Origin of the sequence: Buchnera aphidicola (Cinara kochiana kochiana), from assembly GCF_900698905.1 — a bacterium.
Classification (GTDB): Bacteria; Pseudomonadota; Gammaproteobacteria; order Enterobacterales; family Enterobacteriaceae; genus Buchnera_F; species Buchnera_F aphidicola_W.
Genome location: NZ_LR217707.1, coordinates 115,344 through 173,014, shown reverse-complemented (window position 1 = coordinate 173,014; position 57,671 = coordinate 115,344). Strand labels below are relative to the sequence as shown.

General features: G+C 24.2%; 46 protein-coding genes and 1 other RNA gene (2 of these 47 cut by a window edge). 20 read left to right on the top strand and 27 right to left on the bottom strand.

Going from position 1 to position 57,671, the window contains the following annotated elements; genetic code table 11:
* Window positions 1-261 carry the 5' portion of a 30S ribosomal protein S2 gene (gene rpsB, locus BUCIKOCA2762_RS00745; protein ID WP_154028471.1) on the bottom strand. 465 nt of this gene lie to the left of the window's left edge, so the window shows 261 of its 726 coding nt (coding positions 1-261); it begins with the start codon at window positions 259-261; the stop codon falls past the left edge of the window.
* Window positions 262-613: 352 nt separating this feature from the next.
* On the opposite strand from rpsB, the gene map reads away from it, so the two are divergent.
* From map to erpA, 10 genes are all read left to right on the top strand, one after another.
* Window positions 614-1,405, top strand: a complete 792-nt coding sequence (gene map / locus BUCIKOCA2762_RS00740) for a type I methionyl aminopeptidase (RefSeq protein ID WP_154028469.1) — start codon at window positions 614-616, stop codon at window positions 1,403-1,405.
* A 159-nt stretch (window positions 1,406-1,564) separates the two neighbouring features.
* Window positions 1,565-2,398, top strand: a complete 834-nt coding sequence (dapD, locus tag BUCIKOCA2762_RS00735) for a 2,3,4,5-tetrahydropyridine-2,6-dicarboxylate N-succinyltransferase (RefSeq protein WP_154028467.1) — start codon at window positions 1,565-1,567, stop codon at window positions 2,396-2,398.
* A 183-nt stretch (window positions 2,399-2,581) separates the two neighbouring features.
* The gene (gene ilvB, locus BUCIKOCA2762_RS00730) at window positions 2,582-4,306 is read left to right on the top strand and encodes a biosynthetic-type acetolactate synthase large subunit (RefSeq protein ID WP_154028465.1); all 1,725 of its coding nucleotides are present in this window, start codon (window positions 2,582-2,584) and stop codon (window positions 4,304-4,306) included.
* 9 nt (window positions 4,307-4,315) lie between these two features.
* Window positions 4,316-4,795 carry an acetolactate synthase small subunit gene (ilvN, locus tag BUCIKOCA2762_RS00725; protein WP_154028463.1) on the top strand — a complete coding sequence of 160 codons (480 nt, stop codon included), beginning with the start codon at window positions 4,316-4,318 and terminating at the stop codon, window positions 4,793-4,795.
* 150 nt (window positions 4,796-4,945) lie between these two features.
* Window positions 4,946-5,866, top strand: a complete 921-nt coding sequence (gene rsmH, locus BUCIKOCA2762_RS00720; RefSeq protein WP_154028461.1) for a 16S rRNA (cytosine(1402)-N(4))-methyltransferase RsmH — start codon at window positions 4,946-4,948, stop codon at window positions 5,864-5,866.
* An 86-nt stretch (window positions 5,867-5,952) separates the two neighbouring features.
* Window positions 5,953-6,126: a hypothetical protein gene (locus BUCIKOCA2762_RS00715; protein WP_172598351.1), complete on the top strand. Its 174-nt coding sequence runs from the start codon at window positions 5,953-5,955 to the stop codon at window positions 6,124-6,126.
* Window positions 6,069-7,436, top strand: a complete 1,368-nt coding sequence (locus tag BUCIKOCA2762_RS00710) for a Mur ligase family protein (protein WP_154028460.1) — start codon at window positions 6,069-6,071, stop codon at window positions 7,434-7,436. Before BUCIKOCA2762_RS00715 ends, BUCIKOCA2762_RS00710 begins: the two co-directional genes overlap by 58 nt.
* Window positions 7,437-7,916: 480 nt before the next feature.
* Complete coding sequence (ftsA, locus tag BUCIKOCA2762_RS00705) at window positions 7,917-9,167, top strand: cell division protein FtsA (RefSeq protein WP_154028458.1); 1,251 nt, start codon at window positions 7,917-7,919, stop codon at window positions 9,165-9,167.
* 57 nt (window positions 9,168-9,224) lie between these two features.
* Window positions 9,225-10,367, top strand: coding sequence for a cell division protein FtsZ (gene ftsZ / locus BUCIKOCA2762_RS00700; protein WP_154028456.1), 1,143 nt, complete (start codon window positions 9,225-9,227; stop codon window positions 10,365-10,367).
* Window positions 10,368-10,465: 98 nt separating this feature from the next.
* On the top strand, window positions 10,466-10,804 hold the full coding sequence (erpA, locus tag BUCIKOCA2762_RS00695; RefSeq protein ID WP_154028454.1) for an iron-sulfur cluster insertion protein ErpA: 339 nt from the start codon (window positions 10,466-10,468) through the stop codon (window positions 10,802-10,804).
* Between the two features lie 205 nt (window positions 10,805-11,009).
* Here erpA and lpdA read toward each other — a convergent pair whose 3' ends face one another.
* From lpdA to truA, 5 genes are all read right to left on the bottom strand, one after another.
* The gene (lpdA, locus tag BUCIKOCA2762_RS00690) at window positions 11,010-12,431 is read right to left on the bottom strand and encodes a dihydrolipoyl dehydrogenase (protein ID WP_154028452.1); all 1,422 of its coding nucleotides are present in this window, start codon (window positions 12,429-12,431) and stop codon (window positions 11,010-11,012) included.
* Window positions 12,432-12,518: 87 nt separating this feature from the next.
* The gene (locus BUCIKOCA2762_RS00685) at window positions 12,519-13,766 is read right to left on the bottom strand and encodes a 2-oxo acid dehydrogenase subunit E2 (RefSeq protein WP_154028450.1); all 1,248 of its coding nucleotides are present in this window, start codon (window positions 13,764-13,766) and stop codon (window positions 12,519-12,521) included.
* 11 nt (window positions 13,767-13,777) lie between these two features.
* Window positions 13,778-16,438 (bottom strand): pyruvate dehydrogenase (acetyl-transferring), homodimeric type, encoded by a 2,661-nt coding sequence (gene aceE, locus BUCIKOCA2762_RS00680; protein WP_154028448.1) that lies wholly within the window; start codon window positions 16,436-16,438, stop codon window positions 13,778-13,780.
* A 395-nt stretch (window positions 16,439-16,833) separates the two neighbouring features.
* Window positions 16,834-19,425: a preprotein translocase subunit SecA gene (gene secA / locus BUCIKOCA2762_RS00675; RefSeq protein ID WP_154028930.1), complete on the bottom strand. Its 2,592-nt coding sequence runs from the start codon at window positions 19,423-19,425 to the stop codon at window positions 16,834-16,836.
* A gap of 235 nt (window positions 19,426-19,660) precedes the next feature.
* Window positions 19,661-20,449: a tRNA pseudouridine(38-40) synthase TruA gene (gene truA / locus BUCIKOCA2762_RS00670; RefSeq protein ID WP_154028446.1), complete on the bottom strand. Its 789-nt coding sequence runs from the start codon at window positions 20,447-20,449 to the stop codon at window positions 19,661-19,663.
* An 877-nt stretch (window positions 20,450-21,326) separates the two neighbouring features.
* Between truA and pcnB the strand changes: the two genes are divergently transcribed.
* From pcnB to thrC, 4 genes are all read left to right on the top strand, one after another.
* Complete coding sequence (pcnB, locus tag BUCIKOCA2762_RS00665) at window positions 21,327-22,553, top strand: polynucleotide adenylyltransferase PcnB (RefSeq protein ID WP_154028444.1); 1,227 nt, start codon at window positions 21,327-21,329, stop codon at window positions 22,551-22,553.
* Between the two features lie 491 nt (window positions 22,554-23,044).
* Entirely contained in the window at window positions 23,045-25,498 is a 2,454-nt protein-coding gene (thrA, locus tag BUCIKOCA2762_RS00660; RefSeq protein WP_154028442.1) for a bifunctional aspartate kinase/homoserine dehydrogenase I, read from the top strand.
* 18 nt (window positions 25,499-25,516) lie between these two features.
* Window positions 25,517-26,449 carry a homoserine kinase gene (gene thrB, locus BUCIKOCA2762_RS00655; protein WP_154028440.1) on the top strand — a complete coding sequence of 311 codons (933 nt, stop codon included), beginning with the start codon at window positions 25,517-25,519 and terminating at the stop codon, window positions 26,447-26,449.
* Window positions 26,450-26,451: 2 nt separating this feature from the next.
* Window positions 26,452-27,744: a threonine synthase gene (gene thrC / locus BUCIKOCA2762_RS00650; protein WP_154028438.1), complete on the top strand. Its 1,293-nt coding sequence runs from the start codon at window positions 26,452-26,454 to the stop codon at window positions 27,742-27,744.
* 89 nt (window positions 27,745-27,833) lie between these two features.
* Here thrC and ychF read toward each other — a convergent pair whose 3' ends face one another.
* Both ychF and pth read right to left on the bottom strand, forming a co-directional pair.
* Window positions 27,834-28,922, bottom strand: coding sequence for a redox-regulated ATPase YchF (ychF, locus tag BUCIKOCA2762_RS00645; protein ID WP_172598350.1), 1,089 nt, complete (start codon window positions 28,920-28,922; stop codon window positions 27,834-27,836).
* Between the two features lie 64 nt (window positions 28,923-28,986).
* Entirely contained in the window at window positions 28,987-29,568 is a 582-nt protein-coding gene (pth, locus tag BUCIKOCA2762_RS00640) for an aminoacyl-tRNA hydrolase (RefSeq protein ID WP_154028435.1), read from the bottom strand.
* A gap of 543 nt (window positions 29,569-30,111) precedes the next feature.
* Between pth and rnt the strand changes: the two genes are divergently transcribed.
* On the top strand, window positions 30,112-30,777 hold the full coding sequence (gene rnt / locus BUCIKOCA2762_RS00635) for a ribonuclease T (protein WP_154028433.1): 666 nt from the start codon (window positions 30,112-30,114) through the stop codon (window positions 30,775-30,777).
* 29 nt (window positions 30,778-30,806) lie between these two features.
* Here the strand turns inward: rnt and grxD are convergent, their stop codons facing one another.
* Complete coding sequence (gene grxD / locus BUCIKOCA2762_RS00630) at window positions 30,807-31,136, bottom strand: Grx4 family monothiol glutaredoxin (protein WP_172598363.1); 330 nt, start codon at window positions 31,134-31,136, stop codon at window positions 30,807-30,809.
* Window positions 31,137-31,354: 218 nt separating this feature from the next.
* On the opposite strand from grxD, the gene ssrA reads away from it, so the two are divergent.
* Window positions 31,355-31,730: a transfer-messenger RNA gene (gene ssrA, locus BUCIKOCA2762_RS00625) on the top strand.
* A 390-nt stretch (window positions 31,731-32,120) separates the two neighbouring features.
* A complete protein-coding gene (gene grpE, locus BUCIKOCA2762_RS00620; RefSeq protein ID WP_154028429.1) occupies window positions 32,121-32,660 on the top strand; it encodes a nucleotide exchange factor GrpE in 540 nt (179 codons plus the stop codon).
* 61 nt (window positions 32,661-32,721) lie between these two features.
* Here the strand turns inward: grpE and ung are convergent, their stop codons facing one another.
* Entirely contained in the window at window positions 32,722-33,366 is a 645-nt protein-coding gene (gene ung, locus BUCIKOCA2762_RS00615; RefSeq protein ID WP_154028427.1) for a uracil-DNA glycosylase, read from the bottom strand.
* A gap of 263 nt (window positions 33,367-33,629) precedes the next feature.
* Between ung and BUCIKOCA2762_RS00610 the strand changes: the two genes are divergently transcribed.
* Window positions 33,630-34,232, top strand: a complete 603-nt coding sequence (locus tag BUCIKOCA2762_RS00610) for a peroxiredoxin (RefSeq protein ID WP_154028425.1) — start codon at window positions 33,630-33,632, stop codon at window positions 34,230-34,232.
* A gap of 135 nt (window positions 34,233-34,367) precedes the next feature.
* Entirely contained in the window at window positions 34,368-36,866 is a 2,499-nt protein-coding gene (gyrA, locus tag BUCIKOCA2762_RS00605; RefSeq protein ID WP_154028423.1) for a DNA topoisomerase (ATP-hydrolyzing) subunit A, read from the top strand.
* A gap of 96 nt (window positions 36,867-36,962) precedes the next feature.
* On the opposite strand, the gene pta is transcribed toward gyrA, so the two are convergent.
* The 5 genes from pta to prfA form a co-directional block, all read right to left on the bottom strand.
* Window positions 36,963-37,949 (bottom strand): phosphate acetyltransferase, encoded by a 987-nt coding sequence (gene pta, locus BUCIKOCA2762_RS00600; RefSeq protein WP_154028421.1) that lies wholly within the window; start codon window positions 37,947-37,949, stop codon window positions 36,963-36,965.
* 126 nt (window positions 37,950-38,075) lie between these two features.
* On the bottom strand, window positions 38,076-39,278 hold the full coding sequence (locus BUCIKOCA2762_RS00595) for an acetate/propionate family kinase (RefSeq protein WP_154028419.1): 1,203 nt from the start codon (window positions 39,276-39,278) through the stop codon (window positions 38,076-38,078).
* A 122-nt stretch (window positions 39,279-39,400) separates the two neighbouring features.
* Window positions 39,401-40,210 carry a tetratricopeptide repeat protein gene (locus tag BUCIKOCA2762_RS00590; RefSeq protein ID WP_154028417.1) on the bottom strand — a complete coding sequence of 270 codons (810 nt, stop codon included), beginning with the start codon at window positions 40,208-40,210 and terminating at the stop codon, window positions 39,401-39,403.
* A gap of 59 nt (window positions 40,211-40,269) precedes the next feature.
* Window positions 40,270-41,109: a peptide chain release factor N(5)-glutamine methyltransferase gene (gene prmC / locus BUCIKOCA2762_RS00585; protein ID WP_154028415.1), complete on the bottom strand. Its 840-nt coding sequence runs from the start codon at window positions 41,107-41,109 to the stop codon at window positions 40,270-40,272.
* 23 nt (window positions 41,110-41,132) lie between these two features.
* A complete protein-coding gene (gene prfA / locus BUCIKOCA2762_RS00580) occupies window positions 41,133-42,206 on the bottom strand; it encodes a peptide chain release factor 1 (protein WP_154028413.1) in 1,074 nt (357 codons plus the stop codon).
* A 213-nt stretch (window positions 42,207-42,419) separates the two neighbouring features.
* Here prfA and BUCIKOCA2762_RS00575 point away from each other — a divergent pair, with 213 nt between their 5' ends.
* Window positions 42,420-43,361 carry a ribose-phosphate pyrophosphokinase gene (locus tag BUCIKOCA2762_RS00575; RefSeq protein ID WP_154028411.1) on the top strand — a complete coding sequence of 314 codons (942 nt, stop codon included), beginning with the start codon at window positions 42,420-42,422 and terminating at the stop codon, window positions 43,359-43,361.
* 324 nt (window positions 43,362-43,685) lie between these two features.
* Here BUCIKOCA2762_RS00575 and BUCIKOCA2762_RS00570 read toward each other — a convergent pair whose 3' ends face one another.
* The 12 genes from BUCIKOCA2762_RS00570 to BUCIKOCA2762_RS00515 all read right to left on the bottom strand — a co-directional run.
* A complete protein-coding gene (locus BUCIKOCA2762_RS00570) occupies window positions 43,686-44,975 on the bottom strand; it encodes an NADH-quinone oxidoreductase subunit N (RefSeq protein WP_172598349.1) in 1,290 nt (429 codons plus the stop codon).
* 224 nt (window positions 44,976-45,199) lie between these two features.
* On the bottom strand, window positions 45,200-46,669 hold the full coding sequence (locus tag BUCIKOCA2762_RS00565; protein WP_154028407.1) for a complex I subunit 4 family protein: 1,470 nt from the start codon (window positions 46,667-46,669) through the stop codon (window positions 45,200-45,202).
* A gap of 75 nt (window positions 46,670-46,744) precedes the next feature.
* Complete coding sequence (locus BUCIKOCA2762_RS00560; RefSeq protein WP_154028405.1) at window positions 46,745-48,607, bottom strand: NADH-quinone oxidoreductase subunit L; 1,863 nt, start codon at window positions 48,605-48,607, stop codon at window positions 46,745-46,747.
* Window positions 48,604-48,906: an NADH-quinone oxidoreductase subunit NuoK gene (nuoK, locus tag BUCIKOCA2762_RS00555; RefSeq protein ID WP_154028403.1), complete on the bottom strand. Its 303-nt coding sequence runs from the start codon at window positions 48,904-48,906 to the stop codon at window positions 48,604-48,606. The genes BUCIKOCA2762_RS00560 and nuoK overlap by 4 nt, the downstream gene beginning before the upstream one ends.
* A gap of 43 nt (window positions 48,907-48,949) precedes the next feature.
* Entirely contained in the window at window positions 48,950-49,432 is a 483-nt protein-coding gene (locus tag BUCIKOCA2762_RS00550; RefSeq protein WP_154028401.1) for an NADH-quinone oxidoreductase subunit J, read from the bottom strand.
* Between the two features lie 10 nt (window positions 49,433-49,442).
* The gene (nuoI, locus tag BUCIKOCA2762_RS00545) at window positions 49,443-49,988 is read right to left on the bottom strand and encodes an NADH-quinone oxidoreductase subunit NuoI (protein WP_154028400.1); all 546 of its coding nucleotides are present in this window, start codon (window positions 49,986-49,988) and stop codon (window positions 49,443-49,445) included.
* A gap of 19 nt (window positions 49,989-50,007) precedes the next feature.
* A complete protein-coding gene (gene nuoH / locus BUCIKOCA2762_RS00540) occupies window positions 50,008-50,946 on the bottom strand; it encodes an NADH-quinone oxidoreductase subunit NuoH (RefSeq protein ID WP_154028398.1) in 939 nt (312 codons plus the stop codon).
* A 27-nt stretch (window positions 50,947-50,973) separates the two neighbouring features.
* Window positions 50,974-53,712 (bottom strand): NADH-quinone oxidoreductase subunit NuoG, encoded by a 2,739-nt coding sequence (gene nuoG / locus BUCIKOCA2762_RS00535; RefSeq protein WP_154028396.1) that lies wholly within the window; start codon window positions 53,710-53,712, stop codon window positions 50,974-50,976.
* A 110-nt stretch (window positions 53,713-53,822) separates the two neighbouring features.
* Window positions 53,823-55,145 carry an NADH-quinone oxidoreductase subunit NuoF gene (gene nuoF, locus BUCIKOCA2762_RS00530; RefSeq protein ID WP_154028394.1) on the bottom strand — a complete coding sequence of 441 codons (1,323 nt, stop codon included), beginning with the start codon at window positions 55,143-55,145 and terminating at the stop codon, window positions 53,823-53,825.
* On the bottom strand, window positions 55,142-55,612 hold the full coding sequence (gene nuoE / locus BUCIKOCA2762_RS00525; protein ID WP_154028392.1) for an NADH-quinone oxidoreductase subunit NuoE: 471 nt from the start codon (window positions 55,610-55,612) through the stop codon (window positions 55,142-55,144). Before nuoE ends, nuoF begins: the two co-directional genes overlap by 4 nt.
* A gap of 31 nt (window positions 55,613-55,643) precedes the next feature.
* On the bottom strand, window positions 55,644-57,446 hold the full coding sequence (gene nuoC, locus BUCIKOCA2762_RS00520) for an NADH-quinone oxidoreductase subunit C/D (protein WP_154028390.1): 1,803 nt from the start codon (window positions 57,444-57,446) through the stop codon (window positions 55,644-55,646).
* 100 nt (window positions 57,447-57,546) lie between these two features.
* On the bottom strand, window positions 57,547-57,671 hold the final stretch of the coding sequence (locus BUCIKOCA2762_RS00515) for a NuoB/complex I 20 kDa subunit family protein (RefSeq protein ID WP_154028388.1). It continues 553 nt past the right edge of the window; the window shows 125 of its 678 coding nt (coding positions 554-678); the start codon falls outside the window, past its right edge; it ends in the stop codon at window positions 57,547-57,549.

Here is a 57,671-nt window from a genome sequence, read left to right as displayed (position 1 = left end):
ACATGATAATGCAATAAATTTTATTCCCGTACTAGCAGACCGCTTAGTTCCTACAAATAATATTCGTCCATTATAACTAATAATTCTTTTAAGTTCTGTAATAGCTAAATGAAATAACGGTAAAGTTTTTTCTAAATTAATTATATGTACTTTATTTTTAATACCAAAAATAAACGGCTTCATTTTTGGATTCCAATATCGTGTTTGATGCCCAAAATGAACACCTGCTTTAATCATATTCTTCATTAAAGGAATATCCATAACTATTCTCCTATAATTTTTAAAATAAAAAAAAATATGTTAATATAATAATATACAAGTTAATATAAAAAATAAAATCTTATTAATTAATATTTGTTTAGAAATAAAATAGTATTTTTAATCATTACTAATAATGAAAATATTTAATTTATTAAATAGAAAAATTCTATCCTATGTATTTTTATATAAAATATATTATATCATAATATAATAATATTATTGATATCGTTTTTTATATTTTAATAAATACATACCATAAATTTTACATTACGTTTATTTGTAAAAATGATTGTTATTCTCAATATAAAGTATTTTGTACAAACAAAAAATAAAAATAAATTAATCTGTCGATATGAAAAATATATTAAAAAGCAAATATGACCTCCAACAAATACGAATATCTGGCAAAATAACAGCTGATGTACTCAAAATGATCCAACCATATATAGTGCCTGATATATCAACCAAAGATATAAATGATATTTGTCATAACTATATCACTCATGTTAAAAAATCTATACCAGCATGTTTAGGGTATAATAATTTTCCCAAATCTATATGTATTTCTGTTAATGATGTTGTTTGTCATGGAATTCCAAATAAAAAATTATTTTTAAAAAATGGAGATATTGTAAATATAGATGTATCAGTAATTAAAAATAACTATTATGCTGATGCATCTAAAATGTTTTTGGTAGGATTAGTAACAAACAAACACAAATTATTATGTAAAATTACCCAGAATAGTCTTTATTTATCATTAAAATGCGTTAAACACGGCGTCAAAATAAATAAAATTGGATATATTATTCAAAAATATGTAGAAAAAAATAAATTTTCAATAGTTAAAGAATACTGTGGACATGGAATAGGAAAGAATTTTCATGAATTACCGTATATTTTGCATTTTTATAATAAAAACGACCACACAATTATGCAAAAAAACATGGTTTTTACTATAGAACCTATGGTAAATGAAAAATCATCACATATACAATGTATGAAAGACGGATGGACAGTAAAAACACAAGACGGCGGTTTATCTGCGCAATACGAACATACAATTTTAGTTACCGATACTGGATGCGAAGTAATAACACATCAAGAAAACGAAAAAATTCCAAAAATTTTTATTAATATATAAAAGATATACATATAAGATATTCAAAAAATTATTCCTAATAACAATAAAATCTTTAAATTTTTCAAAAATAAAATTTTTAAAGTTTATTTAATAATTTTATTGCTACGCTATATTAAAATATAATAGTAATTATATCATCATAACAGGTCAATAATACACATGATAAAAACACAAGATCATATAGAAAAAATTTTTGAAAAAAAAATTAAAGATCATCACTATCAGATTACAAAAATTGAAAAATCTTATATTAATAAAACAATTTCAAAATTAAACTCTGGAACCATTAGAATTGCAGAAAAAATTAATGGTACTTGGATTACACACCAATGGATAAAAAAATGCGTATTATTATACCTATATTCTAAAAGTAATAAAATTATAAAAACATCAAATAATGTATTTTATGATAAAATACCTTTAAAATATAAAAATTATAATGAATCAAATTTTATTGAAGACTCCGTACGAACAGTTCCTAATTCAATAGTTCGATTTGGTGCATTTATTGGTAAAAATGTTGTACTTATGCCTAGTTTTGTAAATATCGGAGCTTATATAGGAAAAAATACTATGATAGATGCCTGGGCAACGATCGGATCGTGCGCACAAATTGGTTGTAATGTACACATATCCGGAGGTGTAGGTATAGGGGGTGTTCTAGAACCTTTACAAAATAATCCCACTATTATAGAAGATAATTGTTTTATTGGAGCAAGATCTGAAATAGTCGAAGGCGTAATTGTAGAAAAAAATTCAGTAATTTCTATGGGAGTATATATTAGTCAAAGTACTAAAATTTATGATCGAGAAACAGGAAAAATATTATATGGACGAGTTCCTTCCGGATCGGTTGTAGTATCAGGAACATTACCATCTAAGAACCATAATAATATACACTTATACTGTGCAGTAATAGTCAAAAAAGTTGATAACAATACATTAAAAAAAACTGAATTAAACAGCTTACTTCGAGGCATAACAATTAATTAAATATAATTAAAAATAATTTTTATCACTACTTTTATCCGCCTGATAAGGCGGGTATTATTCACTAATATTAATTATTAATAAATTTATAAAATATAATATATACTGTATGATAATAATCACATCAATTACTGTATATTTTATTGGTACATTCAAAATACTGCTATATACAAGGATTTATCACAAATGACATTATTATCAGGCGCTGAAATGGTCATACAGTCATTAATAGATTTAAAGATAGACACAATATTCGGTTATCCTGGTGGAGCTGTATTAGATATATATGATGCTATATTTACTATCGGTCATAAAAAAATACAACACATATTAGTCAGACATGAGCAAGGCGCTACACATATGGCTGATGGTTATGCAAGATGTACCGGAAAAGTTGGAGTAGTATTAGTAACTTCCGGTCCAGGAGCAACTAACGCAATAACCGGTATTGCAACAGCCTATATGGATTCCATACCAATGATTGTTATTTCAGGACAAGTATCTTCCAATCTAATTGGACTTGATGCCTTTCAAGAATGTGATATGATGGGTATCTCGAGACCAATTGTCAAACATAGCTTTTTAGTTAAAAAAACTGAAGATATTCCGTTAATTTTTAGAAAATCATATTTATTAGCATCTAGCGGAAGACCTGGACCAATTGTTATCGATTTACCAAAAAACATTTTAGATCAAAAAATAAAAAAAACTTATATTTGGCCTAATACTGTTTATATTAGATCTTATATTACCAAAAAAAAAAACTATACAAAAAATATAAAGCATGCCATACATACATTATTAATATCTAAAAAACCAATTATTTATGCTGGCGGCGGTGTTATTAGTTCAAATAGTCATATTGAATTATATTCGTTAGCAACCATTCTTAATATCCCGGTTACTATGTCTCTTATGTCGTTGGGCTCTTTTCCTGGTAATCACCCACAATGTTTATCAATGCTAGGAATGCATGGAACATATGCGGCAAATATGGCAATGCATCATTCTGACACTATCTTAGCTATTGGAGTAAGATTTGATGATAGAACTACCAATAATATAGAAAAATATTGTCCTCACGCTCAAATTATACACATTGATATTGATCCAACCTCTATTTCAAAAACTATTACGGCAGATATTCCAATTATTGGGGATGCTAAAAAAATATTAACAAAAATGTTAAAAACTATTAACACACATTCCCTTAATAGACCTCATTTTTATTTAAAAAAATGGTGGAAAAAAATTAATAAATGGAAAAAAATAAATATTATTAATGTTAGAAATTATAAAGATAAAATCAAACCACAAAATTTTCTTACAACATTATACAATTTAACCCAAGGTAAAGCCTATATAACATCAGATGTCGGGCAACATCAAATGTTTACTGCACTGCATTATACTTTTAATAAACCCCGTTATTGGATCAATTCTGGCGGATTAGGTACTATGGGATTTGGTTTACCGGCAGCATTAGGTGTTAAAATAGCATTTCCAAAAGAACTTGTTATTTGTATTACTGGAGATGGGAGTATACAAATGAATATACAAGAATTATCTACAGCTAAACAATATAACTTAGCGATATTAATTATTAACTTAAATAATAAATCTTTAGGAATGGTAAAACAATGGCAAGATATAATATATTCAGGTAGACATTCTCATTCATATATGAAATCATTACCTAATTTTATAGCGTTGGCTGAATCATACGGACACACAGGATTGCAAATTAAAACACCAAACGAAGTTATTGAAAAATTAAAAATAGCTATAAAAAAGGTTCAATTAGGATCATTAGTATTTGTAGATGTAGAAATAGATCCTAATGAACATATTTATCCTATGCAAATTAAAAATGGTGGTATGAACGATATGTTATTACAAAAAACAGGATAAATATAAATTATGCGCCGAATTTTATCAATTTTATTAGAAAATGAATCGGGGGCATTATCTCGTGTAATAGGTCTATTTTCACAACGTGGATATAATATAGATAGCCTTACAGTAGCCCCAACCGAAGATAATAAAATATCTCGATTAACTATACAGACTTTTGGAAATAAAAAAACTATTGAACAAATCGAAAAACAATTACAAAAATTAATTGACGTTTATCAAGTAATAGAGATTACTAATAAAAATTACATAGAAAGAGAAATTTTATTAATAAAAATTAAAATAAAAGATTTTAAAAACCTACATAAAATTAACCAATTAATGGAAATTTATCATGGTATTCTTATTGATTATTCTTTAGAGCGATATATTATCCAAATTACAGGTACTAATCATATCATTGATTCATTTTTAAAAATTATTAAAAAATCTTTTAAAATTATAGAATCGTCTAGATCCGGTGTAATTAGTATTGATTGTTGTTAATAAATAACAACAACGAATTAATCCTATTAATTAATATAAAATCTATTATAACTATTTATACATTTTCTATTAAATATCTAAAAATTTTTTGTTTTTTAAAAAAAATAATGTTTTAGAGAATGTATAAATTTAAATTTAATTATAAAAATTATGCTACATATACCAGTACTATTAAAAGAATCGATTAATGCTTTACAAATCAAACCAACAGGTACGTACATTGATGCAACATTCGGATCAGGCGGACATTCATTAGAAATATTAAAAAATATCGGACCAAAAGGAGCTCTATATGCTATTGACCAAGATCCATACTCTATTAATCTAGGAAAAAAAATCCGAGATAACAGATTTTTTATTAAACATGGAAATTTTTCTCATGTTATCGAAAATTTATATTGCCGTCATAATAAATTCATTGACGGAATTTTATTAGATTTAGGAATTTCATCAATACAGATAGATACAGCGAGTAGAGGATTTTCATTTATGAAAAACGGACCTTTAGACATGCGCATGAATAATCAATCAGGAATACCGGCATGGAAATGGTTGCAAAAAGCAAGTCAAAAAAAAATAGAGTATGTTTTAAAAACTTTTGGAGAAGAACGATACGCAAAAAAAATTTCTTATGCTATTTGTGAAAAAAATAAAAAAAAACTTATCATGAATACACTTGATTTAGTAAAAATCATCAAAAAAATCATTCCAAAAAAAAATAAATATAAACATCCTGCTACACGTACTTTTCAAGCTATACGTATTTATATTAATTGCGAAATAGAATCATTGAAAAAAATATTATGTATTTCAACAAAAATATTAAAGAAAAAAGCAAGACTAGTTATTATTAGTTTTCATTCTATTGAAGGCAGAATTATAAAAAATTTTTTTAAAAAAAATAGCGGATATACCTGTATTCCTAAAGGATTGCCTATAAATAATGACCAAATAATACAATATTCAACAAAAAAATTAAAAATTATTAAAAAAATTAAACCTAGTAATAAGGAAATTAATAAAAATCCTCGTGCACGTAGTGCAATCTTAAGAATTGCAGAAATACTATAAATTAAATAATTTTTAAATAAAACTTACATTATATAAGTATTATATATATAATTTATAAATTAAAATCATCCAAACAACATTATACTATGATAAAAAAAATAGATAACATTCAAACATTATTAAATCCTTGGATTAATAATATTCCCCAAAAAAAAATCTGCAATATTACTCAATGTAATCAAAAAATAAAAATTGGTGATTTATTTATATCATTAAAAAAAAAAACAATATACATAAATATTCTATTACCAATGCGATAAAAAATAATGCAAATGTTATTTTATATGAAACAAAAAAAAATAAACACGGATTATGTATATCTACACAATATAATACACTTATTATTTATTTTAAAAAATTAAGCGATCATATCCATAAGATATATGAAAGATTTTTTAATTATCCGCAAAAAAAAATTAAACTAATTGGAGTAATAGGAACTTATGGAAAAACTACTGTAACTAATTTAATTGCACAATGGGAACAATTAATTAATAAAAAAATTGGCGTAATTAAAGATTTAGAAAATAAAAAAAACATATCACAATCTAACATACGTCATAATATACGTTATCATAATTCTATTCAAAAAATACTATATCGCTTAGTCAAAAAAAAAATAGATATCACTACAATAGAAATGTCATATACAGTACTGATGCAAAAACAAATATCTTATTTAAAATTTGAATCAATAATATGTACAAATTTAACTAATAGTAATACAGATGGTCAAAAAACAATGTTTGAAAAAGAAAAGATAAAATTTTCCTTTTTAAAGCAAAATAAAATAAAAAACATTTTTTTAAATGGAAATGAAAACATTGCCAATAATTGGATAAAAAAAATTACAAATAAAAAAGTCATATCCGTAACAGTGCTAAAAAAAAATAATATTTTTAATCTTAAATATTGGATAAACGCAATAAAAATCATCTATCATACTTCACGTACAAAAATTTTTTTTAATTCAACATGGGGATCTGGAAATTTATATAGTTCATTAATTGGTGATTTTAATATTACTAATATACTTTTAGCAATGTCAGCAATGTTATCATTAAAATATTCTCTAAATATACTAATTCCAAGCAGTAAATTTTTACGTCCTATACCCCGAAAAATGGAAAAAATTCAAATACATAATAATCCTTTATTCATTATCAACAATATTCATCTGCCGCAAGTATTATATCGAACATTGTCTTCATTAAGATACTATAAACATAAAAAAATTTGGTGTATATTGGGATATAAAAAAATATGTAATATCAGTGCAAGAAAAATAATAGGAAGTATTTCTGATAAATTTTCTGATTTTGTTGTGTTTATAAACAATCATCCAGAAAATAAACAAGAAGTTTCTATTATTAATGATATAATAACAAATCGTTACAAAACAAATAAATTTTTTATATTTTATAAAATCAAAAAAGCTATACAATTTATTTTTTATCAAGCAAATAAATATGATATAATCTATATATCAGAACAAGAAAAAAAAGTAAAAAAAATCATTAAATATATACACATATTATCAAAAAAAAATATTATTAATAATAATATATGATGATATTTATAAATGTAAATTTAATTAATTAAATGTATAGTAATACTATTAAAAATAATTCAAAAAATGATTTTAATATCAAATATTCACTTAATTACATTAAAAATAATAATATCTTAATAAAAATATATTTTATATTTATATACATATAAAATACTTAATAAATTAAGAATCAATAAAAAATATATTAAAAATAATTAATGATTTTTAGCATGTGATATAATAATAAAATTATTTATTAATTTTATTATAATAAAATAAAATATTTATAGAATATAATTAAATTAATAATAAATATAAATATATATACAGTCGTATATATATTTATATTTATTTTTACTATTAAAATATTTTATATATATAACTATATATAAAACTATATAATAAATACTATTATATTTACATAAAACTTGTATATCATACACTATAATGAAAAATTATTAACAACATTAAAATAAAAATCTAATTTAATTAAAAATTATGAACCTTTTAACAAAAAAAAATATTATCGCCGGATTAGAAATAGGAACAACTAAAATAATTGTCTTAATAGGAGAAATTCTTGAATGCGGAAGCATGAATATTATTGGTTTTAGTAAAAATCCAACTCAAGGTATAGAAAAAGGTAACATTAATAATTTAGAATTATTGATAAACTGTATTAACACATCTATTCACGAAGCAGAAAAAATAGCAAAATACAAGATACATTCTGTGTATTTATCAATATCACACAATGAGATTAATTGTCAAAACGAAATTGGTATTACTCCTATTAAAAATAAAGAAATTACAAAAAAAGATATAGAAACAGTTATTAAAATTGCTAAGTCTGTAAAAATAAAAAATAATCATGATATCTTGCACATTATTCCCCAAGAGTTCCGCGTAGATCACCAATCAGGTATTAAAAATCCTATCGGATTATCTGGCATACGCATGCAAACTAATGTACATTTAATTACTGGTAATAAGAATATAAAAAAAAACATTATTAATGCTATTAAAAAATGTGGTATTCATGTTAAAAAAATAATATTTTCTGGATTAGCGTCCGGATTATCTGTACTAACCGAAGAAGAAAAAAATTCAGGAGTTTGCTTAATAGATATGGGCGGCGAAACAATGCATGCTAGTATTTACATAAAAGGGTCTTTATATCATAATATTGTTATACCCTATGCTGGTAATTCCGTAACACGTGATATTGCTTATGCATTTTCTTTATCATATTCAGATGCAGAATTTATAAAAAAAAAATATGGATATGCTACAGCAGATTTATCAATGACATGTCAAAACTTAGACATTTTAAATAAAAATGGTAAAAAAATAGATAACTGTCATTATCAATCATTAACAGAAGTGATTGAACCGAGATATACAGAACTATTATATCTTGTAAAAAAAGAAATTGTAAAGTTATATACTAAACATAATATCAAAAAAAACAAATACCAAGAAATATCTAACGTTGTATTAACTGGAGGATCATCTAAAATAAAATATTTATTAAAATGTGCAAAAAAAATATTTCATACACAGGTTATGATAAAAAAACCCTGCAATATATCTAAAATACCCGAATATATTAATAAACCTGAATATGCAACAATTGTTGGATTATTGCAATATGGCAAAAATTATCAAAAATCTTCTCGGAAAAAAAATAAATCTCCGAGATTTTTAAAATATTTACTTAACCAAATAAAATACTGGTTAACCAAATAATTACATATTAAAAATATTTAATCATTTTAAATATTCCAATATTATGGAGTGTATTTTATGTTTGAACCGTCCGAATTAAGTAATGATGCAGTTATTAAAGTTATTGGTGTTGGAGGAGGAGGCAGTAATGCTGTTGAGCACATGGTGCGTGAAAAAATAGAAGGAGTTGAATTTTTTGCCATTAATACAGATGCACAAGCATTAAGAAAAATAGCTGTCGGGCAAACCATACAAATTGGTAACAATATTACTAAAGGATTAGGAGCTGGAGCAAATCCAGACGTAGGTAAAGATTCTGCCGAAGAAGATAAAGAAACATTAAAATCAGCATTAGATGGAGCTGATATGGTTTTTATAGCAGCAGGTATGGGTGGTGGAACTGGCACAGGAGCAGCACCAGTAGTTGCAGAAGTTGCTAAAGAACTTGGAATTTTAACTGTTGCGGTAGTCACTAAACCTTTTAGTTTTGAAGGCAAAAAAAGAATGAATTTTGCTGAACAAGGATTAAATGAATTGTCTAAATACGTTGATTCTTTAATCACAATTCCTAATGATAAATTACTAAAGGTATTAACACGAGGTATATCATTATTAGATGCTTTTGGAGCTGCAAATGATGTATTAAAAGGTGCCGTGCAAGGAATTGCGGAACTAATTACACGACCCGGGTTAATGAATGTAGATTTTGCAGATGTCAGAACGGTCATGTCAGAAATGGGATATGCTATGATGGGAACAGGATCAGCATCCGGTGAAAACAGAGCTGAAGAAGCATCTGAAATTGCTATTTCTAGCCCATTATTAGAAGATATCGATTTATCAGGAGCTCGAGGAGTATTAGTAAATATTACTGCTGGTTTTGATTTAAGATTAGATGAATTTGAAACTGTCGGAAATACTATACGTGCATTTTCTTCTGATAATGCCACAGTTGTAATTGGTACTTCATTAGATCCACAAATGGATCATTCATTAAGAGTAACTGTAGTGGCAACAGGCATCGGTATAGAAAAAAGACCTAAAACTTCTTTTATCAGAAACAAACCATCTCATGAATTATTATCAGATTATAGAAATCAATCTTTAAGAAGGCATCAAGCTACAACTAATACAAAAAATGTACATAATAATCTCAGACAAACACAAAAATATGAAAAAAATTTTTTAGATATTCCGGCTTTTTTAAGAAAAAAAAAATAAATTATATTTTATAAAAAATATTTATAACTAATAATTTATATATTTTATCTATGATTTTAAAAAAAAATTTTTTATAACTTTTTACCAACAGAGTTTATATGAATATATCAGTATTTCCATTTAATATTACTATTAAAGCAATTGATAAAATCAAACAACTCGTAATTAAAAAAAAAATACAACTAAAATTACGTATATATATAACAGGAGGCGGTTGCGGAGGTTTCCAATACGGTTTTAAATTAGAAAAATCTATTAATAAAGACGATATTTATATTCAACAATCTGGTATTGAAATTATTATTGATCCTATTAGTTCCCAATATTTAATAGGAGGAAAAATAGATTATCAAGAAAATTTAGAAGGTTCTAAGTTTATAGTAATTAATCCAAATGCTCAAACAACATGTGGCTGCGGATTATCATTTAGTGTATAAAATACCAAAATGATAGTATCATATAATTTATATAAATATATATGACAAGAAAATATTATCTCATATGTACTACTTAGTAGTAATATTATAAAAACTTTATTTAGAGCAGGAAACACCCTGCTCTGCAAAAAAACTTACATTTAATGTAGTTAATAATTTAAAAATTAATATTTATTAATATTAAAAATATTAATATAATATAAAATTATATTTTATTAATAATATCCGTAGCAGTACCATTAAATAATTGAGCTGATATATTGATTGATTCAGACAAAGAAGGGTGAGAATGAATAGTTAACGCTATATCTTCTATATCACATCCCATTTCAATAGCTAAATTAATTTCTGATAACAGTTCTCCTGCATGTCTACCAACAATAATACCCCCGATAACTCTATGGCTATCAGTATCAACAATTAATTTAGTAACACCATTCTCTGAACAATTAGAACTTATTGCTTTACCAGAAAACTTCCATGGCATAATTACTGATCGACAATTAATCCCTTTTAATTTAGCATTTTCTTCCGTAATACCCGTCCACGCAATTTCTGGATCACAATACGCAATACACGGAATTACCTTAGGTTCAAAAAAATGGTTTTTACCAGAAATAACTTCAGCTGCTATATGTGCTTCATGTATTCCTTTATGGGCTACCATTGGCGCTCCTACTACATCACCAACAGCAAAAATATTTGATACGTTAGTACGCATTTGACTATTAACTTTAATAAATCCCAAAGAATTTAATTTAATCCCAATAGAAGATAAATTTAAATTATTTGTATTAGCGTTTCTACCAATAGAAATTAATACATTGTTATATAATTTATTTTGTAATATATCACTATCTTTTTTTGTTTTTAAAATTATTCCGCTAGAATTAGCTATTAAATTAACTACTGATGTATTTAAATATATATTAAAATCATTTTTGGTATATTGAACAAACATATCACTAATATCTTTATCAATTGATGGAAAAAATCTAGTAGAACTATCGATTATATCTACTTGAGAACCTAAAGAATTATATATAGTTGCCATTTCTAAACCAATAACACCAGCACCAATAATTAATAAATTTTTTGGAATTACAGTACAATTTAAAGCATCAGTAGAACTCCAGATACGACTATCATTATTATACAATATATTCGGCAATAATATTGGAGCAGATCCAGTTGCAATAACAGCATTATCAAATTGTACATTATAAACAATATCTTTATGTATGACTTCTATTAAATTTTTAGTTAAAAAATTGGCTGTTCCTTGCAATATATTTACTTTTCTATGTTTAGCCATATCGCTTAAACCACGATTTAGCTTATTAATAATATTATTCTTCCAACACATAATTTGAGAAATATCTAATTCATTAGAATTACCGAGATTAATATTATATTTAGAAAATTCTTTTATTTCTTTAATTAAATTCGTTAAATATAACAATGATTTTGATGGGATACAACCAACATTCAAGCAAGTACCGCCTAAAACACCATATTTTTCTATAATTAAAACAGATAATCCTAAATCAGAACATCTAAAAGCTGCAGAATATCCTGCCGGACCACCGCCAATAACAACTACATTAACATTAATATGTTTTTTCATATAACACTCTTTTTATTAATAAAAATAAATTTTATATATCTTAATTAAAACCATCTGATTAATAATATAAAATATTATTTAAAAAAATTACACCAATAAAGTTCTAACATCAGATAATAACTGACTTAAAAAATTAGTAAAACGTACTCCGTCAGCACCATCAATGATACGATGATCATATGATAAAGAAAACGGAAGAATTAAACGAGGATAAAATTTTTTTTGATTCCAAATAGGTTTTATTGTAGCTTTTGACACACCTAAAATACAAGCTTCAGGAGCATTAATAATAGGTGTAAAACCAGTTCCACCAATTCCACCTAAACTAGAAATAGTAAAAGTTCCATTACTCATATCAGAAATATTTAATTGATTATTTTTTGCTTTCTGAACTATATGACAAATTTCATATGAAATTTCACCAATATTTTTATATTTTAGGTTTTTTAGAACAGGTACTAATAAACCTTCTTTAGTATCTACAGCAATACCAATATTAATATTTTTTTTTACAATAATACCATTTTTACTAGCGTGTAAAATACTATTAAATCGAGGATATTTTAATAAAGTATGTACAACCGATTTAACTAAAAATGATAGTAACGAAATTTTTCGAAAATTTTTATTATTTAAGTTACGAGAATTATATAACTTTCTAAAATCTTCTAAATCAGTAATATCTGTTTCATCAAATTGAGTAACATGAGGAATACTTTTCCAATTGTTCAATAAACGAGTACCAGAAATACGTTGAATATTTGTTAATAATTGAAATTCTTGATCATCATTAATATGATTGATATCATCATTTTTTAAATCACTACATTGTGTATCATATAAGTTTAAATTATTAGATACTTGTGTACTGTATTTTTTTACATCCTCACAAGTAATTCGACCTTTAGAACCGCTCCCTATTACATTTAACAAATTTATATTTAATAATCTAGCAATACGTCGCACTTTAGGAGATGCATAAATATCATTAATAATACCAATATCATTATTTTTACAATCTAACGGATTCTGTAAATTTAATTGATCTAAATTACTGACATAATTATTATTTATATTATTTTTATTGAAATCTTTATTTTTATCAATATTTTTTAAAATCATAATTAATTTATTAACCGATAATTTATCCCCTACTTTAACACAAATTTTTTTAATAATTCCAGAAACCGGAGCAGGTATTTCTAATACAGATTTATGACTTTCTACTGAAATCAAGCTATCTTCTTTTTTTACTTTATCTCCTATTTTTACTAAAATTTCAATTATCTCTACACTTTTTACCCCAACATCTGGCATACAAACTTCTACTTTCACTATATCACCTCTTATGCTAAACGCGGATTCGGTTTATTGGAAATAATATTTAATTTTTTTAAAGCATCAGCAAGTATACTTGCGTCTATTTTTCCTTGTTCAATTAATACATCTAACGCTGCACTCACAATATACGACGTATTTATTTCAAAAAAATTACGTAATTTTTCACGACTATCTGATCGTCCATAACCATCTGATCCTAAAACACGAAATATATTAGACGGTATATATGCTCGAATCTGTTCTGCAAAAATTTTCATATAATCAGTCGCTGCTACAACAGGTGAATCATTCAAGATAGAACTAATATATGATCGTTTCTTTTTCTTTAATGGATTTAACATATTCCATCGTATACAATCTTGACCATCACGAGCTAATTCTGTAAAAGACGTGACACTATAAATATCAGAACCAATTTGATATTCAGATAACAAAAATTTAGCCGCTTTTCTTACACAACACAAAATAGAACCTGATCCTAGCAACTGAACATGTCCTTGACTACCATAACATGTATTCAATTTATATATTCCCTTACAAATACCTTCTATCATATTATCAGACATATTTGGCATTTTATAATTTTCGTTTACAGTTGTTATATAAAAAAATACATTTTCTTGTTTTTTCCCATACATACGTTGTAAACCAGATTGTATAATTACCGCTAGTTCATAACTATATGTTGGATCATAAGAAATACAATTTGGTATAGTTGCCGATAAAACATGACTATGTCCATCAGCATGCTGTAAACCTTCTCCGTTTAATGTACTTCTTCCAGACGTTGCTCCAATTAAAAACCCTCTCGCTTGTTGGTCTCCACAAGACCATAATAAGTCTCCTATTCTTTGAAAACCAAACATAGAATAATAAATATAAAACGGTATCATTGGAAAGTTATTTGTACTATAAGATGTCGCTGCCGCTAGCCATGAAGAACCAGCTCCTAATTCATTGATACCTTCTTGTAAAATTTGACCTTTACAATCTTCTCTATAGTAAAAAATCTGATCTTTATCTGCCGGAGTATACTGTTGTCCTTTATGATTATAAATACCAATTTTACGAAACAAACCTTCCATTCCAAACGTACGTGCTTCATCAGCTATAATTGGTACAATTCTATCTTTTAAGTAAACATTTTTTAACAATACATTTAAAATCCGTACAAAAGTTATAGTTGTAGAAATAGGTCTGATTTGTTCATCTAATAAAGATTGAAAATCCTTTAAAGCAGGAATTATTAATTGTTCAGAAAAATTTGCTAAGCGTGTCGGTATGTATCCTCTTAGTTTTTTTCTTTGATGATGCAAATACTTAAATTCTAAAGAATCAGGAGAAAATTTTATATAAGATAATTTCCGTAAAGACTCTAAATCTAATTTTATTTTTAATTGATTTTGTAAATACTGAATATCTTTTATCTCTAAATTTTTAACTTGATGAGCAACATTTTTGCCTTCGGCAATATTACCTAATCCATAACCTTTAACTGTATGAATTAATATAACTACCGGCTTATCTTTGACTAATTTAGCAAAATAAAAAGCAGAATATAATTTCTTAAAATCATGTCCTCCTCGATTTAATTTCCAAATATCATCATCAGTCATATTTTCTACTAATTTTCTTGTTTCTGCATATTTATTAAAAAAATGTTTCCGAATATAAGCACCATCTTTTGATCTAAATGTTTGATAATTACCATCTATAGTTTCATTCATTAATTTTTTTAAATGTCCTGAAATATCTTTTTCTAATAAATTATCCCATGCGCTACCCCAAATAACTTTAATTACATGCCATCCAGCTCCTAAAAAAAAATCATTCAATTCATTAATAATTTTTCCATTACCATTTACAGGTCCATCTAATCGTTGTAAATTACAATTTACAACAAATATTAAATTATCTAATTTTTCTCGCGCTGCTATTGTAATAGCACCTTTTGATTCAGGTTCATCCATTTCACCGTCACCTAAAAATCCGTATACAGTTTGTTGAGAAGTATTTTTCAAGCCTCTGTTATTTAAATATTTTAAAAATTTTGCTTGATAAATTGCCGAAATAGCGCTTAAACCCATAGATACAGTAGGAAACTGCCAAAAACTAGGCATTAATTTTGGATGAGGATATGAAGATAATCCTATCCCATCAGTTTCTTGTCTAAAATTATCCATTTGTTCTTCTGTCAAACGATTTTCTAAAAAAGCTCTAGCATAAATACCAGGAGATATATGCCCTTGAAAATAAACTAAATCACCACCATCGTCCTGATTAAATGCACGAAAAAAATGATTAAAGCAAACTTCATAAATCATAGCAGAAGATTGAAATGAAGAAATATGTCCTCCTAAATCTAAATTTTTTTTAGAAGCTCGTAAAACCATCATAATCGCATTCCATTGCACTGCCGAACAAATTTTTTTTTCTAATTTAATATTTCCTGGATATTGAGGTTCATCACTAACATGAATAGTGTTAATAAAGCTCGAAATATTATTTTTATATACATAAGTATTTCGTAATAACTTTGAATTCAAAATTTCATCTATTATAAAATGAGCTCGTTTTATACCATATCTTTTGATTACCGCATCAATAGAATCTATCCATTCAGATGTTTCAATCGGATCAATATCTTTAAAAATATTTTTTGACATACTCTGTAGACCTTTCAAATAACTGCATTTTAAAAATTAACTAATTTAATAATTTTAATAATTTTTCTATATATTTATATTGTTATATTAAAAGTAATAATATAATATAATATATATAACGTTATATTTGTACATGTCACGATATATATGATCAATAATCTATTATATTTATAAAAATAAAAATTAAAATACGATTATTATTAATATATATATGCACAGTATATTATTTCATTAACAATATGTTTAAAATATAGATTTTAATTCACCAAAATATACTATTGATAATAAAAATTTTTATATTAAATGTATTCTGTCATATTGATTATATTTAATAAAATTAAATAATTTACTTGAATTTATTTAATATAATAATTACACTAAAAATTTTTATGTAATTATTTAATATCAATAGATTGCATAATCAATAAATGAAATGAATCATAATCTTTTTGATCAATTAAATTCATATATACATTTTTTTTTTGTTCAAAATCTACATAAAAAATATTTATTAAACTTTTAATTACATTATTTTTTATTGCTTCTAGCATTGTTTTGAACATAAAAAATGATTCTCTTTTATATTCTTGTTGTGGATCTTGCTGCGCATAACCTCTTAAATTAATACTATATCGTAAAAAATCTACGGAATTTAAATGCTCTACCCAAAAAATATCTATTATTTGTAATAATACTGATTTTTCAATCATATTAGAATATTTATATGCAATTAATTGAGTATTTTTGCTGTAACTAAATTGTATTGTAGTAACAATTAATTCAATTAATTTATCAACATTTTCATATAAGGTAGTATCATGTTCTAAAAATTTATTTATTGACTTTATAAAATAAAAATTATTTTTCAATTCCGTTTCTAAAGCTAAAAAACTTTCTGCATTTACAATATCGCCTGAAATGTACCGTTTAATACAAAAATAAATACGATCTTTTAAAATAGATAAAATATGCTCATGAATACTAGACTGATTAATTAATTTATTTCGTTCGTTATATACCACTTCACGCTGTTCATTAATAATGTTGTCATATTCTAGTAATTGTTTTCTTGCATCAAAATTTTGATTTTCTATTTTTTTTTGTGCCCTTTCAATAGCTATACTTAACCAAGGATGCTCAATTGATTGACCTAATTGTATCCCAATAGTCCTTATAAAATTAATAATATTATCCGAAGCAAAAAGACGTATTAAAGAATCATCTAATGATAAATAAAATCTAGACGAACCAGGATCTCCTTGTCGACCGGATCTTCCACGTAACTGATTGTCAATTCTACGTGATTCATGTCTTTCTGTACCAATAATATGTAAACCGCCTGCCTTAACAACTAATGTATTCTTATTATTCCATAATTCTTTAAATAAAGTATTTTTTCTAGAATCATATTTCTCATTATCTTTAGATCGATTCATGCCTCCTAATACAATATCTGTACCTCTACCCGCCATATTAGTCGCAATAGTAACAGCTGAGGGTTCTCCTGCTTGAGATATAATATCAGCTTCTTGAGCATGTTTTTTAGCATTCAATACATTATGCTGAATATGCATTTTTTTTAAAAGTCTAGAAATTTGTTCAGATTTTTCGATAGAAACCGTTCCTACTAATACCGGCTGTTTACGATTTACGCAATCTTGTATATCTGATACAACAGCATTAATTTTGTCAATTTCTGACAAATATATTAAATCAGACATATCTTTGCGAATCATAGGTTTATTAGTTGGAATGACAACTGTATCTAAATTATAAATAGAATTAAATTCAAAAGCTTCTGTTGCAGCTGTACCTGTCATACCCGATAATTTGGTGTACATGCGAAAATAATTTTGTAAAGTTATAGAAGCTAAAGTTTGATTATCATTTTGTATACAAACATTTTCTTTAGCCTCTATAGCTTGATGCAATCCATCCGACCATCTTCTTCCGGACACAACCCTTCCAGTATGTTCATCAACAATAATTATTTTTTTATCTTGTATAATATAATCTATATTTTTAAAAAAAATATAATGCGCTTTTAACGCTAAAAGAATATGGTGAACAAAAAAAATATTTTTAGATAAATATAATGATTCTCTTTTCAATATAAATTTATATTTTACTAATAATTTTTCTATTTTTATTAATCCTATTTCGGTCAAATGAATTTGACGTTGTTTATAATCAATGTAAAAATCACCTACTTGAGATATTATATTACAATTTTTTTTATTTTTTGGAACTAAAAAATAAACTAAAGAATTTATACTTTTATATAAAGCGTTACTATTTTCTATAGATCCCGAAATTACTAACGGTGTTCGAGCTTCGTCAATTAAAATAGAATCTACTTCATCAATTAAAGCAAAATATAATTTTCTTTGTACTTTTTGAGTACGACAAAAAACCATATTATCTCGCAAATAATCAAATCCATATTCATGATTAGTGCCATATGTAATATCCGATAAATATGCTATTTTTTTATCTTTCTGAGAAATACCAGCAATATTTATGCCAACACTTAAACCTAAAAATTCAAACAAAATACGGTTTTTATTGGCATCTCTTTTTGCAAGATAATCATTCATAGTCACAATATGAACACCCTTACCAAGTAAGGCATTCAAATATGCAGGTAATGTAGCCGTTAACGTTTTTCCTTCACCAGTACGCATTTCTGCAATACATTGTCGATGTAAAATGATTCCTCCTAAAATTTGTACGTCAAAATGACGCATACCAAAAACTCTTTTACTAGCTTCGCGAATCACAGAAAAAGCTTCAGGAAGCAGTGAATCAATTGTATCACCGTATTTTAATCGTAACTTAAATTCGTCTGTTTTTTTTTTTAAATCATTATCTGATAATTTTAACAGATTTTTTTCTAATAAATTAACTTTAATTACAAGATCATTTAAATTTTGTAAAATACGCTCATTACGGCTCATAAAAAGTTTATTAATTATTTTACCTAACATACTAAATCTCATATTCGCTAATACCGCAGAGTAAAAATTACAATACAGTTAAAAAATAATTTATAAAATGTACATGAATATACAAAATTCTTAAAAATTAGAAATAAATATATAATTTCAATATTAATACAATATTAACTAATAAAAACTTAACGATATGTATAAAATATTTTATGCGTCTATATACATAATAACTAATTCAGTAATCAATTAAATATTTAAAATAAAATATTAATCAAAACAAATCTATATATTTAAATAAATGAGGTTTTATAGGTATACCATAATGTTTGGGATATGTAACAGATAAAAAATATAATCCTTTCGATGGTACTGTAGAATATTTTTTATTAATATTTTTACTACATAATACTTGTTTTACCCAAATAGGTTTATGTTTTGATAATCCTACAGATATTAAACATCCCACAATATTTCTTACCATATGATATAAAAAAGAATTAGCAGTAATATCAATAACAACAAAATCACACACACGATATATTTTTAATGAAAGTATAATCCTTCTAGGAGAAAAGGATTGACAACCACTACTTCTAAACGAAGTAAAATCGTGTTGACCTATTAACCATTTAGAACTAATTTTCATATTTTTGATATCTAGTATATGTCTTACATGAAAATAATAATTGGTTAAAAAACTAGATCGTTTTTCTCGATTTAAGATTAAATAACGATATGATCGCGATAATGCTGAAAATCTTGCGTTAAAATCAGACGAAATTTCTTGCAACCATAATACTGTTATATCACTCGGTAATAATGCATTCATACCATTTAACCATATTGTAGTATGACGCACAACATGTGTACTGAAATGAGCAATCTGCATAATTGCATGTACACCTCTATCAGTACGACCAGCACAAACTATATCTATTTTATAATCGGCTATTTTTGATAAAGCTTGCTCAAGATATCCTTGTATGGTTAAATTCAACCTTTGTTTTTGCCAACCAAAATAAATACTGCCGTCGTATTCCAAACCAAAAACAAACTTCATGTATTATTCCTAATTATTAATTTGAAATCATCGATAATATCTGAAATAATTTTTAATATAATATATTTTATTAAAAATAATGACTGTTTATATAAATAAATTTATATATCTATAATGTCACTTGACATAATATACTCATCTATGTCATTTTCTATATAAATAAATATAAAATATATAAAATATATATATAAAAATATATTTATACTTTAAATAAAAAATTTTATTTATATTAAATTATATACTAATAATTTTTATTATTTTTAATTTATAAAAATAAAATAAATATTTTCATTTAACAATTTTTATTTAAAACAAAATTTTTATAGTTTTTTAAAAAATTCAATTGTTATAAACAATAAAATACTACAATTAAATTGTAAATATATTTAATAATCATTATAAATAATATTGTCAAAATATAATATAGAAAATAATTACTTATACAACAATAATCTATTCTTAAAAAGTTAAAAAATAAATAAAATTATTTATTAAAAATTTAACAATAATATTTAAAAATATTTTATATTTTAAATATATAAAATTTATTTATTACGTTAATAATAGAATTATTTTAATAAAAATATAATTAAGATAATATTTAATTAAACGAATAAAATATTAAATTTATCTATATCACCATGCTATATATTAGTATAATATTAATCATGAATATAATATTCATTAATATATTTAACTAATATTTAATATATTAACAGATAAACTAAATATATAATTTTATAAAAATTATACATTTAATATTCATAATTAATAAAGATATAAAATCTATCAAAATACCATAAATTTTTATGTAATACAAAACTACTAATTTCAAAAAAACTATATATAAATATAAAAATAGCGTCGATATTACTATATGAATCTAATTATAAAAAAAAATCATAATATTTCTCAAAGAAAAATCAGCAAAAATTCTATGAAAGTATTATATAGATTAAATAAATCAGGTTATGAGGCCTACCTCGTAGGTGGCGGAGTTAGGGATTTATTATTAAGTAAAAAACCAAAAGATTTTGACATCGCTACTAATGCAAAACCAAATGAAATTAGAAAACTATTTAAAAATTGTAGATTAATAGGACGACGTTTTATTATCGCACACTTAATCTTTAAAAACGAAATTATCGAAGTATCAACATTTCGAGCAAAAAATAATACTGCTAAAAATCATAAACTGTATTCTCCTAATATAAAAAAATCAAATAACGGAATGTTATTATGCGATAATAATTTTGGAAAAGTTGAAGAAGACGCTTATAGACGTGATTTAACAATTAATGCTCTATATTATAGCATCAAAGATTCAGGAATTCGAGACTATATAGGAGGTATTAAAGATATCAAACAAAAAATCATCAGATTAATCGGTGATGCTGAAACTCGATATCGAGAAGATCCTGTGCGTATGTTACGAGTTGTTCGATTTTCAGTACGACTAAATATGTATATAGATAAAAAAACCGAAGCGCCTATTAACAAATTATCAAAATTACTAACTAATATTCCGCCAGCCCGACTATTTACTGAATCTATAAAATTATTTTGCTTTGGATACGGTTATTTAACTTACATACGATTAAGAAAATATTCTTTAGTATATTCTTTATTACCATTTTTATTAAATAAATTTAGTAAAAAAAATACTATTTTTTTTAAAAATATTATTATTTATTGTTTTAAAAAAGTAGATTTCCCTACTACTAAAAAAAAACTACGATGTCCTGAATTTTTATTTGCATCACTATTATGGTATCCATTAATAGAAAAAATAAAAAAATTATTAACTCGTAACAAATTAAAATATTTAAAAGCATATTCTATGTCTGTTCATTATATTTTAAAAAAATATTCAATTTTATTGGGAATACCTAAAAACATTTTATTAAATATTGAAAAAATATGGAATTTACAAAAAGATATAGAAACTAAAAAAAACTGTGAAAATAAAAAAATTATTCAAAATAATATTTTTTTTCAAGCTTTAGAGCTTATCTCATTACGTTCCAGAGCAGAAAACCAAAATGAATTAAAAAAAATTTTATTTTTTTGGAATAAAAAAATATTTTTTTTAAAAAAAATATAAATTAAATATTTAATGATATACACTATCAAATAATTTTTATAAAATCATAAAATATCAATATTTATTATTTAAATATACATATTGATGTATATCAAATATATTAGTAATAATAAATTACCTATACTATATTATCTTATCAGAAATAATATTTTTAAATTTAACTAATATTTAAAAAAATATTCCAAATATTCAATATAAAATATTATTTTATCTTTATAATTTCATAATAAATTAATTTTAAAAAAGAAAAAAAATAAAAAATATGTTACAATTTATTAATTGTCCTCATAATATATTTTATTTTTAATAAAAATATTATTTATATAAATAAAATATTATATTTTAAACATTTTTCATATCATTCAAATAATACAATCAAATACAATTAATATTATAAAAATATTTGCCATTATAATAATTTACATATAGTAAAAAATACCATTACTGATAAATTAAATCTAAAATAATGATTTTTACACGAGATTATATTTATGAAAACGTTAAAATTTGGAGGTACATCACTTGCAAACGCAAAAAAATTTATACAAGTATCTTCAATTATTATTAATCAAGTAAAAAATGATCAAATAGCTGTTGTACTATCTGCTCCAGCCAATATAACTAACCAATTAGAAAAAATTATTAAAAAATGTATCTTTCAACATACAGTTCCAGTTAAAACTTTAACTACTATTAAAAATTTTTTTTTAAAATTAATAGAAAATTTATATATCATAAATAATAAATATTCTGCTAATAAAATAAAAGAAAAAATAATAATACAGTGTAAACAATTACACGATTTATTATATAAAATACAATTTTTAAATAACTGTCCGGATAAAATTTACGCTAAAATAATCTGTATGGGAGAAATCCTATCCGTTAATATCATGGCTGAACTTCTAATAGTATTAGGATATAATATTACTATATTAAATCCAGTTACATTAATATTAGCTAATTCTAATTATATTAACGCTATTGTTGATATAAATGAATCTAAAAAACGTTTTCAACAATTAAATATTTGTAAAAAAAATATTATTCTTATGCCCGGTTTTATTGCTGGAAATAAATCTAATGAACTAGTTGTATTAGGAAGAAATGGATCAGATTATTCAGCTACTATATTGTCTATATGCACTAATTCTCATACATGTGAAATTTGGACAGATGTAAATGGAATATATACTTGTGATCCTAACATCATAACAACCGCGCAATTATTATCAGAAATTACGTATCAAGAAGCACTAGAATTAGCTTATTTCGGCGCTAAAGTAATTCACCCAGCTTCAATAAAACCATTACAACACCATAATATTCCGTGTATCATAAAAAATACTAATAATTCTAATCATCCAGGAACATTAATAAATAAAAAAAATAAAGATAATTTTGATATCATTAAAGGAATTACACATTTAAATAATATTATTTTAATAAAAATATATAGTACTAAAAATTTTAATATACAAAATATTTCACATAAAATATTTAACTATATACACAATAATAATATTTCCATATATTTATTAAACCAATCTTTATCGATTAATACTATTAGTTTTTATATACAAGAACATCACTCATTAAATATTAAAAAAGAACTAGAAAAAATACTTAGTATAGAAATACAAAAAAAATTATTAGAACCAATTCTTCAAATTAAACATCTAAATATTATCTCTATAATCGGCAGTAATATAAAAAAACACAACATTAATATTATAAAAAAAATTTGCTTATCTCTTGAAAAATTTAACAATAAAATACTTGAAATATCATATAATATATCCAATATATCATTATCGATAGTATTAGATTCTACAAATACCATCAATATAATAAAAAATATTCATGATTTTATAATTAACAAAATTATACCCATAAATATTTTTTTGATTGGTATTGGCGGAGTGGGATTAGAATTATTAAAAATAATTTCAAAACAACAAAAAAAATTAAAAAAAAAATTTATTCAATTAAACGTTAATATAATCGCTAATTCAAAAAAATATATTGTAAACAAAAAAAATATCAATTTAGATAAATGGAACAATAACTTTATTATTTCTAATAAAATTTTTAATTTAGAAAAAATTTTATTATTAGCAAAAAAATATGGATATTTATATCCAATATTAATAGATTGTACAGCTAGTCAATACATAGCAAAAACGTATAATACAATTTTAAAATCTGGTTTTAATATTATTAGCGCTAATAAAAAATCTAATTCATCATTATTATCTAATTATTTATCTATTCGTAAAACAGCTAATAAATATAATAAAAAATTTTTTTATGAAACACATGTTGGAGCTGGATTACCAATTATTAATAATTTAACAAATCTAATAACATCTGGTGATCATTTAATTAAATTTCAGGGTATTCTATCAGGTTCTATGTCATATATATTTGGACAATTAGATAACGGTACAACCATATCAGAAGCAACTAAAAAAGCACAAAAATTAGGATTTACTGAACCTAACCCAAAAGATGATCTTTCCGGAATAGATGTAGCAAGAAAATTATTAATTTTAGCGAGAGAATTCGGATATTCAACAGAACTATCGGATATTACTATTGAAAAGATCCTACCAAAATCTTTTGAAACTATTAATAACAAAAAAAAATTTTTATCCAAACTAAAAAAATTAAATAATCAATTTATTCAAAAATTTAATCACGCAGAAAAAAAAAATAAAGTATTACGATTTGTAGGTACCATCAAAAATAATGGATTATGTAGTGTAAAAATAAAATCAGTCAGTAATAAAAATCCATTGTACCATATTAAAGATGGAGAAAATATATTTGTATTTTATACAAAATATTATCAACCAATTCCTTTAATAATACGTGGTTACGGAGCTGGAAATAAAGTAACAGCATCAGGTATTTTTTCTGATTTATTACGTATTATACTATAATATTATGAGTTTAAAAAAATGATAAAAATTTATGCTCCTGCTTCCATCGGAAATGTTGGTGTGGGTTTTGATATTTTAGGAGCAGCTATTACGCCAATAGATGGCGCTTTATTAGGTGATTGCGTGTCAATAAAGTCATCAAAAACCTTTCAGCTAAACTGTTTTGGAAATTTCTCTACTCATTTACCTAAGGATATAAAAAAGAATATCACCTGGAAAGCATGGAATTGGTTTAATAAAAAAATCAACAAAATAAAACCAATATCAATTACATTAGAAAAAAATATGCCTATTGGATCTGGATTAGGATCCAGTGCATCATCTATTGTTGCTAGCGTATTGGCATTTAATAAATTTTACAACACTAAACTTACAAAAATAGAACTAATAAAATTAATGGGTACATTAGAAGGTAGCATTTCAGGAGGTATTCATTATGATAATGTAGCTCCGTGCTACTTAGGAGGATTACAATTAATTACCGACGATATCCATCGTCCTACACAAACACTTCCTATATTTAAAAATTGGTTATGGATTATTGCATGGCCCGGAATTACAGTATCTACTTCTTCTGCAAGAAATATTCTACCGTTACATTATAGTAAAGAGATATGCATTCAAAATAGTCGCAATTTATCAACTTTTGTACATGCATTATATACAAAACAATCTGAATTAGCTATCCGATTCATGAAAGATACTATCGCAGAACCATATCGAATATCATTAATAAAAAAATTTTTATATATAAAAAATTCTATAACTCAATTAGGAGCGTTAACATGTAATATTTCAGGTTCCGGTCCTACATTATTTTCAATATGCTTGAATATTTCTGTTGCAAATAAAGTGAAAAAATGGCTAGAAAAAAATTATATTAAAAATAATCAAGGATTTGTTCATATTTGTAAAATTGATCCATTAGGTGCTAGAAAAATCAGGATATAATTATGAAATTATACAATTTAAAAGATCATAACGAAGAAGTAAACTTTTTAAACGCCATTCAAAATGGTTTGGGAAAAAAGCAAGGATTATTTTTTCCAAAATATTTACCAAAATTTAATTACCACGACTTAAAAAAATTAATAGATATGGATTTTATTACTCGTAGCGCTTATATACTTTCACATTTTATATCTGACGAAATATCATTAAATGATCTAAAAAACCAAATTAAATCTGCGTTTTCATTTACCCCACCAATTATAACTCCAGTTACTGAAAATATATCATGTTTAGAATTATTTCATGGACCAACATTAGCATTTAAAGATTTCGGAGCAAGATTTATGGCTACTATGCTTTCTTACTGGAAAAATGAAAATTCTACTATGACAATATTAACAGCTACGTCAGGTGATACTGGTGCTGCTGTTGCCCATGCTTTTTATCGTATGCATAATATTCGCGTTGTTATTTTATATCCCAAAGGGAGAATTAGCGCATTACAAGAAAAATTATTTTGTACTTTAGGAAAAAATATACATACTATCGCAATTGACGGAAGTTTTGATGATTGCCAATATTTAGTTAAAAAATCTTTTAATGATAATAAATTAAAAAATAAAATTGGTTTAAATTCTGCTAATTCCATTAATATTAGTCGATTATTAGCCCAAATTTGTTATTATTTTGAAGCATTTGCATTAATACCTGCAAAATATCATAATGATATCGTTATATCAATACCTTGTGGTAATTTTGGAAATTTAACTGCAGGATTAATTGCAAAATCATTAGGATTACCTATCAAATCTTTTATTGCAGCTACTAATTCAAACGATACAGTACCGCGATTTTTAAAAAATGGAATTTGGAATCCACATAATACTATATCTACTATTTCAAATGCTATGGATATTAGTCAACCTAACAACTGGCCAAGAGTAGAAGAATTATTTAAAAGAAAAAAATGGAATTTACAAAATTTAAAATCTAAAAGTATATCTGATCATGATACTAAAAAAACACTTCAAGAATTACATAAAATCGGGTATATATCAGAACCACATGCGGCTATAGCATACAAAGCGTTAAAAAGTAATATAAAAAAAACAGACTTTGGATTATTTTTAGGAACAGCCCATCCATCTAAATTTCAAGATACAGTAGAAAAAATTTTAAAAATTAAACTAAAATTACCAGATTCTCTACAATCAAGAGTTAATTTAAAAAATCTCTCATATCCAATGAAACCAAATTTTCTAATATTAAAAAATTTTTTACTGAACCAAATTTAAAAAATTTAATAATTTAGAGAGGTATATCTGCATCCTCTCTAAATTGTTATTAATATATAAACTATATTTATAATCATATATCATATTATTTATACATTAAATAAAAAATTTATAATATCACCATCTTGAATAACATACTTCTTTCCTTCACTACGTATTTTTCCTAATCGTTTAATTTCATTAATATTACGATAATTTATGAGATCATTATATGAAATAATTTGAGCTCTGATAAATCCTTTAGAAAAATCAGTATGAATTAAATTAGCTACTTGAACGGCTGTTTTTTCCGCTTGAAAGATCCATGATCTTGCTTCTTTTGGTCCTGCAGTAAAAAAAGTTTTTAAATGTAAAAAATCACATAACTTTTTAATGAATTTATTTTTATCTAAACTATTTGAATAACATCTATTTTTTTTATATAATTGATCATTAATGTTATTTGATATCATTTTATTTGCATTATGTAATATAACAGGAAATGTAGTAGATATATCAATACAATTATCTTTACAAAATTTATTTATATCAACATTTAAATCTATATCATTCATCATATTTAAAACATAAATCATAGGTTTTAAAGTTAAAAATTGATATTGTTTTAATACTTTTAATTCTTCTGTTGTAAATGCGACATTTTTTAAAAAAATTCCAGATTGCAACTCACGTATACAACGCTGTATTAAATTAATAACAATATTATTAATAATATCTTTTTTTTTAATTAAAACAATATATCGTTGAATAATTTTTTCACACAAATCTAAATCAGATAATAATAATTCTGTATTAATAATGCCAATATCGCGTGATGGATCAACATTATCATATACATGAATAATATCGTTATTTTTAAAAAAACGAACAACTTGTATAAGAGCATGACATTCTTTAATTTTTTCTAAAAATTTATTTCCCAATCCTTCTCCTGTAGAAGCTCCTTGAACCAATCCAGCAATATCAATTAAAATAACAGTACTATATACAGTATTTATAGCTGAAACACAATTAGCAATTTTTTTTAATCGACTATCAAAAACAGATACTACCCCAACATTTGGTGCAATTGTACAAAAAGGAAAATTTTTTGAAGGAATATCTAATTTTGTTATCGCATTAAATAATGCTGATTTTCCTACATTAGGTAATCCAATAATACCAAATTTATATACCACAATAATTTATACCTATAAAATTTATTAATAAAATTTAAATACGGATATTAATATAAAATAATTATCACATTTTTACAGTAATTATTTTATTTGCTAAAAATTTTTTATGATAAATTTTATTTTTAGTCAATAAAATAAATTTAAACATTGCTTTTTTTATCATATTCATTTCTATTGCATTAGGAGGATTCAATACAAATTTTGATATATACTTTTTCTGTTCAGGACGACCAATGCCAATACATAATTGCATAAACTTATTCTTATCTGTGAAACAACTTACAATACTTTTAACTCCATTATGTCCATTATGATTTACACCCACTTTTATTTTTAAAACTCCTGGAAGCAAATCTAATTCATCTCGTACAATTAAAATATCTGATAAAGCAATTTTATAAAAATATGATAAAGCATATACAGAATGACCACTTACATTCATCAAAAGATTTGGTCGTAAAAAATAAATTTTATTATTATCTACTGTAATATAAGAAACATATCCTAAAAATTTTTTTTTAAAATTAAATGAAATTTTATAAAAATCAGATAACATATTAACAAACCAATGTCCTACATTATGTCTAGTATGACTATATTGATGTAAAGAATTACCAAGACCTACAATCATTTTTATTGTACTCAAAATACCTTCTTATAAAAATTATATTGTTAATGATAATATATCTTAAAAAGATATATAAAATATATTGTATATATAAATATTATTTATGTATATATTAAAAATTATCTATGTTAATAAAATACTTGTCACTTTATTAACATTTTATTTAAACCTTGCTAACAAATAAATTAAAATTTTTCTAATAACTAAATTATCCTTTAAACAATAAATAATTGTATTTATTGCATAAAAAAATTGTTTAAAAAAAATACAATTTAATAAAAAATTAACTATATAAATTATATCAATACAAATATTGAGTTTTAAAAAAGTTAATATTAATAATATTTAATATTTGACACTATTAATAGTAATAATATACTAAAATATCATTTTATATATATCAACTATAAATATTATTTATTGTGCTAATTCAGTATATAATATATACAATTATTATTATTACCTAAATATATTAAATAAGTTGAATGAAGTTATTATCATTTTATTGTATAAAAACACAAATATAATAAATTCATAATGCATACTAAAATTGAGATATTAATGTCTAAAAAAAAAAACTTACGATTCACTATAAAAAATCGATTTAGAGGATTTTATCCAGTTGTTATAGATATAGAAAGCGCAGGATTTCAGCCCAAAACAGATGCTTTATTAGAAATCGCTATTGTAACATTAAAAATGAATAAATTAGGGTGGTTAATGATAGACGATACTTTACACTTTCATATTATACCTTTTAAGGGATCCATTATAAAAGCAGAATCTGTAGCATTCAATAAAATTGATCCTTTTAATCCTCTTAGAGGAGCTGTTAGTGAACAAAATGCTTTAACAAATATCTTTAAACTAGTTAAAAAAAAAATAAACACTAACAACTGTAAAAAAGGAATATTAGTAGCACACAATTCAAATTTTGATCATAAATTTTTAATGGCAGCAACTAAAAGAGTTAAATGTATTAAGAATCCATTTCATCCTTTTACTACTTTTGATACAGCTGCACTAAGTGGTTTAATTTTTGGTCAAACTGTGCTTGCGAAAGCATGCCAAATAGCCGGAATACCCTTTGATGCTACCCAAGCACATTCTGCGTTATATGATACTATGCAAACTGCATATCTTTTTTGTGAATTAGTAAACCGATGGAAACGATTAGGTGGATGGCCTCCCAATATATCTCATCGCCAAAAAACCGATGAGATATAAAATTTATATTTAATCAAATTTAATAATTATTAGTCCTTATTAATGTTGTTCTGACACTTTTGAATTAAACGTAATAATTCACCACTATTCGATAATTCTGTAATTATATCGCATCCTCCTATTAATTTTTTATTAATCCATAATTGAGGAAAAGTCGGCCAATTTGAATATTTAGGTAAATATAAACGAATATCATTATGCTGTAATACATCAACATAAAAAAAATTTGAAGTATATAAAGATAAAATTTGAATTGCTTTAGCAGAAAATCCACAACTAGGATGTTCAGGAGATCCTTTAATATACATAACAATACTATTATCTTTCAGCTGTTGTTCTATTTTCTTAAAAACATCTATCATATAAAAATCACTCATTAATGTAACATTAAATAAAATATTTAATTTGAATTATATAAAAATAATAATATTTTTAATATCATTAAAAAATTAAATACAACTATATTATAAATATATATAATATATAAAAATAATTTAAAAATACTAAAATAATTAAAATAATTTACATATATTATATTGTTTAAATTAAATAGATCTATTATACTATTATAATAAATGGGGCTGTTATGGATTTGACAAAATATATAAAAATTATTGTTGCATGTCGAGGATTGGTTTGCCTCGTTAAAAAACCAATTTAATTAAATGCAAAAAAACAAAATTACGCTTTAGCAGCTTAAAAAACTAGATAAAGCCCTTTCTCGCTATTTTATTTCTTCTCTTAAATAAAATAGTTATATTTAGAAAGGTTACATAAAAAAAGAGATAACTTTAATATGTTAATCTTGAAACAATAAAGTTAAATTTTATCAAGATAAATGATAATACTTAGTTTATTGAGTATTATTACTCTTTATCTAAAAATAAACTAAACATGTAGATCAGTAATTTGAATAATTTTGGACGCGGGTTCGAATCCCGCCAGCTCCATAAATTTATGGTAAATTATTTAAATATATACAATATAAAAGATATTAAAAATAATTAAATGATTTAACAATTTTTAAAATTAATATATATTAAAATTTCTTAAATATCAAACATACTAAATAAACAATTAATATTAAATAAAATTTAATATCACTGATATACATAAATCTATATTTATCTATAATCATACATTTATATATGATTATAAATTCATATCTTTAAATTATATATTAAATATATCCAAATATACTATAAAATATCCGATATATTTATTAATAGTAAAATACTGTTAAATAGTAATAAATTATTTGAATAATTCAAATTTTTAACAAATTTTATCTGAAATTATATTTAAATAATTTTTAAATTAAAACTCTATTTTGAAGAAAAAAAATGCAAAAAAAAATAAATCAAAATGAAAAAAATACTCTAGATCAAATATCTCCTGTAGATAATCAAAAAGAAAAAATAATAAATAAAATTAATAAAATAAAAAAAAAAATTCAACAATTAACAAAAGAACAAAAAAATATACAATTAAGATATTATGCTGACATCGATAATCTTATAAAGAAAAATAAAAAAGAAATAAAGTTCATTAAAAATAATAAATTTAAAAATTTTTTAAAATCTGTAATTCCTATTATTGATAAAATTGATAATCTAGCAAAAATATCAATAAACTCAAATTCTATACAAAAAACAATTACAGAAGGTATACAATTAACTTTCAATTTATCTGAAAAAAACCTAAAAACATGGAATATTAAAAGAATAAATAAAATTAATATACCATTTGACCCCAAAATACATTTACTTGCAACAAATCAAAAAATAAACGATGATTCCAATAAAAAAATAGTAAAAACAATAAAAGAAAACGGATATGTTTTAAAAAAAGAAATTATTAAAAAGGCTATAATTACTATATAATAAAAAATTTTTTCAATTTTAATAATAAAATTATATCAATATTATTAATATATAATCATAATTACATATCTTTAAACCAATCAATCGGTTGTTTATTCTGATACTTTAATATCATATTTGTTTTCAAAAAATGTCTGCATCCAAAAAAACTACGGTAACATGATAATGGTGATGGATGCGACGATTTCAAAACAAAATGTTTATTTTCATTAATAAATTTATATTTTTGACTAGCATAAGATCCCCATAATATGAATACTATTCCAGTCCGTACATAACTAATAAGTTTAATTACTTCATCAGTAAAAATTTCCCAACCTAATCCTTGATGTGATCGCGGACATGCGTGAGAAACAGTTAATATAGAATTCAATAAAAATACCCCTTGTTTTGCCCATGATTCTAAACATCCTCTCATATTAATATTATTAACTAAAAAATTATTTTTTAATTCTATAAATATATTTTTTAAAGAAGGAGGTATCGTCACTGAATTAGGAACAGAAAATGATAAACCATGAGCTTGTCCAAAACGACAATATGGATCTTGTCCTAAAATCACTACCTTAATATTTAATAAAGGAGTTAATAAAAAAGCGTTAAAAATATTTTTTTTGGGGGGATATATTCTTGTATCTTGACTAATGTTATTTAATGCATTCCATAAATGAATAAAATATTTTTTTTTTTTCTCTATTAAAAAAATTGGTCCACGATTGAATTGAGTAAATCATAATAATTAAATCCTATATAAATATAAAAATTTTTTATATTAATAAATTAAAAAATTTAGTATGACTGTTAATTCATTATCAATATTATTAATTTTTGCATATATAAAAATATATTTTTACAAATATTTTTTAAAATAAATATGTAATAATTAAAATTATGATATAGTATATCATACCATAATAAAATTATGTATAATCAACTACAATAATTCACTATAATTTATAGGTAATTAAAATGATTTTAGTGTCCAAAAAAGCTCCTGATTTTACTGCACCAGCTATTTTACATGATGGAAAAATAATCAATAATTTTAATCTTTACAAATATTCTAACAAAAAAATAACAGTATTATTTTTTTGGCCAATGGATTTTACGTTTGTATGTCCATCAGAATTAATTGCGTTCAATAATTCATATAATGAATTTAAAAACAGAGATGTAAACATTATCGGTGTTTCTATTGACTCAGTATATGTACATAACGCATGGCGTAATACTCCGCCCAATGAAGGAGGTATCGGGATAGTACAATTTCCTATGATATCTGATGTCACCAAAACCATACAACAATCTTACGGGATTGAACATGAAGAATTAAAAATAGCATTACGAGCTTCTTTTATAATAGATCATAATAACATCATCCGACACCAATCTATTAATGATCTTCCAATTGGTCGTAATATACAAGATATTCTTAGAATAATTGATGCGCTTAAATTTCATATAAAATTTGGTGAAGTTTGCCCAGCTAATTGGAATCCGGGCAAAGAAACAATTACAGCCACACCAAATGGAATAAAAAAATATTTATCTAAAAATTTTAAAAAAATATAATTTATCATATAAAATATATAGTTAAAATAAAATATTTATACTAATATTTTATTTTAATACACTAAGTATTTGTCATTTAATTATAAATTAGTTAATAAATTATAAATATAAATTATCTACAGAGATAGGAAATAAATGAAAGACATTGCACAAGAAATCAAACAGGTCAATATTGAAGATGAACTAAAAAGATCTTACCTTGATTATGCTATGTCTGTAATCATTGGTCGTGCCCTACCTGATGTAAGGGATGGATTAAAACCTGTGCATCGTAGAATATTATTTGCTATGAATGTATTAAATAATGAATGGAATAAACCGTATAAAAAATCGGCACGAATTGTAGGTGATGTTATTGGTAAATATCATCCTCATGGAGATTCAGCAGTATACGATGCTATTGTGCGAATGGCACAACCTTTTTCATTAAGATATACATTAATTGATGGACAAGGAAATTTTGGATCTATTGATGGAGATTCCGCTGCTGCAATGAGATATACAGAAATACGTATGTCTAAAATTACAAATGAAATGTTAAGTGATTTAGACAAAAATACAGTTAATTTTATTTTAAATTATGATGGTACCGAAAAAATACCTGAAATTTTACCGGCTAAAATCCCCAATTTACTTATTAACGGATCATCTGGAATTGCGGTAGGTATGGCTACCAATATTCCCCCTCATAATCTAAAAGAAATTATTAACGGATGCATCGCATATCTTAATAATCCATCAATTACATTAAAAAAATTAATGATACATATTCCGGGACCCGATTTTCCAACAGCAGGCATAATTTATGGAAAAAACGGCATCGAAGATGCTTATCGTACTGGTAAAGGAAAAATATCCGTTAGATCCAAATATTCTATTGAAATTAATAATAAAAACAAAAAAGAATCATTAATAATATACGAATTACCATATCAGGTTAATAAATCTAAATTAATTGAAAAAATTGCTTTATTAATAAAAGAAAAAAAAATTATAGGTATTTCTACTATTCGCGATGAATCTGATAAAGACGGTATGAGGATAGTAATAGAAATAAAAAAAGATTATATCACTAAAGTAGTCCTTAATCAGTTATATACAATGACTTCATTACAAACTTCTTTTGGAATTAATATGGTTGCACTATCATCAGGACAACCAAAACAAATGAGTTTAAAAAGTATTTTAAAAGAATTTATCGAGCACAGAAAACAAATTATTACTCGAAAATACTTATTCAAAATAAAAAAATATACAAAAAAAATACATATTCTAGAAGGATTTTATGTTGCTTTAAATAATATTAATAAAATTATTGAAGTTATAAAAATTGCAAATAATAATCAACATGCTAAAAAAAATTTAAAAAAAATGATTTGGAAAAATAAACTCACTATTAACCATAAAGATGGTATCCACCATGATCTATTAAATTTTAATTTTAGTAAAAAACAAGTAAATGCAATTTTAAATATTAAATTAAATAAACTAACTAAATTAGAAAAAAATAATATTTTTGATGAATATAAATATTTAATTAAAAAAAAAATAAAATTAAGACAAATATTATCAGATTCCTATAAATTAAAAAAAATTATTAATAACGAATTATTAAAAATAAAAAAACAATTTTCTGATATACGAAGAACTAAAATTATTAGTAAAACATCTGAAATTAATATGGAAGATATTATCGTACAAGAAAGTGTTGTAGTAACATTATCGCATTCCGGATACGTAAAATACCAACCAATTTCTGACTATAATGCACAAAAAAGAGGAGGTAAAGGAAAATCAGCCGCCAAAACTAAAGAAGAAGATCACATAGAAAATTTATTAGTAGCTAATTCTCATGATACAATTCTATGTTTTTCAAGCAGAGGAATACTTTACTGGATGAAAGTATATCAATTACCTGAAACAAGCCGTCATGCTCGCGGACGCCCTATAGTTAACTTACTACCTTTAACTCAACAGGAAAGAATAACAACGATTTTACCTATATCAGAATATAAGCCATCAATAAATATTGTCATGGCTACTGCCTTAGGATTTATCAAAAAAACACCATTAAATCAATTTCAAAAACCAAGAAATACAGGAATAATTGCTATTAATTTAAGAAAAAATGATGAATTAATTGGTGCAAAACTAACTAATGGTAATAATAATATTTTAATGTTTACATCTAAAGGAAAAGTAGTCCAATTTTCTGAAAATGAAATAAGAAATATGGGACGTACTGCTTCTGGAATTAAAGGAATTAAAATTCTTAATGATGATAAATTAGTCTCTCTACTCATACCCAATAAAAAAGATGATATACTCATAGTTACTGAAAACGGATACGGAAAAAGAACTAAAATAAACCAATTTCCAATTAAATCACGTGCAACTAAAGGCGTAATTTCTATAAGAGTCACCCCTAAAAATGGAGTTGTTATTGGAGCAATACAAGTACGCCATAATAATCAAATAATGATAATTACAAACGCAGGCACTCTTGTTAGAACTCGAGTATCTGAAATTACGATTTTAAAAAGAAATACTCAAGGAGTTATTTTAATTCGAACTACAAAAAATGAAAAAGTTGTTGGTTTACAAAAATTATCACATACCCCTTTATTATCATAAAATTACTATTTTAAAATAAAATTTATTATAGTAATTTTACGAATAAAATTATATATAGTAAAATTTACTATATTTATATAAAATTAAACATTAATATTAAAATGATTGAATTACTGTCATCGCAGTAGTATAGACTATATCGTCTATAGATGCTCCTCGTGACAAATCATTAACGGGTTTTTGTAAACCCTGTAAAACGGGTCCAATAGATATAATACCTGAAGAACGTTGAACAGCTTTATATGTAATATTTCCAGAATTTAAATCGGGAAAAATTAATACTGTAGCGTGACCAGCTACTTGTGAATTTGGTAATTTAATACGAGCTATTGCTGATGAAACAGCAGCATCATATTGCATCGGACCATCAATTAACAAATTTGGCTTAACATTTTTTACTATATCAATCGCTTCTCTAATTTTATATACAGAACTACCTAAACTTGAATTACCTGTAGCGTATGATAACATTGCTATTTTAGGAGATATTCCTAAAGAATTAGCCGTTTTAGCTGATTGTATTGCAATTTGAGCCAGCGCATTAGAATCTGGATATTGATTAATTGCGCAATCACCATATATTAATACTTTATCGGGAAATAACATTAAAAAAATTGAAGATACAAAAGAATTAATACAATTATTTTGTATTAATTTAAATGTCGGACGTATAATATCTGCTGTAGTATTTTCAATACCTGCTACTACACCATCTACATCATTCTGATTTAACATCATAAGTGATAACACTATATTATTATCTAGTAAATTCAAAGAGTCTTGATAGCTTTTAATATCTTTTTCTTTTCTCATATTGAATAAATTTTGTGCATAACAATTACGAATACTATCTGGATTAATAATTGTCACATTTTCATCTATAATAATTTTTTTTTTTAAAGCAACCTCATGAATGTACTTCTTATCTCCTAATAAAATGCATCTTGATATATTTAACTGACTACATATAGATGCAGATTCAATAATTTTTATATTATTCCCTTCGGGAAAAACGATAGTTTTAACTAACGAACTAGATTTTTGTTGTAAAAACAATTTAAATTTTTCTATACAATTTTTCATATATATTTATTAACATAATTAATAAGATTAAACAATTCATTTAATATAAAACTATATATTATATATAACACATAAAATATTTTATCAATAAATTTAATATTCTGTGTATATTAGTACATATATAATTTATTTTAATAAATCATACGTTTCTTTAGCAATAACTTGATTTTCATTAGCCTTTATTACAAGTATTGAGCTACTAGCTGAAGTGTTTATAAAAAATATTTTTTTATTATTTTTTATATTTTTTTTAACATCAACAAAAAAATTTAATAAAGACAATTTTTTTATAATTTTTTGACGTATAAAACTAGAATTTTCCCCAATCCCTCCCGTGAACACAATCGCATCTAATCGTCCACACATTAATGAAGAATATCCGCTAATATACTTTGTTACACGACGACAAAACATATTAATAGATAATTTTGCTCTTTTATATGTACTATATCTTTTTTCTAATTCCCTAAAATCACTAGTTACAGAACTAATACCTAATACACCTGACTCTTTTGTTAGTATTTTTTGTACATCAATAACAGATATTTTTAACTCTTGAATCATATAAAAAATTATATACGGATCAATATCTCCACATCGAGTTCCCATCATAAGACCTTCTAATGGCGTCAAACCCATAGATGTATCTACTGATTTACCATTTACTATTGCTGTAACAGATGATCCGCTACCTAAATGGCAACTAATAATATTTATTTGATCAATAGATTTATTTAAAAATAACGAACATTGTTGCGTTACATATAAATGATTAATACCATGAGCACCATATCGACGAATAGAATAATTCTTATAAAATTGATAAGGAATTGCATATAAAAATGATTCTTTGGGTATTGTATGATGAAAAGCAGTATCAAATACTGCTACATTACTATTTTTTAATTTTAACATCTTCTGTAAAGATACAGTAATAGCAATTACATGAAATGGATTATGCAGAGGAGCAAAAATAGATAATTGTTTAATTTTAGATAAAACATAATCATTTATAATCATTGATTTATTTAAATGCTTTCCGCCATGCACAACACGATGACCGATACCAATTACATAATTTAAATAATTTTTGTACTTTACAGATAAAGTATTAAAAATTAATATAATTAATTGTTTATATGAATCTATTTTATTAAATTTATTCAATAATTTTTTATTCATAAAATGATCATATATCATTAAAGATGTTATATGTTGTACTGACTCTACCATTCCATCAAGATATATAATCGATTGAATTGGATCAATTATTGAAAATTTAACAGAAGAACTACCACAATTTAATACTAAAATCAATTTTTTTGTCATAAAAATCTCTTTTTAAAAATAAACATATCTTAAAAATAAAAATTATATTAATAATAAATTTAGTTTATTAAAATTAACAATAGCCATTAATAAATAAAAAAATATTTTTAATAAAATTATTTTTAATGTAAAATAACTTTTTTTCGTTCAATAGAATTAATTTGCATTTTAATGATGTCACTAACAGGATCTTCAGGACACTGTTCAACAAAATATAATAAGTCTGAAATAGCTACATGATAACATTTTAATTGAGAAAAAATTAATCCTCTATCTCTAACTTCATACGGATCTTTAGGTTTAAGTTGTAATAATATATTACTGACATTTAAAGCTAATTCAATATTTCGTTCTTCAATTAAAGCTATTTTTAACATGTCTAAAATTTTTTGTATAACAATTAATGAAGTTGATTCTTGTAAATCACTATCTTGTAACTCAGTAGAAGGACTAATATTACCTTTTAACCAAGCTTTCAAAGTATGTTTGCTAAGAATTTCTCCGTCAATAGGATTAATATAAAAAAATTTTTTTTCTAAATTTTGAAATTTTAAAATCAATTGTGTCGGAAAAATTACTGGTTTTATAATCATATTTAATTGACTAGCAATATATATTAATATAATTCCTAAAGAAAATGAATTACCTTGGTTAGATAAAATCACTGTATCTAACCAAATCATATCAGATAATTTGTATTTATCCGTAGAACAACCAAAATTCCAATTTTTATAAAATATCAATAATAACTGCTCTAATTTTTTCATTTCTGATAATTGATCAGAAATAAATAATGATACTTCTTGTATTTTTTTGATATACATGTTCATAATTTTTGATTCACAAAAATCAAAACGAATATTTGCTATGATTTTAACCATAACTTCAAATAAAGACATTTCAGAAAAATTAATATTATTCAAATCTATCATATATCATCCTAAATATTTATCAATAAAATTAAAACATGTATAAAAAATTTTATAAAAAATTATCTTATTTTTTTTAAACAACCAAACGTAATTCTATTACGACTAGAATAGTCTTTTATTGAATATATTTTTATAAAAAAATTAGTTTTAAATATCTTTCTTACTATACTAGTTTGTTTATAACAATGCTCAATATATAACCATCCCATAGAAACAAGATGAAAACAAGCATTTTCTACAATATATTGTATACATTCTATCCCTTTCTTACCTGCAACTAATGCGTTATACGGCTCAAAAATAAGGTTTTTTTTGGAATCATAAAAATTTGTTTCAGATAAATATGGTGGATTACAAACAATTACATGAAATTTTATTGAAGGAATACGTGAAAACCAGTTACTATAAATAAAACAAACATTCTTAATACTTAGTTTTTTAGCATTATATCGCGCTACCGATAATGCATGTAAACTATTATCTATACCAATAACTTTACACTGAGGACATTCTGTAGCTATTGCTAATGCAATTGCACCACTACCAGTTCCTAAATCAAGAATAAAACTACAATTTAAAGAAATTCGTAATAAAACTTGTTCAACTAAAATTTCTGTGTCTGATCTAGGAATTAATACAAAAGAAGACACAAATAAAGAAAGGGACCAAAATTCTTTTTTACATATAATATATGCTATAGGCTCTCCTGATATTCGTCTATCTAACAAATTATTTAAAATAAATAAATCATTATCTTTAATTTTTTGTGTAATATTTAAAAATAATTCTTCTTTTGAACATTTTAATACATAACATATTAAAACTTCTAAATCTAATTGTGCTGTCAAAATATTAACTAATTTTTTTTTAGCATGAAATAACCATTCTAAAACTTTCATTTGTTATATACACCAATATAATTCTATTCTGTCATTAACAATAAATCTGCTTGATATTCTCTTAATAACGGATCAATAAATAAATCTAATTTACCGGACAAAATTTCATTTAATCGATATAAAGTCAAATTAATGCGATGATCAGTTACTCGATTTTGAGGAAAATTATATGTTCTATTTCGGTCTGACCTCGATCCTGTACCCAACAAATTTTTTCTCATCAATGAACTTTCTGATTCTTTTTTTGCGTTCTTTTCTGCATAAATTTTAGCAGATAATACTGATAATGCTTTTTCTTTATTTTTATGTTGAGATCGTTCATCTTGACACTCAACTACATTACCTGTAGGAAGATGTGTAATACGAACTGCAGAATCAGTCGTATTAACATGCTGCCCGCCAGCTCCTGAAGAGCGAAAGGTATCAATTTTTAAATCAATAGTATTTAAAATAATTTTTTCTGATTTAGGTGCTTCGGGCATGATTGCTACCGTACATGTTGAAGTGTGTATACGACCTTGAGATTCCGTTTGTGGAACCCGTTGTACTCTATGACCTCCAGATTCAAATTTCAACCGTTTACAAACTCCAATCCCAATAACTTTTAAAATAACTACTTTATAACCTCCTTGATCTCCAGCATGCATATTAATGATATTGACCTTCCAAGATCTTAAATCAGCATATCTCATATACATTTTACATAATTCTCCAGAAAAAATTGCAGCTTCCAATCCTCCTGTTGCAGCTCTAATTTCAATAAAACAACTATTTTTATCATACGGATCAATTGGAATCAATAAAGTTTCTATCTTTCTTTCAGTTTTATTTTTTTTTTTCAGTAAAACACATAATTCTTCTTCAGCTAATTCACCAATAACTGAATCTCGTAATAATAATTTAATATTTTTTATTTCTGATTTTATTGATAACCACAAAACAAATAATTCATTTAATTCAAATAATTCTGATTTTTCTTTAGATAATTTAAAAAATTCTTCTTTATTAAATTTCTTATAATTATTTGATAATAAAAATTCTAATTCTGTATATCTTTTTGTTAAATTTTGTAATTTTATAATTATTGATTTTTTCATAAAAATACCCATTAACTTAAAACCGCAAAAATATAAAAAAATAATCTTAAATAATAATCATAACATAATATAAGTAAACATATACAATAAATTCATGTAATTACATTATTAATTATTTTAAGTTAAAAATAAAAAAATATTTTTAAAATTTATAATTTCTATATAATATAATTATTTATAAAATATACTATATATCAAGAGAAAGAGATCAGTATGGAAAAAATCAAATTATTTTCAGGAAATTCTGTTCCAAATTTAGCTCAAAAAATAGCTAATCAATTAAATACTACACTAGGAAAAGCTACAGTAAGCAAATTTAGTGATGGAGAAATTAGTGTTCAAATTAATGAAAATATAAGAGGATCTGATGTTTTTCTGATACAATCAACATGCGCGCCTACTAATGATAATTTTATGGAATTAATAATTATGATAGACGCTCTCAGACGCGCTTCAGCTGGACGTATTACAGCTGTTATTCCTTATTTTGGATACGCTCGACAAGATAGGAGAATCCAATCATCTAGAGTTCCTATCACAGCAAAAGTAATTGCCGATTTTTTATCAAATGTTGGAGTCGATCGTATCTTAACAATTGATTTACATGCTGAACAAATTCAAGGTTTTTTTGATATTCCGATAGATAATATCTCTAGCAGTCCTTTATTGCTAAAAGCATTATTAAAAATTAATTTTTTAAATCCTATATTTGTATCACCAGATATTGGTGGAATTATTAGAACACGAACCATTGCAAAATTATTACACGATTCTGAAATGGCAATTATTGATAAACGTAGACCGAGCGTAAATGCTTCACAAGTAATGAATATTATTGGAAAAGTAAAAAACAGAGATTGTATCTTAATAGATGATATTATAGATACTGGAATTACTTTATGTAAAGCAGCAACTGCTCTCAAAAAAAGAGGAGCGCATAGAATTTATGCATATGCTACACATCCTATTTTTTCGGGCATAGCCGATAAAAATATAAAAAAATCAAATATAGATGAATTTATAATATGCGATACAATTCCGTTATCTAAAAAAATAAAATTTTTAAAAAATATACATATATTAACAGTATCAAATATGCTGGCAGAAGCTATCCGAAGAATTAATAAAGAAGAATCAATTTCTGAAATGTTTTAAAAATTAATAATTATAATTTATAATATTCATATTAAATATAATTAGTATATATAATTATATAATTAATTTATATATAAAATAATAATACAATTAAAATTCAAGATATAAATAATAAAATGTTGGAAAAAATTCCAACATTATATTATTTTAAAAAATAAATTTATACATTAAGAATGTTAATCAATATTTAAAAATAATTTTTGTATGCAATAAATGAAATATTGATTTAATATTTAATTGAAAATTAAAATTTACTATATTTAATCAATATATTTAAGAATTTTTAATAAAATACTATTTATATTAAAATTTATATAAATCATATCAAAAAAAATCATATAAAAATTGCGGAAAAAAACCCAATAATATTAAAATAACTCCAATACATATAACTAAATATTTTTGCAATATAGTAACATTCAGACGATTCGATACATGCGTTTTTTTTAATTCAACAGGCTGCTTACAATACAAACTGTAAATAATGTTTAAATAACTATATGTACCTACTATACTACTTAACATCATACATATTACCGTAATAAAAAAATTTTTATAAACTAAATGTTTAAAAACAAAAAATTTTCCCCAAAATCCTATTGTTATAGGAAATCCAGATAAAGATAATAAAATTATCGTCATCATAATTCCTAAAATAGGGTCATACCAAAATAATCCAGTTAATGAATTATTTTTTGTATCATGTATATTTTTAATCAAAATATTAAAATCAATAATACTTTTAATGCCAAAAAAACCAAGCAATCCTATTAAATAGCCAAATATATATATATTAATATATTTAGTCATATATATATTCTCTTTTTGAGAATACGTTATTATTAAAATTAATAAAAAACCAAGATTAGAAATAGACAAATATCCAATTAATCTTTGAATCTTATTTTGTAGAGCTGCTACTAAATTACCGAATAAAAGAGAAAATATCGCAACACAATATAGTATATTAAATATAATTTTTATCTTATTTAAATAAGGAATATAATATAGAAAACGCACCAAAAAAGACAAAATAGAAATTTTAGTAATTGTCGAAAAATATATTAACGCACAAGAATTAGTATATTGATATATATCCGGAGCCCAGATATGTAAAGGAAATAATGATAATTTTAAAAAAAGAGAAAATAAAACCATAAATAATCCAAAAAAAACAACACTACTATACATAATAGTAGGATAATATATAAAAATATATGTAAAAAAAGAAAAACATAATCGACCTGAAACAAAATAAATAAAAGAACAACCTAATAATAGTAAAATGGACGAAAAAACTGATACAACTAAATATGTTAATATAGCAGACCAATTAAATTTATTTTTTGGAAATAAAATTAAAACACCCAATATAGGAAAAAATAATAATTCTATTCCTATAAATAAAGTAGAAAAATTAAATGCAATAGATACTAAAATTCCACCAATAGTAGATAATAAAATAAATGAGTAAAATTCTGTCGAATACATATTTCTATATAGCATCCAAGGATACGCAAATATACATGTACATAAACTAGAAAAAAGCAACATAAAAATATAAAAATAAGAATATTGATCTATTTTAATTAATTCAGAAACATACTCTAACATAAACACTTTTAAATACAAAATAATCATTATACTAAACAATAAACCACATATGACAATTATACTTTCCAAAAATAAATTTTTTTTATAAAATGAAATATAAAAAATTATTATAATAGAACAAATCAATGATAAAATTGGCATTATTAGAATAATACTGTCAAATAATTTAATCATAATTTTATTACCTGGTTATTAACACTACATATAATCATGATATACCTAATTTATATATCCGATAAAAATTTTAAAATAAATTTAGGATATAATCCTAAAAAACACAAACAAAATACAAATACAAATAATATAATAAAATCAAAAAAATTTAATTCATTTTTTATAATAGATAATTGGTTAGAACTATAACATACTCGCTGTATCATTATTAAAAAGTAAATAGAAGACAAAAATAAACCAAAAATAAAAAAACATCCAAGAATCGGATATTGCATAAAAATACCAAATAACATCATAAATTCACCACTAAAATTTCCAGTCATAGGTATATTTAACATTGCTAGAGAAAAAAATAAAAAAAATGATGGAATAAAATTCATATAAGACCACAATCCATTCATGCAATAAATATTTTGAGTATTGATATGAATAAATATTTTTCCATTTAAAATTAATAACGCAGCTGTAGAAACAACAGATGATACCAAATATAATAAAACACCTTGATAAGCAACTATACTATTACTATGTATAGCAGCAAAAATAATACCCATACTAGAAATAGTAGAATATGCTAATAATCTTTTTATATTTTTTTGAGAAAACGCCATGATAGAACCATAAAACATTGAAAATAAACCAATAAACATTAAAAATAAAGATAAAATATGAGACGTACGAGAAAAAAATACTAAATAAAATCGTAATAATCCATATACAGCTGGTTTTAATAAAATTCCTATTAAATCCACTGATCCTGAAGGAGAAATATGCTCTTGCATATCAGGCAACCAACCGTGAAACGGAAATAATGGAATTTTTATAATAAAAGATAACAACAAACTAAACATTAAAAAAAATTCAGTATATATAGACATCTTGACATTCTTTAAAGCAAAATAATTAAACGTCCAAATTCCAAAATTACTATAGTATACACACGCTATATTCAATATAAAAAATAATAATAAAAAACCAGATATTTGTGAATAAATAAAAAATTTACGAGCAACATAAATAATATCATAACAATTTTTACTATTTTTATTCCAAAAAATAATTAAAAAATACATAGGAATTAATATTAATTCCCAAAATAAAAAAAATAAAAACATATCAAAAGATAAAAAAATACCAAACATACCCGATATAATACACAATAAAAAACCATAAAATATTCCTATTTTATTATTTAATTTATACCACTCACAGTACACGGAACATAATCCAATTAAAGAAGTTAGTAAAATCATTAATAATGATAAATTATCTAAACCCAAATAAATCGAAATACCATATTCTGAAAACCATATTTTGTGGAATGTAATAAATAATGTATGAATAGCAATATTTTCTTTAAATATACCGTTACTAGTAAAATAAATAAATAATGCAACTAATAAACAACTTGCCATAGAAAAAGCAGCTATATAACGAGGAATTCTCTTATCCAAAAATCCCATCAATACTGATAATATAGCTCCTAATAAGGGAGCTAATATAAAAATTAAAAGTATCATACAATATATTATCCTTACTATATATATAGATATATAAAAATTTATCAAAATTATTACAATATCATTAAATTATATTTAATAATAATTAACAAAAAAAATAATTAACAAAACTGACGTTAAACAAAAAATATACCATCTAATATGATGGATCATATTAAGTGAATTTAGATTAGATAACCGTTTAATAGGAAAAAAAATTTTATCTAATAAAAATCTTTCTATATAATAAAAATTATTTTTATTTAAATAATTTGATAAATTACAATATGTTTGTACAAATATATAAGAATAAAAAACATCAAAAAACCAATAATTATAAGTTAATATATCAAATAAATTAAACACTTTATTTAAAGAAAAATTTTTTATTAAAAAATTTTTCTTTATATATATAAAATATACTATAATAAAACCAAATACTGATAAAATACTAGACAAATATTCTACATAAACAAAATTCGACAATATAATAAAAGATTCATAATGTAATTGATTCCATATATATGACATGAAATTCCATGTAATTGGAGTACAACCAATACATAAAACAAATAATGATATATTATGAAAAAAATTTTTCTTAACAAATACAAAATTAGATTTATGCGATCCGTGAAATACTAAAAATACCATCCGAAATACATATATCGAAGTTAAAAATATTCCTATTAAACTAAATATTAATAAAAAATTATTTTTATGGTATAAAATATTAAATAGTATATTACTTTTACTATAAAAACTAGAAGTAAGAAACGGTAACGATACTAAAGAAAAACTTCCTATTAAAAAAGTTATATAAACAAAAGGAATTTTTTTATACAAACTGCCCATTTTACTAATATTTTGTTCATTATTTACACATTTTATAATAGACCCAGCTGACAAAAACAATATAGATTTAAAAAAAGCATGACAGATCAAATGAAAAAATGCACCCTTAATATTATTAGATCCTAACGCTAAAAACATATAACCAATTTGACTCATAGTGGAATAAGCTAAAATACATTTAATATTATTCTCAAAAATAGCCGAAATACTAGATATTATAATAGTTATACAACCAATTATAGCTAACAAACTCATGGCATAAGTATTAAATATAAATAATACATATGTCCGCAATATTAAATAAACACCCATAGTCACCATAGTAGCTGAATGAATTAAAGCAGAAGCCGGTGTTGGACCAACCATGGCCCCTATTAACCATGTATGTAAAGGTACTTGCGCTGATTTTCCTATAGCTGCAATAATTAATAAAAAAGTTATTATAGATAAGTAATTTGTACTGTTATTTAAAAAAATAATTTTATCAATAGAATTCTGTAACGTTAAAAAATCTACTGTATTAAATTTTAAAAAAATTAAAAAAATAGAAATTAAAAAAAACACATCACCAAATCGAGTCATTAAAAATGACTTAATAGCAGCATATCCATTTCGTTCATTATTAAAATAAAAACCAATTAATAAATATGAACAAACTCCAACTATTTCCCAAGCACAAAACATAGTAATTAAGTTACTTGTCAATATAAAAATTATCATACACAAAATAAATAAATTCATATATATGAAATATTTCGTATATACAACTGAATCTCGCATATACCAAAAAGAAAATAAATATACACATATACTAATTAATAAAACCATTGCTAACATAGATAAAGAAAAAAAATCTATTAAAAAATTCCATTCAATATTGTAATTATTTACAGTTATCCAATGCAACATTGGTACAAAAAAAATTTTCGATATATTAATTTTATGATAATAATCATATATTACATATAATAAAAATAATAAAGATACAAAAACTGAAGAAATACTAATCAATGCAACATTATTTTTTGACAAAAATTTTTGCAAACATACCAATAATAAACAACTTAATAATGGAAATATAACTACATAGTAAATTAAATTCATTTATCAATCTCGCTTAACTGAAATATATCTAACGTATTATACTGTTTATATATTTTTAAAAAAAAAGCTAACATTATACTAACTTCCGCTGCTGCTGTAGTGATAATAAATACATACATAATTTGACCATCGGTTTGATTCCAATAATGCCCTACTAATACTATCGCTAAAGCAATTGCGTTAGTAAGTATTTCTAAACTAATTAATGTAAATATTAAATTTTTATTTCTTAATAAAGACATTAAACCGATTATAAATATTATAATCGATACAATAATTCCGTGATTTAATAGCAACATAGTCTTATATTTTATCCTTATAAAAACACAAAAATAAATCTTATTACTTAAAAAGTATACATACTACAAGTAATGCAGATAATAACAATAAAGATGTAAATTCTACCAAAAATCCGTATTTATTAAATAAACACATACTGATTTGTTTCATTGCTATATCATTAAAAATTAAAATTTTATTTTTTTCTTTAATAAATTGGATAGATAAAATTAATAAAATTACAATTAAACATATAAAAGATAAAATTTCATAAAAATTTATCGATCGATTTAATCGATTACATTTTTGAAATAAATTATTATTTATTAACATTACCGAAAAAACAAATAAAACCATAATAGCTCCAGCATAAATAATTACTTCTAACGCTCCTATAAAAATCATCCCTAAAGTAAAAAAAATACCAGAAATAGAACATATCAGAGAAATCAAATACAATAAAGAATAAACTGAATTACGACTTATCACTATTAATAAAGAAAAAATAACAGATAGCAAACTAAATAAATAAAATACAAAAATCATAAAATTATCCCTACGGCAATAAAGATGTCACATCAACACAGTTTAGTATCTTTTTTGAAGTAGCATTATGTGATTTATTATTATTTTTTACACCTGAAATAGAATAAAAATTATATTTTGGAAATTTTCCAGGCCCCGAAATCAGTAAATCCTTTTTTTCATAAATTAATTTTTTTCGATTAAATTCACTTAATTCTATATCCGGAATTAATTGAATCGCTGCAGTAGGACAAGCTTCTTCACATAAACCGCAAAAAATACAACGCGAAAAATTTATTCTAAAAAATTTAGCATACCAACGACCATCTATATCTTCTGACTTTTTTAATGAAATACAGTTAACAGGACACACAGCAGAACATAAATTGCAAGCAACACATCGTTCTAAACCATCGGGATCTCGAGTTAAAATAATACGACCTCTATATCGTAATGATAAATTTAATGGTTGTTCTGGATACAATCGTGTTTCACGTGCTGCAAAAATATTAGTAAATATCAAAAATATACTACGAATATAGCTAAAAAAATTTAAAAAAATATTTTTTATATTCATACATTATCAAACCTCGAAATTATAATAAAATTTTTAAAGATGTATAAATTAAATTCAATAATGATAATGGAAAAAAAAATTTCCACGCAAATAACATAACATGATCGTACCTAGGTCTTGGTAAAGATGCTCTTATTAAAATAAATAAAAAAATAAACAAAAAAAATTTTAATAAAAACCATATTATTGGTGGAAACCAAGGACCAAGCCATCCTCCAAAAAATAAACAAACTATCAAAGCAGAAACAGTCATAATAGAAATATATTCTCCAATAAAAAACATTCCAAACTTCATACCAGAATATTCAATATGATAACCATCAGCTAATTCTTGTTCTGATTCTGGTTGGTCAAAAGGATGTCTGTGACAAACTGCAATACATGCTATAAAAAACATAATAAAACCAAAAAATTGTGGAATAACATTCCATATTCTTTGTTGTGAATAAATAATATCTATTAAGTTAAAAGATCCACATTGCATCACAGTTCCTAAAGCAGAAAGACCTAAAAAAACCTCATAACTTAACATTTGCGCTACTGCTCTAATTGATCCTAATAAAGCATATTTATTATTACTAGACCAACCAGCTAATAAAACTCCATATACTGATATAGATGACATCATAAAAAAAAATAATAATCCAATATCTAAACTAATAATAATATAATCATAAGTAATAGGAATACTTGATAAAACACACAAAAAAGAGATAAAAGAAATTATAGGCGCTAAAATAAACAAAAATTTATCACAAAAAGGGGGAATCCAGTCTTCTTTAAAAAGAAGCTTAATACCATCAGCTAGTACCTGCATACAACCACCCCATCCAACCCTATTTGGGCCATATCGATTTTGTAATAAACCCAATATCTTTCTCTCTACTATACTCAAAAAACTAGCGCTAAATATAGTTATAATCAAAAAACTAATAGAAAAAAAAAATTTATTTTTCATAATATTAAACCCAATTCAATAAAATATTTATTTATTATACTTTGTTAAATTTGTAGCAACTTTATTAAAGAAAATAGCTGGTAATTTACCACAACCTATTGGTAAACCAATATGAAATACATTTATTTGCTTAGATAGGAATACAGGAAATCTAAAAAATAAATTATTTACCTGAAATTGTAATATATCACCATTATTAATTTTTAATCTAAAAGCATCAGAATCATTCATTCGAACATAAATAACATTTATTTTCATTATTTTGACAAAATAATTTTGACTCATTTCTTCACTACCCAATAATTTATAATATGGAATAATTCGAAAATATAATGAATCTTGTGCTACATTTTTATTAAATCTTTTTATATCAAAATTTGATAAAATTTTTTCTTTATAATCCTTAAATAAAAGTATACCCTCATATAAATGAATAAATTGATTATTTAAACGATTAGATGATTTATGTAATGATTGATTAGAATTCCAATTAGGAGACCACAAAAATGGAGCATGAGAAAAATTATTTTCTGTTTGTTGATTCCCTTCCATAGAGAAAGAAAACATGCTATCAGGATCTATCGGAGAAACAGGTTCATGTACATTTTTATTAGCAAACATAGAAGAACGACCACTAAATCGTAGAGATGATCTAGCAATTTTTTGACCATGAATTTTAAAATCTGCAGATTGAGCAGAATCTTTTAATTTTTTAAAAATAGAATTCCATAAAGAACATAATTTCATCATTTTATCGAGAGTAAATAATTGAATGGACATAAAAGAGTTAATATTATGTTTAATAGCATATATCCATCGCCAACTATCTAATTTATATATTTTTTTATTATAAAAGTTAGGATTATGAGTTCTAAAAAAACGCTGTAAACGAGCTTCATAATTTACAATACTTCCGGAACTTTCAAAAAAATTAGTACATGGTAAAAAAATATGAGCATTTTTTGTCATTCTATTGTTTTGATGATCTATTACTATAACGGTATTGATATTTTTTAAAATATTATCTATAAAATTTGCTTCATACAATCGATATAAATCATTTTCTAAAATGATTAAAACATCTATTTTTTCTGAATGAATTATATCAAACATAATATTTAAAGAAATATTTGGAATTAATGAAACTCCTATGCTATTAGCTGAGGGTGGAAATAATGCTAAACCAACCGGTAATCCTTTTGTCTGTAATGATTTCGCAATATTAAAAGATATTTTAATAAATTCAGTATGATAATATGATGTGCCTGAAATAATTAATGGTTTTTTAGAATTACATAATGCTTTAGCAATTAAATTTACTTGATCAAATATATCTTGATGGTTATCTTGTACATATTGTGTATTATTATTAATACAATCTAATATTGCTGTACTAAATTGTAACTGTTTTTGTATAGATCCATGGTAACTAATCTTACTGATATCATCTAGCTTAGTTTCACTTCCATTAATAATAAATAATAAATTTTTTTTATTCTGAGCAATATTTTTTATAGCATTAATATGCCATATAGGTATATTATGTTCATCTGAAATAGAAGAATATACACCTTTTACTGCCTGACGTACTGATAATGCCGCTAATGCTGCAGTTTGAGTAATATCTTCAGCTATAATTAAAATTACATCATATTGCTCAATTTCTGAAATAGAAGGAGTATGTAAGCCTCCACGTTTTATAATATCCGCAATTAAATTAGTACATTGATTTAATTCCGGTAATACTCCATTAGAAAAATTATTCTCTCCAACTAAATTAAACAATGCCATATTACTCTCAATACTAGCTCGTGAAGAACCAATTCCTAATACTCTATTTGAGGAATCTTGTAAAACATTAGAAATTAAATTAATTGCTTCCGAATAATTTAAAAATTTAGTAATATTATTTTTGAGCTTAAATGGCTTTGAAGTAACAGTAAAGTTTACATAATTACAACCAAATTTACCCAAATCACATAAAAAATATCGATTCAAATGTTTATTATATCTATTATCAACACGGCATAATTTACCTAAACGTTCCCCTAAACTAATATTGCATCCAATACTACAATTATGACATACACTAGGAGAATACTGTAAATCCCATTTACGATAAAAATCATCAATATTACTTTTATCGGTAAATACACCTGTTGGACATATATCAATTAAATTCCCAGAATATTCACTTTCTAAAATACCATTTTCAAAACGACCAAAATAAATTTTGTTATTTGAACCATATACTCCAAAATCTTTTCCACCAGCATAATCATTATAATATCGAGTGCAACGATAACATGTAATACATCTATTCATAACATGTGAGATAAATGGACCTAAATATTGATTATTGTAAACACGTTTTTCAAATCTATAACGTCGAATATGATGCTTGTTTAAAACAGTCATATCTTGCAAATGACAACTACCGCCTTCTGCACAAACAGGACAATCATGCGGGTGATTTAACATCATTAATTCAGTAATATTTTTTTGAAAATTTATTACATCTGAATGTGTAGTTGATATTCTCATATCCTGTTTAACCGATAACATACATGCCATAACAATCATTCCAATTTGATCATCATCATTCTGATATACTTTAACCGCACACTGTCGACAAGAACCAATACTGCCTAATGCTGGATGCCAACAAAAAAAGGGTATATTAATACCTACAGATAAACAAGCTTGTAAAAGATTACAAGATGATTCAACAAAAAAAATTTTTTTATCAATATAAATTTTAATCATTATAAAATACTCACTTTAAAATACCGACTATACCGCTATATACAAATATTGTATTAAACATTTATTACTATTTTATCCATATACGCAATAAACACTATTTATCACATATACTATTCATATAAAGAAACAATATCTATATTGTTCTGTTTTTTATTATTTAAATTAATACCTTTTTTAAAATCGTTACGAAAAAGTTTTATCGCACTTTTTAATGGAGAAATTGCTCCTGGAGCATGTGCGCAAAATGTTTTTCCTGATTCTAAATGGGTGCATAATTGCTCTAATATCGAAATATCGCCACTATATCCATTTTTATTTTCTAAGGATTGTAATATTTTAACAATCCAAGGTAATCCTTCTCTACATGGAGTACAGAATCCGCATGATTCTCGAGAAAAAAATTTTTCAATATTCACTAATAAAGAAATAATATTAACTTTATCGTCTATAGCCATAGCGATTCCTGTTCCTAATCGACTACCTATTTTTTGCAAACTAGTAAAATCCATTTTTATATCAATATCATTGTAAGATAATAAGCTAGTTCCTGCTCCACCGGGTTGCCAAGCTTGTAAGGTTAATTTTTTTTGCATTCCACCTGCATAATCTTCTAAAACTTCTCTTGCTGTAATACCCAACGGTAATTCCCATAAACCCGGTCTTTTTACGCGACCTGAAAAACCCAATAACTTAGTACCTGAATCTATACTTTTAGATAAATTTAAATACCAATTCGCTCCATACAAAATAATTGCGGGAATATTAGATAATGTTTCTACATTATTAACGCATGTAGGTTTTCCCCATAATCCAAAGTTAGCAGGGAAAGGCGGTTTATATCGTGGATTTGCACGCTTACCTTCTAATGAATTAATCAATGCAGTTTCTTCCCCACAAATATAACGACCGGCACCAGTATGTACAAATAAATTAAAAGTAAAACCACTATTTAAAATGTTTTCTCCTAAAAATCCAGCTTGATATGTTTCACGAATAGATTGTGTTAAAATTTTTTCTGATAAATAATAATCACCTCTCAAAAAAATATATCCACATTCAGCTTGCAAAGCAAACGCACTGATAATAATACCTTCAATCAATTGATGTGGTAAATATTCTATCAAGAATCTATCTTTATACGTTCCAGGTTCCATTTCATCAGCATTACAGATTAAATATCTAATATCTTTAACAGAACTTGTTGACATTAAATCCCATTTATTACCAGTTGGAAAACCAGCACCTCCTCTACCTTTTAAACCAGATTTTTTAACCAAAGATATTATTTCATTAGAATTCATATATTTTAAAGATTTTTTTAAAGCTTGGTAACCATTAGTATTACAGTACTCTATTATTTTAACTGGTTTACAATATTTTTTTAAACGCCATGTTAACGGATGCGTTTCTGGATTTTTCAGTATATGTTTCATTTATATTTATCCAATAATTCTAATACCTTTGTAGAAGTGAGATTAGTATATAAATTTTCATCAACTAACATTACAGGGCCTTTATCACACGCGCCCAAACAACAAGTAGGTAACAATGTAAATTGATTATTACTCGTAGTTTCTCCTGGTTGTATATTTAAAGTAGATATCAATTGATTTTCAATTTTACGATAACCATTAATAAAACATACAACACTATCACAATAACGAATTACATGAAAACCTACTGGTTTTCTAAAAATATGACAATAAAAAGTCGCAACACTTTCTACCTCACACACCGGAATAGATAAAAGTTCAGAAATTGCTATAATAGAATTACTACAAACCCATTTTCTATGTTTTTGTACAATTTTTAAAGCATCAATACACACTGCTCGTGAATCACGATAACATTTTTTTTTTAATAAAATTTCAGAAATTTCTAATGAACTTAAACGAAACACATATTTTCCTTATTATAATTTATAAAAATATTTAACGATCTACATCTGACATAACAAAATCAATACTACCAAGATAAACAATTAAATCTGAAATTAACTGTCCGCGTATAACAGATGGAATTTGTTGTAAATGAGCAAAACTAGGAGTACGAATACGAGTACGATAACTTGTTGAATTACCATCACTAATTAAATAATAACTATTAATTCCTTTAGTTGCTTCAATCATTTGAAAACTTTCATTTACAGGCATGATTGGCCCCCAAGATGATTGTAAAAAATGAGTGATCATAGTTTCAATATTAAATAAAGAATTTTTTTTATACGGAGGAGTAGTTAGAGGATGATCCGATTTAAAAGAACCATTTGGCATATTTAATAAACATTGTTGTAATATTTTTAAACTTTGTCTGATTTCTTCAACTTTTAACAATACTCGAGTATAAGCATCACTAACTGTATTACCAATCGGAACATCAAAATCAAAATTTTGATAACCTGAATAAGGACGTTGTTTTCTAACATCAAAATTTACACCAGTTGCCCTTAATCCTGCACCTGTAACTCCCCAAGATAACGCCTCTTTTTTTTCATAAGATGCTATACCAACAGATCGAGAAACAAGAATACTATTTTTTAATGCTATTTTTACATAAAAATCTAAACGTTTTGGCATCCACATTAAAAATTCTTTTAAAAAATAATGCCAATTAATAGGTAAATCTTTAGCGATTCCTCCAATACGAAACCAAGCAGGATGCATACGAGCACCAGTAATATATTCAATTATATCATAAATTTTTTGACGATCAGTAAAAGCAAGAAAAACAGTACTCATGCTTCCTACATCTTGAATAAACGTAGAAATAAATAATAAATGACTATTAATTCTAAATAATTCAGATAATAAAATTCTAATTACTTGAACACGATCAGGTACAATAATACCTGCTAATTTCTCTACAGCTAGTATGTAAGGCATTTCATTAATACATCCGCCTAAGTATTCTATACGGTCTGTGTAAGGTATGTAATTATGCCAAGATTGTCGTTCAGCAATTTTTTCTGCACCGCGATGGTGATAACCAATATCAGGAATACAATTTACTATCTTTTCTCCATGTAATTGTAATATTATTCGAAAAGCTCCATGCGAAGAAGGATGATTAGGTCCAAAATTTAAAAACATATATTTTGAATTATCAGATTTATTACTCTCTAAACCCCATGATTCAGGACAAAAACGCAACGCTTCCATTGCTACGTCTTCTTTTTGTTTAGTAAAAAAAAAACTATCTAATTCCGTTGCATGAGACGCATAATCTTTCCGTAAAGGATGTCCAACCCAATTTTTAGGCATCAAGATACGAATTAAACAAGGATGTCCGATAAATTTTATACCGAACATTTCCCATGTTTCACGTTCATACCAATTTGAGTTTAAAAAAATTGAAGTAATAGTAGGTAATTGTAGTTTATTTTCCAATAAAGCTACTTTTAAAATAAGATCGCAATTATGCGTAATTGATAGAAAATGATAAAATACTGTAAAATCAGTATTAGGAATATTATCAGTGTTTTTTCGCAGACGTTCATCAATTCCGTGTAGATCAAATAACATTTCATATGAACAAATATCGTTTTTCTTTATAAAATGAATGACCTTTATTAAAATTTTTCTATTAATCCATAAAACTGGATATTGAAAACAAGTATTTTGAATAAAAAAATTTTTTTTTCCAAATATTTTAAATAAAGAATTAATAATAGGATTTTTATCGCAAAATTTTTTATCAATATTATTTAAAAAAAAAATTTTTTTGCAAACCAATATCAGACATGATTGAATTCCTATAAGTGTACTATATATCTATTTTAGATAAATACTGTTAATAAAACTAAACAACAATATATTAAAAAATTTAAAATTTAAATTAAAAACTATCATTAGAATCAATATTTATCACCGAAATTCTTTTATTATTATTTTTTTCTTTTTCGGACAACATTTTTGGTTTATAAACTCCTTGATCACCTATTATCCATGATAATGGACGAC

Bases quoted from the DNA above. Each gene is read 5' to 3' on its own strand.
- map (WP_154028469.1), top strand. From the start codon at position 614: ATGAAAAATATATTAAAAAGCAAATATGACCTCCAACAAATACGAATA.
- dapD (WP_154028467.1), top strand. From the start codon at position 1,565: ATGATAAAAACACAAGATCATATAGAAAAAATTTTTGAAAAAAAAATT.
- ilvB (WP_154028465.1), top strand. From the start codon at position 2,582: ATGACATTATTATCAGGCGCTGAAATGGTCATACAGTCATTAATAGAT.
- ilvN (WP_154028463.1), top strand. From the start codon at position 4,316: ATGCGCCGAATTTTATCAATTTTATTAGAAAATGAATCGGGGGCATTA.
- rsmH (WP_154028461.1), top strand. From the start codon at position 4,946: ATGCTACATATACCAGTACTATTAAAAGAATCGATTAATGCTTTACAA.
- BUCIKOCA2762_RS00715 (WP_172598351.1), top strand. From the start codon at position 5,953: ATGATAAAAAAAATAGATAACATTCAAACATTATTAAATCCTTGGATT.
- ftsA (WP_154028458.1), top strand. From the start codon at position 7,917: ATGAACCTTTTAACAAAAAAAAATATTATCGCCGGATTAGAAATAGGA.
- ftsZ (WP_154028456.1), top strand. From the start codon at position 9,225: ATGTTTGAACCGTCCGAATTAAGTAATGATGCAGTTATTAAAGTTATT.
- erpA (WP_154028454.1), top strand. From the start codon at position 10,466: ATGAATATATCAGTATTTCCATTTAATATTACTATTAAAGCAATTGAT.
- lpdA (WP_154028452.1), bottom strand. From the start codon at position 12,431: ATGAAAAAACATATTAATGTTAATGTAGTTGTTATTGGCGGTGGTCCG.
- aceE (WP_154028448.1), bottom strand. From the start codon at position 16,438: ATGTCAAAAAATATTTTTAAAGATATTGATCCGATTGAAACATCTGAA.
- secA (WP_154028930.1), bottom strand. From the start codon at position 19,425: ATGTTAGGTAAAATAATTAATAAACTTTTTATGAGCCGTAATGAGCGT.
- truA (WP_154028446.1), bottom strand. From the start codon at position 20,449: ATGAAGTTTGTTTTTGGTTTGGAATACGACGGCAGTATTTATTTTGGT.
- pcnB (WP_154028444.1), top strand. From the start codon at position 21,327: ATGAATCTAATTATAAAAAAAAATCATAATATTTCTCAAAGAAAAATC.
- thrA (WP_154028442.1), top strand. From the start codon at position 23,045: ATGAAAACGTTAAAATTTGGAGGTACATCACTTGCAAACGCAAAAAAA.
- thrB (WP_154028440.1), top strand. From the start codon at position 25,517: ATGATAAAAATTTATGCTCCTGCTTCCATCGGAAATGTTGGTGTGGGT.
- thrC (WP_154028438.1), top strand. From the start codon at position 26,452: ATGAAATTATACAATTTAAAAGATCATAACGAAGAAGTAAACTTTTTA.
- rnt (WP_154028433.1), top strand. From the start codon at position 30,112: ATGTCTAAAAAAAAAAACTTACGATTCACTATAAAAAATCGATTTAGA.
- grpE (WP_154028429.1), top strand. From the start codon at position 32,121: ATGCAAAAAAAAATAAATCAAAATGAAAAAAATACTCTAGATCAAATA.
- BUCIKOCA2762_RS00610 (WP_154028425.1), top strand. From the start codon at position 33,630: ATGATTTTAGTGTCCAAAAAAGCTCCTGATTTTACTGCACCAGCTATT.
- gyrA (WP_154028423.1), top strand. From the start codon at position 34,368: ATGAAAGACATTGCACAAGAAATCAAACAGGTCAATATTGAAGATGAA.
- pta (WP_154028421.1), bottom strand. From the start codon at position 37,949: ATGAAAAATTGTATAGAAAAATTTAAATTGTTTTTACAACAAAAATCT.
- BUCIKOCA2762_RS00595 (WP_154028419.1), bottom strand. From the start codon at position 39,278: ATGACAAAAAAATTGATTTTAGTATTAAATTGTGGTAGTTCTTCTGTT.
- BUCIKOCA2762_RS00590 (WP_154028417.1), bottom strand. From the start codon at position 40,210: ATGATAGATTTGAATAATATTAATTTTTCTGAAATGTCTTTATTTGAA.
- prmC (WP_154028415.1), bottom strand. From the start codon at position 41,109: ATGAAAGTTTTAGAATGGTTATTTCATGCTAAAAAAAAATTAGTTAAT.
- prfA (WP_154028413.1), bottom strand. From the start codon at position 42,206: ATGAAAAAATCAATAATTATAAAATTACAAAATTTAACAAAAAGATAT.
- BUCIKOCA2762_RS00575 (WP_154028411.1), top strand. From the start codon at position 42,420: ATGGAAAAAATCAAATTATTTTCAGGAAATTCTGTTCCAAATTTAGCT.
- BUCIKOCA2762_RS00570 (WP_172598349.1), bottom strand. From the start codon at position 44,975: ATGTTAGAGTATGTTTCTGAATTAATTAAAATAGATCAATATTCTTAT.
- BUCIKOCA2762_RS00565 (WP_154028407.1), bottom strand. From the start codon at position 46,669: ATGATACTTTTAATTTTTATATTAGCTCCCTTATTAGGAGCTATATTA.
- BUCIKOCA2762_RS00560 (WP_154028405.1), bottom strand. From the start codon at position 48,607: ATGAATTTAATTTACTATGTAGTTATATTTCCATTATTAAGTTGTTTA.
- nuoK (WP_154028403.1), bottom strand. From the start codon at position 48,906: ATGTTGCTATTAAATCACGGAATTATTGTATCGATTATAATATTTATA.
- BUCIKOCA2762_RS00550 (WP_154028401.1), bottom strand. From the start codon at position 49,432: ATGATTTTTGTATTTTATTTATTTAGTTTGCTATCTGTTATTTTTTCT.
- nuoI (WP_154028400.1), bottom strand. From the start codon at position 49,988: ATGAATATAAAAAATATTTTTTTAAATTTTTTTAGCTATATTCGTAGT.
- nuoH (WP_154028398.1), bottom strand. From the start codon at position 50,946: ATGAAAAATAAATTTTTTTTTTCTATTAGTTTTTTGATTATAACTATA.
- nuoG (WP_154028396.1), bottom strand. From the start codon at position 53,712: ATGATTAAAATTTATATTGATAAAAAAATTTTTTTTGTTGAATCATCT.
- nuoF (WP_154028394.1), bottom strand. From the start codon at position 55,145: ATGAAACATATACTGAAAAATCCAGAAACGCATCCGTTAACATGGCGT.